The following is a 55,911-nucleotide window of genomic DNA, read 5'->3' as shown; positions in this document are numbered from 1 at the left end:
CCGAGCGGTCCACAAGCGCCTGACCCCGGGGGCGCGGAGTTCACCCCGTGCCCCCGGGCCGGCCGCCGGCACCGTCCCGGCCGGACATCACCGATTTCACGCGCCACAAGCGCCGCCCCTGCACCCCGCCGCTGACCCGCGCCCGTTCGCCCTGCGCCCACCCGCGCGACTTCTCGCACCACGCACCACATCGCATGCCCTCCGTGACAGCCTCGTGCCGCCCTCCCGCGGCGGTGCAGAAATCGACAGGAGGCCCGCAGTGGCCGCAACCCCCGGGCAGAAGTCGGAGGGCGACCGGAAGCACCCGGTCGACGCCACCCTCCCGCCCTTCAAAATGTTCACCAGCGGCCTCCAGCACGTGGCCGCGAGCTACGCGGGGGTGGTCGCCCCGCCGATGATCGTGGGACCGGCCTGCGGGCTGACCGCCACCGAGACCGCGTTCCTGATGGGCGCCGCCCTCTTCACCGCCGGCATCGCCACCCTCCTCCAGACGCTGGGCTTCTGGAAGATCGGCGCCAGGCTCCCCTTCGTCAACGGCGTCTCGTTCGCCGGTGTCACCCCGATGGTGGCGATCGCCAAGTCCCAGAGCCCCGCGCACGCGCTGCCGGTCATCTTCGGCGCGGTCATCGTCGCCGGAGTGCTGGGCTTCGCCCTGGCCCCCTACTTCTCCAAGCTCGTACGGTTCTTCCCGCCGGTGGTCACCGGCACCGTCATCACCCTGATCGGCGTCTCCCTGCTCCCGGTGGCCTTCAACTGGTCCCAGGGCGGCACCGAAGGGGCCCCGGACTACGGGTCGTTGACCAACATCGGGATGGCCGCGCTGACCCTCGTCATCGTGCTCGCGCTGCGCCGGGTGCTGCGGGGCTTCCTCCAGCAGATCGCCATCCTGCTCGGCCTGATCGCCGGCACGCTGATCGCGATACCCGTCGGCATCACCGACTTCTCGGCGCTGGGCGACGCCGGCCTGATCGGCTTCCCGACGCCTTTCCACTTCGGCGCACCGCAGTTCAGCCTCGCGGCCATCGTGTCGATGTGCATCGTGATGCTGGTCTGCATGACCGAGTCGACGGCCGACATGCTCGCTCTCGGCAAGATCGTCGACCGGCCGGCCGACGAGCGGACCATCGCCGGCGGACTGCGCGCCGACACCCTCGGCACCGCGCTCAGCCCGCTCTTCAACGGCTTCGCCAACAGCGCCTTCGCGCAGAACATCGGCCTGGTCGCGATGACCAAGGTGCGCAGCAGGTTCGTGGTCGCCACCAGCGGCGTGATCCTGATCGTGCTCGGCCTGTGCCCGGTGGCCGCCTCGGTGATCTCGCTGGTGCCGCTGCCGGTGCTGGGCGGCGCCGGCATCGTCCTCTTCGGTTCGGTCGCCGCCAGCGGCGTGCAGACGCTGGCATCCGCCGCGATGGAGAAGGGCGAGAACGCGCTGATCGTCGCCGCGGCCGTCGGCGTCGGCCTGATCCCGATCGCGGCGCCGGACTTCTACCGCAACTTCCCCAAGGACCTGCTGGTCGTCCTGGACTCCGGCATCAGCACCGGCTGTCTGGTCGCCATCGTCCTCAACCTCGCCTTCAACCACTTCGGCAGGCGGGAGGCCGACCCGGCCGCCGACGGGCACGGGGCCGACGCGCCGCCCGCCCCGACCGTCCCGCCGCAGCCCGACCGGGGCCGCGCCGACGACGCCGACACACCCGCGGCGACCCCGTTGCCCTGACGGCAGCGGGACACAACGGCCCGTGGGGGAACGGACGTTGCCGTCCCGTCACGGGCCGTCGGCCGGTCCTGCTCAGCCGATGTGGAAGTCCTCGCCGTAGACCTTCCAGTCGAGCGGCGTGTGCAGGTCGAGGTTGCCGTCCTTGAGGAAGACCCGCTGGGCGGTGTCGACCCGGCTGGTGTCGCTGTGTGCCTCCTCCTGCTCCATGGCCCACACCCGGGCGTCGAGGAAGGCATTGAGGTACTTCTTCTCGTCGCCTCCCTGCGACGGCGGCTTGGCCTTGTTCAGCGCGCGCTTGCGGATGCTGGAGAAGCTGGTGTCCTCGTCGCCGTCCCCGTGCATCACGATCGCGTCGTAGTACGCGAACTGGCCGAGCACGCCGACCCCGTCGGACTTGCCCTGCTTGACCGCGGGGTTGAAGTAGACCCGGTCGCGCTCGTCGTTCTGGGCCTTCTGGAAGGCGCTGTCCTGCGCGGCCTTCTTCCAGTCCTTGGTGTAGTTCGGGTCGAGCCCTTCGTGCGAGTCGCTGCCGTCCACCTTGCGCAGCGCGGGCAGGTACTTCGCGAGGATGTTGTCCGGCTTCCGCTTGGTGTACAGCTCGACGAGTTCGAGCATGTCGTGGGTGCCGGAGCAGAAGCCGATGATGCCGCCGGTGTAGCCGCGGCCGTCGCCGATGTCCTCGATGTAGCGGTACTGGTCCTTCCAGTCCAGCGAGGAGTTCTCCGCGCTGGAGACCAGCTGCATCGCGATCTCCTTCTTGGCCGGGTCGTCGAGCCCGGTCGCGGCGCGCGATGAGGGTGCGGAGTGCGTGGTGGAGTGGGGCGCGGCCGGGGTACGGCTGCCCGAGGTGGCCGTCGCGGCGATGGCGGTTGCGGGGACGGTCAGCAGAGCGACGCCGAGGACGACGCGGGTGGCAATTCTGGTCACACGTGAGCTTATCGATCGGGAGCGCATGAGGTCCTCCGGTTCCGGAGTGGGCTGTGGGGGGTTCCCCAATCGTTAGGAAGCTTTCCTACCAGACTTGGTGAGTGACGTATACCCGTCAAGCGTGGCTGTTCCGCACGGGGTTGCCGCCGCGTCGGATGGCGTCCGACGGCGTGCGACTGACCGCTTTGCGCAGGCGAACGGCGGGCCGGACAAGGGGAGTTGCGGCGGGAGCCGCGAAGAAGGCGCCAGGCGGTCCCGAGCGGCGCGGCGTGCGGGCGCGAGGTGCGCGGGCGCACGACCGGCGATGCGTGGCGGGGGCGGCGCGGACCCGGGAACTGCTGCCGCAGGTCGCGGACGTCGGCCGGGGGTGCTTATCGGCCCCGGCGGCACACGGGCCGGGCGTCGATGGCCCCCGCGGTGCCGGGCGGAAAGCGCCGGGGCCGCCCCGCCACCGGTGATCCGGAGCGGCGGGGCCGGGGTGCCCGCGGCGGACGCATCCTGCTGCACGGGCAAAGCGACGCGCGGCCCCGGGGTCGGGCCACGGACCCGAGTCCCGGGCGGCCGGCGCGTCGGACGAACGGCGGTCAGAGGAACGAAGCAGGCTCCGGGGACGCCGGACGCGGCTTGCATGTGAAGCCCAACTGGCGCAGCGCCCGCACGATTTCACCGGTACTGAAGTCCCGGGGGTCCTGCCCGGTGACGATCCGGCCGACCTGCTTGACGGGGTAGGCGGTGGTGCCGATGAGGACGGACTCGCCGTCGATCGGATCCGGCTCGACCGCGCTCATCTTCTGCTCCACCTCGCTCGCCTGGATGTAGAAGAAGACTCCGGCAATGGTGACGCGCATCATGCCTCAACAAGGGTGAGCAGGAATGGAACCCGAGCTGTCACCTTCTCATGGATCCGCCCGGACGAAAGGCTCCTGACGGTGCGGGCCGGGGCCCGGTGCGGCGGGTGACGGGGCGTGGGAACGCGCCCGCGGGCGGGCCGCACGGGGGCCCTGGATGCCCCGCCCCGCGCCCCGGAACACCGGAGGCGGGGCGGGACGGGCGGCATCGCTCAGCCGGTCAGCAGCGCGTAGGCGGGCAGCGTCAGGAAGTCGGCGTAGTCGGCGTCGAGGGAGACCTGGAGGAGCAGGTCGTGGGCCTGCTGCCACCTGCCGGCGGCGAAGGCGTCCTCGCCCACCTCGGCGCGGATGCCGGCCAGGGCCTCGGCGGCGATCGTACGGACCAGGTCGGCGGTGGCCTTCTCGCCCTCGTGGCCCTCGTCGTCGAAGACGACGCCGGCGTCGACCCACTGCCAGATCTGCGAGCGCGAGATCTCGGCGGTGGCCGCGTCCTCCATGAGGCCGAAGATGGCGACGGCGCCCAGGCCGCGCAGCCAGGCTTCGATGTAGCGGGTGCCGACCTGCACGGCGTCGACAAGGCCCTGGTAGGTCGGCTTCGCCTCCAGGGAGTCGATGGCGATGAGGTCGGCGGCCCGGACGTCGACGTCCTCGCGCAGCCGCTCCTTCTGGTTGGGCCGGTCGCCGAGCACCGCGTCGAAGGAGGCGCGGGCGATCGGGACCAGGTCGGGGTGGGCGACCCAGGAGCCGTCGAAACCGTCGCCAGCCTCGCGGTCCTTGTCGTTCTTGACCTTGGCCAGGGCCTGCTCGTTGGCCTCGGGGTCACGGCGGTTGGGGATGAAAGCGGCCATGCCGCCGATGGCGTGCGCGCCGCGCTTGTGGCAGGTGCGGACCAGGAGTTCGGTGTAGGCGCGCATGAACGGCGCGGTCATGGTCACCGCGTTGCGGTCCGGGAGGACGAACTTGGCGCCGCCGTCACGGAAGTTCTTGACGATGGAGAAGAGGTAGTCCCAGCGTCCCGCGTTCAGCCCCGAGGCGTGGTCGCGCAGTTCGTAGAGGATCTCCTCCATCTCGTACGCGGCGGTGATGGTCTCGATGAGGACCGTGGCGCGGATGGTGCCCTGGGGGATGCCGACGTAGTCCTGGGCGAAGACGAAGATCTCGTTCCAGAGGCGGGCCTCCAGGTGCGACTCGGTCTTGGGCAGGTAGAAGTACGGGCCCTTGCCGAGGTCGAGCAGCCGCTGCGCGTTGTGGAAGAAGTAGAGGCCGAAGTCGACCAGCGCGCCGGGCACCGGCTTGCCCTCGACCTGGAGGTGGCGCTCGTCGAGGTGCCAGCCGCGCGGTCGCACGACGACGGTGGCCAGCTCATCGGCCGGCTTGAGTGCGTACGACTTGCCCGACTGCGGGTCGGTGAAGTCGATCCTGCGCTCGTAGGCGTCGCTCAGGTTGAGCTGGCCGGTGATGACGTTCTCCCAGGTGGGAGCGGTTGCGTCCTCGAAGTCGGCGAGCCAGACCTTGGCGCCGGAGTTGAGCGCGTTGATGGTCATCTTGCGGTCGGTCGGGCCGGTGATCTCGACGCGGCGGTCGTTGAGCGCGGCCGGCGATGCGGCGACCCGCCAGCTGTCGTCCGCGCGGATCTGCGCGGTCTGCGGGAGGAAGTCCAGCGTGCTGGTGCGGGCGATCTCGGCGCGGCGCTCGGCGCGGCGGGCGAGCAGTTCGTCGCGGCGCGGTGTGAACCGCCGGTGGAGCTCGGCGAGGAAGGCGAGTGCGGCGCCGGTGAGGACCTCGTCCTGCCGCGCGGGCACGTGAGCGGGGTCGACTTCGGCGATGGCCAGCGGGGACGGCGCTGGTGCGGACATGGGCGGTCACTCCATTCGGCGGCGGTGCCGTACGGCCGGCGGTGAGTCCGGACGGCACGGGGTGCCGCAGGCTCCGGAACGCGGTCGCGGGCGCCGTCTGGGTTCAGGGCGCTTCTGACCAGTGGAGAGTAGTTTCCTTATCGCGGAACTTCAATGGTTTGTTGATGTCGAGATTCTCCGGGTCGACAGAAACGGTGATCGAATGGCTCCGGGTGCCACTGCGGTCACTGCCGATGACCGCCGCACCCGCCTCCCGGCCGCTCGCCGCCCCGCCCTCAGGACAGCCGGCGCAGATCCTCCGGGGTGTCGATGTCGTACGCGTCGGCGATATCCCCGCACTCGACGAGGGTGAGCGCCGACGCGTGCCGCCGCAGATAGGCCCGCGCGCCGCGGTCGCCCTCCGCGCTCGCCGCGATCTCCGCCCACCGGTCGGCACCGAACAGCACCGGGTGCCCCCGCCTGCCCTTGTACGCCGCCGCCGCCAGCGATCCGGCCCCCTCGTACGCGGCCAGCACCCGCGCCACCGCGGCGCCCCCGATGCCCGGCTGGTCCACCAGGGCCACCACCACCGCGTCCGCCCCCGAACCCGCCAGCGCCGCCAGCCCCACCCGCAGCGAAGACCCCATGCCCTGCGCCCAGTCCGGGTTGTCCCGCGTCGTGTACCCGGACAGATCGGCGCGTGCGCGGACGGTCTCCGCAGCCGCGCCCAGCACGATGTGCACCGGGTGACACCCGCCGTCCCGCAGCGCCCGCGCCGCGTGCTCCACCAGGGGGCGCCCCCGGTGTTCCAGCAGCGCCTTGGGCCGCCCGCCCAGCCGCCGGCCGCCGCCGGCGGCCAGTAGCAGCCCCGCCACGCTCCCGCAGGTCCGGCCGTCCCCCGTGGTGTGCGCCGCGCCTTCCGGCCGTGGTGTCTGTCCCATGGGGAGTGCTTACCCCATCGCGCCCGGGTGCGCCCACGGGAGGTCAGGCGGCGTCACCTGCCGCCCGTGGCCGGGGGATCCGTGGTCGCAGCCGGCCGCGGATGTGGTGGGTGTGCTCCTCGATGAGGCGGCGCTCGGTGACGTAGCGGTTTATGTGCTCCACGGTGATCTCCGAGACGTCCGAGAGGCCGTACGCGCGGCAGATGAGTTGCACGACGCTGACGCGCTGCCCCTGACCCTCGCCGTCGGAGCCGTTGTCGGGGTGGTGATCAGGGCTGTTGCCGGGGCCGTTGGGGGTTTCCATGCCGATCTCCGATCCAGTGATATGCCGGATATTTCCCGGAAGAGAGAATGCTCCACACCGCCCTGCCGCACGCATCCGACCGCCCATGCTCACGCCAAAGGGTGGCCAGGGGAACGAATGTCTTGACGCATGGTCATGTCCGGTGTGGGCAGGCGGAGTGACCGCCCGCGGCGCGCCGGCCCGGTGCCGGAGTGGCGAATCCCGCCGGGGGATCCGAGCGGGATTCCTGACGCGCGGCCCGGTGCCCGAGCGGGCCCGCGGGCGGCGAATTTCGCTCTGCGTATGGCGCGGTGACCGCCTGTGGCGTTAACTGACCCGCATTGCGAAGCGGGTCGACGCCCTTGGAGGACGCCGTCGTTGTGGACCAGAGGCCGAGGTGCGTACGACCGGCCGGGGGCGAGGACGACCCGCGGGTGCGGGAGCTGCGCGGTGCCGTGTCCCGGCTGCGCCGTCAACTGGCCGTTCTCCCCGCCGAATTGCCGGACCGCGCGGTGGCCGACGAGGAACTCGCCGCCCTGTACGCGATGGTGAGCGACGGGCTGCCCGAAGTCCCCAGGCTGCGCCGCTCGTTGCTGCTGATCGCCGGCGCCGTCGGCTCGGTCAGTGCCCTGTCGCCGGCCCTGACCGAGGTCCGCGAGGGCATCGACCGCTTCGGCGGGCTGCCCCGCGGCAGGTGACCCGGGCGCGACGCACCCCGGGCGCGCTCACCGGCCGCCCAGCCCCCCGGCCGCGCCGTCGCCCTCGCGTTGTCAGACCCCCGTGCCACGATGACGGACATGAGTACTACCGAACGCGCCATGCCCTCCCTGGACGCCGACGAGCGGGCCTCCCTGGAGAGCTGGCTCGACTTCTACCGCGCCACCCTCGCCCGGAAGTGTGACGGCCTGGACGAAAGCCGCCTCCGCCAGGCGTCCGTGGCGCCTTCGCCGCTCACCCTGCTCGGCCTCGTACAACACATGGCGGAGGTCGAACGGAACTGGTTTCGCAGGGTCCTGGCCCAGGAGGACGCCCCGCCGATCTTCACTCCCGACGCCGACCCGGAGGCCACCGACGGCGGCTTCGACCTCGCCGAAGGGGCCACCTACGCGGCGGCGCTGCCCGTATGGCAGGCCGAGATCGGCCGTGCCCGGGAGAACTGCGCGGCCCGCGCGCTCGACGACACAAGACCGTTCATGGGCGGGCAGGTCACCCTGCGGTGGATCTACACCCACATGATCGCCGAGTACGCCCGCCACTGCGGTCACGCCGACCTCATACGCGAGCGCATCGACGGCAGCACAGGCTTCTGAGCCGGTCACAGGGCGCCGCGCGTCCCGCCTTCCGCGCGGACGGCGGGGCTTCGGCGACGGCCCCTACGCCGGCGTCTGGTTGGCCAGCGCCACCGACAGCTTGGCCGCGACGTCCTGGAGCACCGGCACGATCTTCTCCGTGGATGCCTCGGTCACCCGGCCGGTCGGACCGGAGATGGAAATCGCCGCGGAGGTGGGGGAGTTGGGGACCGGCACCGCGAAGCAGCGCACGCCGATCTCCTGCTCGTTGTCGTCCACCGCGTAGCCGAGCCTGCGGACCTCGGCGAGTGCGTCGAGGAAGGTGTCCGCGTCGGTGATCGTTTTCTCGGTCGCCGCCGGCATGCCGGTGCGGCCCAGCAGCGCGCGGACCTCCTCCGGCGGGTGGTTGGCCAGCAGGGCCTTGCCGACGCCGGTGGAGTGCGGCAGTACCCGCCGGCCGACCTCGGTGAACATCCGCACCGCGTGCCGGGACGGCACCTGCGCGACGTAGACGATCTCGTCACCGTCGAGGAGCGCCATGTTGGCGGTCTCGCCGGTCTCCTCGACCAGGCGGGCGAGGAACGGCCGGGCCCAGGTGCCCAGCAGCCGGGATGCGCCCTCGCCGAGCCGGATCAGGCGCGGGCCGAGCGCGTACCGCCGGTTGGGCTGCTGGCGGACGTAGCCGCAGGCCACCAGGGTGCGCATCAGGCGGTGGATGGTGGGCAGCGGGAGGCCGCTGCTGCCGGAGAGCTCGCTGAGCCCCACCTCGCCGCCGGCGTCGGCCATCCGCTCCAGCAGGTCGAAGGCGCGCTCAAGGGACTGGACGCCGCCGCTCGCGCCCGCGGGCTTGGCATCGGCGGCGGGGGTGCTGGCGCTGGACGGCGGCACGTCGCGTTCCTTTCGGGGCGGGTCAGGTCGGTCGCGGCTCGTGCGGGCGCCGGGCCGGACCGGAGCAGCCTACCGGTCCCCTTCCGTGGGCACACGGTGTATCGCACACTCGTTCCCGCCGGTCAGCGGCTCTTTGTCCGGACTTCGTCCCCGGCGGCGAGCTGGATAGCCGCGCTCTCTTGACCGGGCCAGTGGCCGTAGCTACGTTCTGCTCCGCGAAACCTACTGTCCATTCCGTGGAATCCTCCAAATCGCTGGAGTGTCATGCGTCTTCTCGTCATGAACCCGAACACCGCGGCCTCCATGACCGCCGCGATCCGCGCCACCGCCACCGCAGCCGCCGCCCCCGGCACCCCGACCACCACCTGATCGGGTGCGGACGCATCGACGTGGACGCCCTGTTCTCCGCCGACAAGGACGGGGCGTATTTCTGCTGCGACGGCTACAACCCGAAGGTCGTGATCGCCTTCCTGCCGGCCGCCGCGATGGCCGCCGTGCTCGCGCTGGTCCCGGCGTTCGACGCGCTCGCGCCGTTCTCCTGGATCTTCGGCACGGGAGTCTCCGGCGCGCTCTACGCGCTGGTGTCCCGCCGCGGCCGGGTGCCTTCCGGTGCCGGTCCGCTGCCGCAGGACATCATCGCGTCGCAGGTCAGCCGGGCCGCCAGGGGCGAGGACGGTGCCGAGGAGCGGACCGTGCCTGCCGGCGAGCCGGTGGCGGCCGAAGGGTCTTGACGGGCCGCGGCCCGGAGTGAAGACTCCGTTCAACAGACTGTTGAATTCTGGTGCGGGCGCCCGGTCCCGGGCGGCCACCCGGCGGCCGGGCGACACGGATCACCGAACAACGATCACCACCGAACAACGAGGAGGGGACCGGGTGTCCGAAGGAGAGCTGGTGCTGCGCTCCACGCGCGTCGTCACCCCGCAGGGGACGCGCGCCGCGTCCGTCACCGTCGCGGACGGGAGGATCGCGGCGGTGCTGCCGCACGACGCGGCGGTGCCGGCCGGAGCGCGGGCCGAGGACTTCGGCGACGACGTCCTGCTGCCCGGCCTGGTGGACACCCACGTACACGTCAACGACCCCGGCCGCACCGAGTGGGAAGGCTTCTGGACCGCCACCCGCGCGGCTGCCGCCGGCGGCATCACCACCCTGGTGGACATGCCGCTCAACAGCCTGCCGCCCACCACCACCGCCGGCCACCTCGGCACCAAGCGCGAAGTGGCCCGCAGCAAGGCACACATCGACGTCGGCTTCTGGGGCGGCGCCGTCCCCGGCAACGTCGCCGACCTGCGACCGCTGCACGACGCCGGGGTCTTCGGCTTCAAGTGCTTCCTGTCGCCCTCGGGTGTGGACGAGTTCCCCGAGCTGGACCAGGAGCAACTGGCCGCCGCGCTCGGGGAGATCGCCGGTTTCGGCGGCCTGCTGATCGTGCACGCGGAGGACCCGCACCACCTCGGCGCCGCCCCCCAGCCGCACGGCCCCAAGTACGCCGACTTCCTCGCCTCCCGCCCCCGGGCCTCCGAGGACGACGCCATCGCCGGGCTCGTCGCACTCGCCGAGCGGCTCGACGCCCGGGTGCACGTCCTGCACCTGTCGTCCAGCGGCGCGCTGCCGCTGATAGCCGCGGCCAAGGCCGAGGGCGTCCAGGTCACCGTCGAGTCCTGCCCGCACTTCCTGACGCTGACCGCCGAGGAGATCCCGGACGGCGCGACGGAGTTCAAGTGCTGCCCGCCGATCCGCGAGTCCGCCAATCAGGACGCCCTGTGGCAGGGCCTGGCGGACGGCACCATCGACTGCATCGTCTCCGACCACTCGCCCTCCACCGCCGACCTCAAGACCGCCGACTTCGGCGCGGCCTGGGGCGGCATCTCCTCCCTCCAGCTGGGCCTGCCCGCCATCTGGACGGCGGCCCGCGCCCGCGGCCACTCCCTGGACGACGTGGTCCGCTGGATGGCCGCCGCCCCCGCCGCCCTGGTCGGGCTCGACCGCAAGGGAGCCATCGCGCCGGGCCGCGACGCGGACTTCGCCGTCCTGGACCCCGACGCGTCCTTCACCGTCGACCCGGCCGCGCTCCAGCATCGCAACAAGATCACCGCGTACGCGGGGAAGACCCTGTACGGCGTCGTACGGTCCACCTGGCTGCGTGGCCGGAAGATCAACGACGGCAGCACACTCGCCGAACCCACCGGGACACTCCTCACCCGCCCGTAGGGTCCGCCTGCCGGTCCGTCAGCGAGTTCCAGAACATCAGCTCGTACGCCTGGAGCAGCCGGCCCTGCCGCTGCGCCGCCACCGGCCGTGCCTGTCCGGTGTCCAGACCGTGCTGCACGGCGGCCAGGGCCCGTTCGTCCAGCTCCGGCGCCGGTTTGGCGAAGAAGTCGAAGAAGCCGCAGGCCGCGTCGGGGAAGGCGTAGTGGGTGCGCATCGAGCGGGCCACCGCCGCGCAATAGTGGCCCCAGGCGGCGAAGTTGGCGGTCAGCGCGATCACCACGTCGACCGGCTCGGCCCCGAGCGCCAGCCGCGCCGCGTACGACGGATACGCCTGGCAGCCCGCCCGCGGCTGGTAGCCGTCGAGATCCGACGGGGTCAGCCCGCAGGCATCGGCCAGCGCGGCCAGCCGTTCCAGTGCCAGCGTCTCGCCGTCCGCGAGCAGTTCGAAGAAGGCGGCGACGGGCGGATCGCCGTCCGCGCGGTGCGTCAGGTGCCGGAAGCTGAGCCGGTCGGACGCGATGACCTGGTGCTGCTCCAGCGCGAACGTCGCGAACACCGAGCGCGGCGCCTCACCCGTGGTGATCAGCGGGACGAGCCGGTTGGCGCCGGTGTCGGGGGTGAGGGCGCGCACCGCGGCGTCGAGCACGGCGTCCGCGGTCGGCCGGGGGGCTGCGTCGGCGGGTCGGACCATGGTGGCTGATCTCCTCCGGTGCGGGGACGGGCTCGCGGGGGACGCCGCGCCCGGTGCCGTATCCGACGGGGCCGGCCCGGCTCCGTACGCCGGGCAGCGGCCGTCTCGGACCGATGGACTCAGGTTAGGACGCCGAGGAGCGACGCGCCGGGGAGAGCGGCGGCCGGCGTACGCCCGTCGTCCGGGCGCACGGGGGCAGTTGCCCGTGGTCAGCGGGTCTTGGCGATGATCACCAACAGGCTCATGAACGCCAGCAGCACATGGGTGGCGACGACGTAGATGAAGACCCGCACATAGAGCCCGCGCGGTGGCTTGTTCTCGACGTAGACGCGGGCGGGTGCCGCGGGCTCGGTGACGGCGTCCGGCGCGGCGCCGGCTCCGGGTTCGGGGAGCGCGGGCGGGGGAGTGGAGTGGTCGGGCACGGCGTACGTTCCTTCCCTTGCGAAACGGTGCGGCACGCGGGCGCTCCGCGTCACCGGCGTCACAGGCCGCGGCGTGGCGCGGCGTCGCCCAGGCACAGCTCGGCGGCGCCGCTCTGGAGCAGGGTGTGCACGAACAGCAGATCCGCACCGCCCTGCGAGGCTGCGGCGATACGGTGCGGGGTCAGCGAGTCAAAGTGCGCCGCGTCACCCGGGTCGAGCAGGTGGACGGCTTCGCCGAGCGTCAGGCGCAGCTGCCCGGCGAGGACGTAGAGCCATTCCTCGCCCGGATGCACCCGCACCAGGTCGCCCTGCGCGCGCTGCGGCACGTGCAGCCGCAGGGCCTGCATCGCCCGCCCGGCGCCGCCGAGCGTCCAGTACGTCCAGCCGCCGGCCTCGGACGGCTCGGTACGTCCGGCCCGCACGATGGGATCCCGCTCGGGAGCGGTCTCGCCGAGCAGGTCGGATACCGTGGTTCCGTACGTACGGGCCAGTGCCAGCAGCATCGGGAGCGAGGGCTGGCGGCGGTTGGTCTCCAGCCGGGACAGGTGCGCGGGCGAGAGCCCGACCCGCCGGGCGGCGGCCTCCAGCGTAAGACCGCTGCGTCGCCGCAGGTCACGCAGTCGTGGCGCGACGGTGGGCAGCTCCGCCGCGGCGGCGTCGGAGGTCTCATCCGGGTGGTCGGTCATGTATCCGGTATAGCCAGCCTTAACCCCAGAGGCAAAAGTTTTGCCCGAGAGGCAAAGGCTGCCGGTGTTCCGGAAGTGCGGGCCGGTGGCGGCTGCCGGGGACGCCGGACGAGTGGGCCGGCCGCCCGTGGCACCTACGGCTGCACGTGTGAACTCGCGGGAAACTTCCGGTCCTTGGGATTGACAGGCCCATGTCTACGCGCGTCATCCTTGTCGGCATGAGAATCCCCCCACGGATCACCAGGATCGGCGCCGCGGGCGCCCTCGCATCGGCCCTTCTCCTCGGCGGGACCGCGGTCGCGGCCACCCCGTCGGCCGCCACGGCCCGCCCCGCCGCCACCGCCGCGTCGCTGCACGCCGCGCAGGTCCGGGTGCAGGACGTCGGCAAGATCTGCACCTCCAAGCTGCCCGACGAGGCCCACGAGACCCTTGACCTGATCGACAAGGGCGGCCCCTACCCGTACCCGCAGGACAACACGGTCTTCTCCAACCGCGAGGGCATCCTTCCGAAGCAGGGTTCCGGCTACTACCACGAGTACACCGTCGTCACTCCCGGCTCGCCGGACCGCGGCGCGCGCCGCATCGTGACCGGCGAGAAGGACAAGGAGGACTACTACACCTCCGACCACTACAAGTCGTTCGACCTCGTCGACTTCGGCTGCTGAGCCGGAGCCTGACAGGTACGGACTCACCCGGCGGCCGGGGTGCCAGAGGTCATGGCGCCCCGGCCGCCGTCCTGTTGCCCGGAAACCGCCGCGGTGCGGGCCCGCCGCCCGCCTCGTCACCCGTCCCTCTCGCGTACCTTCGGTTCCACGCCCTCCCGTCCTCAAGTCCCTCCCCTTCCACGTCACTTCGGCGTCCCGGCTACACGGTTCCACGGCTCCGCGGCCCTGATGCGTCCCCCGGATCTCGCCGGTCGGGGGACGTGGGGCCGACCCCCGCGGGAGAATTGTCAGTGGCTGCCGGTAGCGTTTCGGTCGAAACGAGGAAGGGGCGGGCATCGGCGGCAAAGAGACCATCTGGTGGTCGGCCGTCGCGGCACGCACGGACACGTGCCGGTCACGCCGCGGTCGCGGGGCGGGCGGCGCGGAGCGTCGGAGACAAGGAAGGACGGCGAACTGCCGTGTATCGCTGGGAAATCACCCGGGCCGCACTGGCGCAGCGCGTTTTCGCCATTGTCCGCAGCACGTCCTACGACGAGGCGAGCGCCACCGCCGACACCCTGCTGTCGGCCGGCATCACCAGCCTGGAAATATCGCTCACCACCCCCTTCGCCCTGGAGGCCGTCACCACCCTCACCCGCGAGCTGGGGGATGACGCGGTCATCGGCGCGGGCACGATCCTTGACGCCGTGTCGGCCCGGATGGCCGTCGACGCCGGCGCCCGCTTCCTCGTCTCGCCGAACCTCGACCCCGAGGTCATCCGTACGGGACACCGCTACGGCGTCCCCGTATTCGCCGGCGTCGCGACCCCGACCGAGATGGTCCGCGCGCTGGAGTGCGGCGCGGACGCCCTCAAGGTCTTCCCCGTCTCCGGGCACGACCCCTCCTGGCTCAAGGACGTCCGCGCCGCCCTGCCGCAGGCCCCGCTCCTGCCGACCGGTGGGGTGACGGTCGAGAGCGCGCCGGAGTGGATCGCGGCGGGCGCCGTGGCCGTCGGCATGGGTGCGGCGCTCTCCGCCGGCGACCGCGACACCGTCGCCAAGCGCGCCGCCGAACTCCTGATCCGGCTCGCCGACACGACACCTGACCACCGGACGACCATCGGCACGGCGGACCTCTACGACGACTGAACGGGCGGGCGGCGCATACGACGGCTGAACGGGCGGATGGGCGCAGGGGTTTCAGGCCGGGCGGCGAGAGAGAGTTCGCGGCCCGGTGGCCGTACGCACCGGATGGCCCGCAGCCGTCCCACAGGGCGGTCACGGCCTTCACCCGGGCCGCGGGCTCTGCCACGCTGAGCGCTGCGATCGGCAAGATCACGCCGTCGTCCGCCGGGCCGCACCGGCCGCCGGCGGTGCACCGGTTGACCGAGCCGATCGCGGAACGCGCCCGCCGCGTTCCCGCCCCGCCGCCACCGCCCGCCGCGTACAGGAGTCACGATCACCATGAAGCGCGCCGTCACGCTGTCCGCCCTCGCCGTGCTGCTCGCCGTCACGGCCGCCGCTCCCTCCTCCTCGGCAACTCCCGCCCCGGCGCCTGGAGCCCCGCCCACGGCAGCAGGAACGGCGGCCACCGCCACCGCGCAGCGGGCGCATCCCGGCACCCTCCTGGACGCCGTCCCGCGCCGCGGCGTGCTCCGGGTCTGCACGACCGGCGACTACCGCCCGTTCACCTACCTCGACCCGAAGACCGGGAAGTACCGGGGCGTGGACATCGAGATGGCCAGGGATCTCGCCACAAGCCTGGACGCCAAGCCCCGGTACGTCGCCACGACGTGGGCGAAGCTCGTCGGCGACCTGACCGCGGGCCGCTGCGACATCGGCATGGGCGGCGTCTCGATCACCCTGCCGCGGGCCCGCGCCGCCTACTTCAGCGAACCCACCCGCGAGGACGGCAAGACCCCCATCGTCCGCTGCGAGGACAAGGACAGGTACCGGACCCTCCAGCAGATCGACCGGCCCGGCACGACCGTCGTCGTCAACCCCGGTGGCACGAACGAGGAGTTCGCCCGCGCGCACATCAAGCGGGCGACGATCACGGTGCACCCCGACAACACCACGATCTTCGACGAGATCGTCGCGGGCCGTGCCGACGTGATGATGACCGACGCGTCGGAGACCCGCTACCAGGCCAAGGTGCACCCCGAACTCTGCGCCGTCCACCCCGACGAGCCCTTCTCCTTCTCCGAGAAGGCCTACGCCCTGCCGCGCGGCGACGACGCGTTCAAGGCGTACGTCGACCAGTGGGTGCACCTGGCGAAGAACGACGGCACCTACCGGAAGTACGAGGACGCCTGGATGAAGTAGCCGCGGCGCACGGGAACGGCTGATCCGGGGGAGCGCACCGCACGGGAGCCGCCGGTCCCGTGCGGTACACCGCACGACCCCTGTCAATGTCCGGACAATGTGACCTCCGGACTTCCCGTCATCATTTCCTGCCGTTACGCTCGCGACCGTGGGGAAACGCGATACAGAAGCCATGGGAGCCGAGAGCCCCGTTCAGTTCAGCGTGGACCGGAGCAGTCCCGTCCCGCTGTATTTCCAGCTCGCCCAGCAGCTGGAGTCCGCGATCGAGAACGGCAGGCTCGCGCCTGGCAGCCTGCTCGGCAACGAGATCGAGCTGGCCGGGCGGCTCGGCCTGTCCCGGCCCACCGTGCGGCAGGCGATCCAGTCGCTGGTCGACAAGGGGCTGCTGGTGCGCAGGCGCGGCATCGGCACCCAGGTCGTGCACAGCCAGGTCCGCCGCCCGCTGGAGCTGAGCAGCCTCTACGACGACCTGGAGGCGGCCGGCCAGAAGCCGGCGACCCGGGTCCTGCGCCACACCACCACGCCCGCCGACGCCGAGGTCGCCGCCGCACTCGGGGTCGCCGAGGGCGCCGAGGTCGTGCTCGTCGAACGGCTGCGGCTCACCCACGGCGAGCCGGTCGCCCACCTGTGCAACCACCTCCCGGCCGGACTGCTGCGGCTGGAGACCGCCGCTCTGGAGGAGACCGGCCTCTACCGCCTGATGCGGTCGGCGGGCATCACCCTGCACAGCGCGCGGCAGGCCGTCGGCGCCAAGTCCGCCACTGTGGAGGAGGGCGAGCGGCTCGGCGAGGCGGAGGGTGCCCCGCTCCTCACGATGCAGCGCACCACCTTCGACGACACCGGCCGGGCCGTCGAATTCGGCACCCACGTCTACCGCGCCTCCCGGTACGCCTTCGAATTCCAGTTGCTGGTCCGCCCCTGACCCCGCGCGCGCCGGAGCCCTCACGTGCCGGAGCCCGAGCCCGGTTCCTTGCGCCGCCCCGGGTCCATCCCGTACACAGGACCGCGCTTCCGTGGGCACACCGCCGCACCGCTCCCGTCAGGATGTTCTGACAAAGCATTGACGCGGCTCCGCGCCCCCGCTAGAACTCCTCCAGCCACAACCGGACGGCCGATGAGGGCGGCACTCCGCTCCAGCTGGTCCACCGGTCGTGGCGCTCAGTGACCACTGGTGGAAGAGCGGACCCGATGAACCGGTACAGATCGCCGGTAGCGGATACTTGGTCGGTTGGGGCCGGGGATCCGGTGCCGGTGCGCGGAACGACGTGCACCACACAGCGTGACAATCAGCGGGAAGGGCAAGTCCTCGTGGCAAGGGTTCGAAGAGGCGTACGCGTCATGAGTGCCGTGCTGGTGGCGGTGCTCGGCGCCTCGCTCGCGGGGTGCAGCAGTACCGGAGGCAAGCGCGCCGAGGACGCGCGCGCCGCACAGGCCGCCGGCGGCAGGGCCGCCGTGAACACTCCCAGGTGGACCTTTGCGATGGTCACCCACTCGGGCGACGGCGACACCTTCTGGGACATCGTGCAGAACGGCGCCGAACAGGCCGCGGCCAAGGACAACATCAAGTTCGTCTACGGGCACGACAAGGAAGCCCAGCGGCAGAGCCAGCTGGTGCAGTCCTACATCGACCAGAAGGTCGACGGACTGATCGTCACCCTCGCCAAGCCGGACGCCATGAAGGACGTGGTCGCCAAGGCCGAGAAGGCCGGCATCCCCGTGGTCACGGTCAACTCCGGCGCCGAGGAATCCAAGGCGTACGGCGCGCTCAGCCACATCGGCCAGGACGAGACGGTGGCCGGCGAAGCCGTCGGCGACGAACTCAACAAGCGCGGCCGGAAGAAGGCCCTGTGCGTCCTGCACGAACAGGGCAACGTCGGCCACGAGCAGCGCTGCGCAGGCACCGCGAAGACCTTCAAGGGCGACCTCCAGAAGCTCTACGTCGAGGGCACCAACATGCCCGACGTGCAGTCCTCCATCGAGTCCAAGCTCCAGGCCGACCCGTCCATCGACTCCGTCGTCACCCTCGGCGCGCCGTTCGCCCCCACCGCCGTCAAGGCCAAGGAACAGGCGGGCAGCAAGGCCGAGATCGACACCTTCGACCTCAACGCCCAGGTCGCCGGCGGCCTCAAGGACGGCTCCCTCGGCTTCGCCGTCGACCAGCAGCCCTACCTTCAGGGCTACGAAGCCGTCGACCTGCTGTGGCTGTACAAGTACAACTCCGACATGCTCGGCGGCGGCAAGCCGGTGCTCACCGGACCCCAGGTGATCACCAAGAAGGACGCGACGGCGCTCCAGGAGTACACGAAGCGGGGCACCCGATGAGCCCCGCCGACGCCCCGCCACGGCAGCCCGCAGGCCCCGCAGGCAGCAGCGACGAACGGCTGCTGCACCGCTCCCTGGTCCACCGGCTGATGGGCCGCCCCGAACTCGGCTCGGTGGTCGGCGCCGCCGCCGTCTTCCTCTTCTTCACCTTCGCCGCCGAACCCTTCCTGCGCGCCTCCAGCCTCTCCACCGTCCTCTACGCGTCCTCCACGATCGGCATCATGGCCGTACCGGTGGCGCTGCTGATGATCGGCGGTGAGTTCGACCTCTCGGCCGGTGTGATGGTGGTCAGCTCGGCGCTGATCTCCTCGATGTTCAGCTACCAGATGACCGCCAACACCTGGGTGGGCGTCGGCGTATCCCTGCTGGTCACCCTCGCCATCGGCTTCTTCAACGGCTTCCTGCTGACCCGCACCAAACTCCCCAGCTTCATCATCACGCTCGGCACGTTCTTCATGCTGACCGGCCTCAACCTCGGCTTCACCAAGCTGATCAGCGGCACCGTCTCCACGAAGACCATCGCCGACATGGAGGGCTTCGCCTCCGCCCGCGCCGTCTTCGCCTCGCACCTGACGCTGGGCAGCGTCGACATCCAGATCACCATCCTGTGGTGGATCGCGCTGGTCGCCGTGGCCACCTGGATCCTGCTGCGCACCCGCGCCGGCAACTGGATCTTCGCGGCGGGCGGCGGCGCGGACGCCGCCCGCGCGGTCGGCGTCCCGGTCACCAAGACCAAGATCGCCCTCTACATGGGCGTCGCCTTCGCCGCCTGGATCTCCGGCCAGCACCTGCTGTTCTCGTACGATGCGATCCAGTCGGGCGACGGCGTCGGCAACGAATTCCTCTACATCATCGCCGCGGTCGTCGGCGGCTGTCTGATGACCGGCGGCTACGGCTCGGCGATCGGCTCCGCCGTCGGCGCGTTCATCTTCGGCATGACCAGCAAGGGCATCGTCTACGCCCAGTGGAACCCGGACTGGTTCAAGTTCTTCCTCGGGGCGATGCTGCTGCTCGCCACACTCCTGAACGCATGGGTACGCAAGCGCGCGGAGGAGAAGGCATGACGGCCCTGGTCGAGCTGGCCGACGTCAGCAAGTTCTACGGCAACATCAAGGCCCTGGAAAACGTCTCGCTCGAAGTGCACGCCGGGGAGATCTCCTGCGTGCTCGGCGACAACGGCGCCGGGAAATCCACCCTCATCAAGATCATCGCCGGGCTGCACCAGCACGACGCGGGCACCTTCACCATCGAGGGCGAGGAGACCCGCCTCGCCTCCCCCCGTGACGCCCTGGACCGCGGCATCGCCACCGTCTACCAGGACCTCGCCGTGGTCCCGCTGATGCCGGTGTGGCGCAACTTCTTCCTCGGCTCCGAACCGACGAAGGGCAAGGGCCCCTTCCGGCGCCTGGACGTCCGCACGATGCGCGAGACCACCCGCAGCGAACTGCTGCGGATGGGCATCGACCTGCGCGACGTCGACCAGCCCATCGGCACCCTCTCCGGCGGCGAACGCCAATGCGTGGCCATCGCCCGCGCCGTCTACTTCGGCGCCAAGGTCCTCGTCCTGGACGAGCCCACCGCGGCGCTCGGCGTCAAGCAGTCAGGCGTCGTCCTCAAATACGTCGCCGCCGCCAGGGACGCCGGACTCGGCGTGGTGTTGATCACCCACAACCCGCACCACGCCTACCTCGTCGGCGACCGCTTCGTCCTCCTCAAGCGCGGCACGATGGCAGGCAGCCACGCCAAGTCGGAGATCGCCCTGGACGAGCTGACCCGCCAAATGGCAGGCGGCAGCGAGCTGGAGCAGCTCAGCCACGAACTGGCCCGCGCGGCGACCCCGGAATTCCCCGGCGGCCACCGCCCGGACTGAGCCCCGGCTCGGCCCCGGTCCCGCACCTCACGCCGCGGTGCGCCGGACACCGCACGTGATGCACAATCGCACCGAAACCATGCACACCGAGGCCGACCCGGCCTCCTGAGACCCGCAGGGACGAGACGACTCTTGCGAGCACGCAGCCGACCGGGCCAACGCCGCAGCCGCAACGGCGAAGAGGTGGGTCGATGAGCACGTACCGGGAACGGGTCCACCGGGGGTCGGCCAGAGCGACGGTGCTGCGTACCGTCGGCACCCGCGAGCGGCGGTCGCACCTGACCGCGCCCCGCGTGCCGACCGTCGGCATCGACATCGGCGGCACCAAGGTGATGGCGGGTGTCGTCGACGCCGACGGCACCATCCTGGAACAGGTCCGCACCGAGACGCCGGACAAGTCCAAGAGCCCCAAGGTCGTCGAGGACACCATCACCGAGCTGGTCCTCGACCTCTCCGACCGGCACGACGTGCACGCCGTCGGCATCGGCGCGGCCGGCTGGGTCGACGCGGACCGCTCCAAGGTCCTCTTCGCCCCGCACCTGAACTGGCGCAACGAACCCCTGCGCGACCGTCTCGCGGGCCGCCTGGCCGTCCCCGTCATGGTCGACAACGACGCCAACACCGCCGCCTGGGCGGAATGGCGGTTCGGCGCGGGACGCGGCGAGGACCACCTCGTCATGATCACGCTCGGCACCGGCATCGGCGGCGCCATCCTGGAGGACGGCGCGGTCAAGCGCGGCAAGTACGGCGTGGCCGGCGAATTCGGCCACATGCAGGTCGTGCCCGGCGGCCACCGCTGCCCGTGCGGCAACCGCGGCTGCTGGGAGCAGTACAGCTCGGGCAACGCCCTGGTGCGCGAGGCACGCGAGCTGGCCGCCGCCGACTCCCCGGTGGCGTACAACATCATCGAGCGGGTCAAGGGCAACGTCCCCGACATCACAGGACCGCTGATCACCGAGCTGGCCAGGGAGGGCGACGCCATGTGCGTCGAACTCCTCCAGGACATCGGGCAGTGGCTCGGCGTCGGCATCGCCAACCTCGCCGCCGCCCTCGACCCCTCCTGCTTCGTCATCGGCGGCGGCGTCAGCGCGGCCGACGACCTGCTGATCGGCCCCGCCAGGGACGCCTTCCGGCGCACCCTGACCGGCCGCGGCTACCGCCCCGAAGCCAGGATCGCCAAGGCCCAGCTGGGCCCCGAGGCCGGCATGGTCGGGGCCGCCGACCTCGCCCGCCTGGTCGCCCGCCGCTTCCGCCGCGCCAACCGCCGCCGCGTGGAGCGCTACGAACGCTACGAACGGTCCGGCCGCCGATGACCGAAACCGACGTCCTGCACGACGCACCGCAGCCGGCCGACGCACCGCGCGTCAAACGCCGCAGGCCCTGGCTCAGCGCGCTGGTGATCTTCCTGCTGATCGCGATCCCGGCGGGCTACATCGTCATCTCCGCCAAACAGAGCCGCGACAGCGGCGTGGTCAAGGAAGCCGAAGCGGCGGCCACCGGCCTGATCAACTCCTTCCCCTCCCAGGTCCAGCAGCGGATCTACGACGTCCCGGTGCCGCTCGGCTCCACCCCGGTCTACTACTACGAGACCAACTCCTGGCAGACCAGCTCCCTGTTCGTGCAGTTCAGGACCAACGAAGTGGGCCTGAACCGCTACCTGGACGACATCGGCGCCGACGCGGACGACCTGAAGAAGGGCGCGATCACCATCACGCCCCAGCAGGCAGCCCAGGTCGGCTGGGACTTCACGGGCGACGGCAAATTCGCCGGCCTGCGGCAGCACGGGAAGAAGCCGCACCCCTCCCAGCGCATCACCGTCAGCTTCGACGAACCTGGCCACCCGGTCGTGCACACCGTCTCGACCATTACGTTCTGAGCCACGGCGGCTTCTTCCTGACCCGGGTGTCAGGACCGCGTCACGGAGTCGGTAGCGTGGCCGGGTGAGCGAGAAGACCTTGCAGCACCGGATAGACGGCCCCGACGACGCCCCCGTACTCGTACTGGGCGCCTCGCTCGGGACCACCTGGCACATGTGGGATCGGCAGATCCCGGAGCTGACCCGCCACTGGCGCGTCATCCGCTTCGACCTGCCCGGTCACGGCGGCTCGCCCGCCCACCCCGCGTCCTCCATCGCCGAGCTGGCCGACCGCGTGGTCGCCACCCTCGACGCGCTGGGCGTGGACCGGTTCGGCTACGCGGGCTGCTCCATCGGCGGAGCCATCGGCACGCAGCTGGCACTGACCCGCCCGCAGCGGGTCACGTCGCTCGCGCTGGTCTCCTCATCGCCGCGCTACGGCACCGCGGATTCCTGGCGCCAGCGCGGCGTGGTCATCCGGACGAACGGGCTCGACCCGATCGCCCGCACCGCGCCCGAGCGCTGGTTCACCCCCGGCTTCGCCGGCGCGCAGCCGGCCATCGTCGAATGGGCCGTCCAGATGGTGCGGACCACCGACCCCGGCTGCTACATCGCCGCCTGTGAGGCCCTGGCCGCGTACGACGTCAGATCGTCCCTGAACAGAGTCGGCGCGCCGACCCTCGTCATCGTCGGCTCCGAGGACCAGGTCACCCCGACCACCGACGCCCGTACCCTGGTCGCCGGGATCCCGGACGCCGGCCTCGCCCTGGTACCCGGCACCTCACACCTCGCGCCCGTGGAGCAGCCGGCGGCCGTCACCGAGCTCCTCATCCGGCACTTCACCACCAGCTGGCACGACAAGCCGGGTCCGGGCGGCCAGGCGGCGATATCGGCCGCCGCTCCCAAGCCGGTACTCGCGCCCCCGCCGCCCCCGCAGGCGGCACCGGCCGCCATCGAGTCCGGCCTCGCGCAGCCGGAGCTGGTGCGCGGCAGCGCGTACGAGCGGGGCATCAAGGTCCGGCGCGAGGTACTCGGCGACGCACACGTCGACGAGGTCGAGGCGAACACCGACGACTTCTCCAGCGAGTTCCAGGACTTCATCACGCGCTACTCCTGGGGCGAGACCTGGACCCGTCCCGGGCTCGACCGGCGCACCCGCAGCATCGTCACGCTCTCCGCACTCGTCGCCGGCGGCCACCGGGACGACCTGGCCCTGCACACCAGGGCCGCGCTGCGCAACGGCCTCACCCCGTCCGAGATCAAGGAAATCCTGCTGCACACCGCGGTCTACTGCGGCGTCCCGGCCGCGAACGCCGCGTTCGCCGTCGCCCAGCGCGTCATCCGCGAGGAGACGACGCCGGAGGGGTGAGGGGGTGGGGGGCCGGAGGGGCGGGGCGGGGCTCTTCCTGCGGTTTGCGCCTTGCCGCTTGCTGCTTGCTGCTTGCCTCTTGCGCCTTGCGCCTTGCCCCTGTGGTTTTTTCCCCTCCGCCCACCCCCCTTCGGGGGGTGGGCGGGTGTAGTGACGCGGTTTCCGCCCCCGCCCCCCGCACCCCAACATTCCCCCGCCCGCTGCCGCGCGGCAGGATGGCAGGTATGGAACTCACGAAGAAGACCCACGCCTGTGTCCGGCTGGCGAAGGACGGGCAGGTGCTCGTCATCGACCCGGGGCTGTTCACCGAGCAGGACGCGGCCGTCGGCGCCGACGCCATCCTCGTGACCCACGAGCACATGGACCACTTCAACGAGGACCGGCTGCGCGCGGGCATGGAGGCCAATCCGGCCGCCGAGATCTGGACCCTCGCCAGCGTCGCCGACCAGCTGTCCGCGGCGTTCCCCGGCCGGGTGCACACCGTCGGCGAGGGCGACACGTTCTCCGCCGCCGGTTTCGACGTCGAGGTCCACGGCCAGCTGCACGCCGTCATCCACCCCGACATCCCGCGCATCACCAACGTCGGCTTCCTCGTCGACGGCACGGTCTTCCACCCCGGCGACGCGCTCACCGTCCCGGAGGGCCGTACGGTCGACACGCTGCTGCTGCCGGTCCACGCGCCCTGGAACAAGGTGTCGGAGGTCATCGACTACGTCAGGGAGGTCGCACCGCGGCAGGCCATCGACATCCACGACAGCCTGCTCCAGGACCACGCGCGGCCGGTCTACGACGGCATGATCGACAACCTCACCGGCACCGATCACAGCCGCCTCGCCGCCGGCCACAGCACCGACGTGGGCTGACCGCCACCGCCGACTGTCAGTCCCTCGCTGTAGGTTTACGGACATGCGCATCGCGACCTGGAACGTCAACTCGATCACCGCCCGCCTCCCGAGGCTGCTGGCCTGGCTGGAGAGCACCGGCACGGACGTGCTGTGCATCCAGGAGACCAAGTGCGCCCTGGAGCAGTTCCCCGCCGACCAGCTCCGGGAGCTCGGCTACGAGTCCGCGGTCAACGCCAACGGCCGCTGGAACGGCGTGGCCCTGATCTCGAAGGCCGGCCTGGAGGACGTCGTGCTCGGCCTGCCGGGCGGTCCGGAGTACGACGGCGCGGAGGAGCCCCGTGCCGTCGCGGCGACCTGCGGCCCGGTCCGCGTCTGGTCGGTGTACGTCCCCAACGGCCGCGAGGTCGAGCACGCGCACTACGCGTACAAGCTGAACTGGTTGCAGGCGCTGCGCGGCGCGGTCGCCGAGGACGCGGCGGGCGACCGCCCGTTCGCGGTACTCGGCGACTTCAACGTCGCGCCGGCGGACGAGGACCTCTGGGATCCGGCCGCGTTCGTGGGCCAGACGCACGTCACGCCGGCCGAGCGCGAGGCGCTGGCCGACCTGCGCGGCACGGGCCTGAGCGACGTACTGCCCCGCGCCCTCAAGTACGACCGCCCGTTCACGTTCTGGGACTACCGCGCCCTGGGATTCCCCAAGAACCGCGGCATGCGCATCGACCTGGTATACGGCAACGCCCCGTTCACCAAGGCCGTTTCGGACTCCTACGTGGACCGTGAGGAGCGCAAGGGCAAGGGCGCGTCCGACCACGCGCCGGTCGTCGTCGACCTGGAGATCTAGAGCGACCGCCGGGCGGCACGGGGGAGCGCCGCGTGTGGTGGCCGTGGCGTGAGCGGCGGCGCCCAGGGGCGGGTGTCGCCGCGGCGTCCGTACTGGGCACGTACGGACGGCCGTTGGTCGTCCGGCGGCGACGGGACGTCCCCTCCGGCAAGCGCCAGTGGGCGGGCGCCAACGGCCAGGCGTCAACGGGCGGGTGAGGCACGGTGATCCCGGAGTTCCCGCGAAGGGCGAGGGATCCGGGCGGCTCCGGCAGAGCCGGTCCAAGGGCTCGAACGGCAGGCGTCAACCCGTCGAACGAGGGCCCGTTGCGCCGCGCGCCTGTGGCTCTGCCCCGGGCGTGGATGCGACCCTGCACACCATGAACCTGTCTTTCCTGGACAAGTGGCGCAAGCGCCCGGACGCGGACCGTCCCGTGCCGCTCGCGGACGCGGTGCGCGACGACCCCGACAGCGTCGCCGAGCTGCTGTCCGAGTGCGAGCTGTTGCGGGCCCAGGCGGCGGTCGCCGGTGTGGAACTCGACGATTCCGTACGGTCGTTGGAGGCGCTGGACCAGTTGCAGCCGGTGTGGCGGGACGACCCGGAGGTGCTGCCCTGGCTCGGCAACGACGCGGGCCTGTACCTCGGTACGGTCCTGGTGCGTACGGTGCGCGGTGCGGTGTGGCAGGTGTGGCCGGACGGACAGCCGGTGGTGCGGCTGGAGTCGGGCCGGGAGATCGATGTGGTGTCGGCCGGCCATGAATGGGCCGATGTCGGGGCGCCGGAGCTGTCCCAGGTGTACGCGGAGGTCGCGGAGAGCTGAGCGCCTGCGCCTGAACCCCGGCCGGGCGTGACCGGAGTTCGGGTACGGCTCTGAGTGCGGGCGGGTCGCGCGGCGCCGCCGGGGCGGTGGCCGGTGGCCGCCTGCTTTCTCCACTCTCGTCAGGACCGTCGTGCGTGTCAGCGGAGAAGTGCCGGATTTGTCCGGGTAAGTTGCACAATCTCCGCTGTACGGATGAGAGTGGGCAGGTCTGCATATGGCCGGTGATGCGCTGATTGAACTGCGCGGGGTCAACAAGCACTACGGGAAACTTCATGTCCTCCAGGACATCGATCTCACCGTCGGCCGCGGCGAGGTGGTGGTGGTCATCGGCCCCTCCGGGTCCGGGAAGTCCACCCTGTGCCGGGCCATCAACCGCCTGGAGACGATCGAGTCCGGCACCATCACCCTCGACGGGAAACCACTGCCCGAAGAGGGCCGCGCCCTCGCCCAACTGCGGGCCGAAGTCGGCATGGTCTTCCAGTCCTTCAACCTGTTCGCGCACAAGACCGTACTGGCCAACGTCATGCTGGCGCCGGTCAAGGTCCGCAAGAAGAGCAAGGAGCAGGCCGCCGCCCGCGCCCGCGAACTCCTGGAGCGGGTTGGGCTCGCCTCGCAGGCCGAGAAGTACCCGGCCCAGCTCTCCGGCGGACAGCAACAGCGCGTCGCCATCGCCCGCGCGCTGGCCATGGAACCCCTCGCGCTGCTCTTCGACGAGCCGACCTCGGCCCTGGACCCGGAGATGATCAACGAGGTGCTGGAAGTGATGCAGCAGCTCGCCGCCGACGGGATGACCATGGTCGTCGTCACCCACGAGATGGGCTTCGCGCGGTCCGCCGCCAACCGCGTCGTCTTCATGGCCGACGGCCGGATCGTCGAGGACCGCACCCCGGAGGACTTCTTCACGTCGCCGAGGAGCGAACGCGCCAAGGACTTCCTGTCCAAGATCCTCAAGCACTGAACAGGGGCGCTGAGATGACGCATCTGCACTCCTGGCGCCTGCGCCGCCCCCTCGCGGCCCTCCTCCTGGCCGTCCTCGCGCTGGCCGTCACCGGCTGCGGCCGGGAAGGCAGCCCGCCGGCCAAGGGCCCAAGCGCCGACCAGCTGCCCCACTACACCGTCGCCTCCGGCTTCCGCCTGCCCGCCTCTCCCACCTGGACGAAGGCGAAGCGCCGCGGACACCTCGTCATCGGGGTCAAGGAGGACCAGCCCTACCTCGGCGAGCGCGACCCCTCGTCCGGCCGGTACACCGGCTTCGACATCGAGATCGCGAAGATGATGTCCGCCTCGCTCGGCTTCGCCCCCGACACCGTCGACTTCAGGACGATCGCGTCGGCCAACCGCGAGACGGCGCTCCAGAACGGCCAGATCGACCTGTACGTCGGCACGTACACCATCAACGCGAAGCGCAAGAAGCAGGTCGGCTTCGCCGGTCCGTACTACATGGCAGGGCAGGGCCTGCTGGTGCGCACCGACGAGAAGGACATCAACGGGCCGCAGGACCTCGCGGGCAAACGCGTCTGCTCCGCGGCCGGTTCGACGCCGTACCAGCGCATCCAGGCCGACTACCCCGAGGCCGACCTGATCGCGTATGACACCTACTCCGTGTGCGTGGACAACCTGCTCACCTATCAGGTCGACGCGGTCACCACCGACGACGCGATCCTGCTCGGCTACGCGGCGAAGGTCCCCGACGAACTGAAGGTCGTCGGCAAGCCCTTCTCGCAGGAGCCGTACGGCATCGGCGTACCGCGCCGGGACACCGCGCTGCGCCTCGCGCTCGACGACGCCCTGGCCGCCCAGGAGAAGAACGGCAACTGGAAGAAGGCGTACGAGGCGACCCTCGGCCTGTCCGGGGCGCCCGCGCCGAAGCCGCCGCCGATCGACCGCTACCCGGCGGGCTGAGGAGAGAAGGAACCGACCGATGAACGTTCTCCTCGACAACCTCTCCCTCTACGGCGAGGGCCTGCTCGGCACCGTCGAACTCACCGTCTACGCCTCGCTGCTGGCGCTCGTACTCGGCTTCCTCATGGCGGCGTTCCGCGTCGCGCCGGTCGGCTCGCTCCGGGTGTTCGGCACGGTCTGGGTCACCGTGCTGCGCAACACCCCGCTGACGCTGCTGTTCTTCGCGGTGCTGCTGGGGCTGCCGCGGTTCGGGCTCGTGCTGCCGTTCAAGCTGTTCGCGGTGCTCGCGCTCGGCTGCTACACCTCGGCGTTCATCTGCGAGGCGGTGCGCTCCGGCATCAACACCGTGCCCGTCGGACAGGGCGAGGCGGCCCGCAGCCTGGGCATGACCTTCCCGCAGACCCTCGGCGACGTGGTGCTGCCGCAGGCGTTCCGCTCGGTCATCCCGCCGATCGGCTCCACGCTGATCGCCCTCGCCAAGAACTCCGCCATCGCCGGGTCCTTCAGCGTCGTCGAACTGCTCGGCACCTACAAGACCCTCAACGAGCTGGGCTACAGCATCATCTGGACCTTCATCTGGATCGCCGTCGGCTATCTGATCGTGACCCTGTCCATCAGCGCGCTGTTCAACGTGCTGGAGAAGCGCTGGGGAGTCGCCCGATGACCACCGCACTCTACGACGTCCCCGGGCCGAGGACCCAGCGGCGGCACCTGCTCTACGGCACCGGCGCGACCCTGATCCTCCTGGCCCTGATCGGGTGGATCATCTATCTGCTCTTCGACACCGGCCAGTTCACCGCGCAGAAGTGGACTCCCTTCACCTACAAGGGAATTCAGGAACTGCTGCTCACCGGCCTGGGCAACACCCTCAAGGCGTTCGGCTACGCGGCGGTCCTCTCGTTGGCGCTCGGCGGGGTGCTCGCCTGCGCGCGGCTCTCCGAGCACCGGGTGCTGCGCTGGGCCGGCACCCTGCTGGTCGAGTTCTTCCGCGCGATGCCCGTCCTGGTCATGATCTTCTTCGTGTATGTGGCGCTGAAGGTCGAGCCGCTGCCCGCCCTGGTCACCGGGCTGACGCTGTACAACGGCTCGGTGCTCGCCGAGGTCTTCCGCACCGGTGTGAACTCCGTCGAGCGCGGGCAGGGCGAAGCCGCGTACGCGCTGGGTCTGGGCAAGACGCAGGTGATGACGCACGTCCTGGTGCCGCAGGCGGTCCGCGCGATGCTGCCCACGATCATCAGCCAGCTGGTCGTCGCCCTGAAGGACACCTCGCTGGGCTTCCTGATCACCTACGAGGAGTTCCTGCACGCCGGGAAGCTGATCGCGTCCAACCTCGACTACGACCTGCCGTTCATCCCCGTCGTCATGATCATTTCGCCGATCTACATCGGGATGTGCATGCTGCTGTCCTGGTTCGCCAACTGGGTCTCCCGGCGGCAGCGGCGCAATCCGAAGGTGGAGACCGCGGAGATCGGCGCCGCGGAGCCCGGCACGCTGCTTCCCGGCGCCGGGCCAGGCCACCCGAAGCCGCCGCACGCCTGAAACCCGGCCCCGGCGCCGTCCGGCCGCCCGGCGCCGCCCGGTCAGCGGATGCTGCGCGCGAGCCACGGCGTGAGCGCCCCGCGCAGGATCAGCTCCTTGTACGTCTCGTCGCCCGGCAGCGGCACGATCAGCCACTGGCCCGGCGGGAAGAACCGCGCCTTCACCCAGGCCGTCCCGCCGTACACGGACCGCAGGAACGCGGGGACCGACGCGCGGGGAACGTCCGGGAACTCCACCTCGTCAACGGTGATCTTCGCGTCGTCCTCGGGGAAAAGCTGCACGCTGACGGCGGGGCTGCCGCCCAGCTCGACGTACGCCTCGTGCGGCAGCGAACCGTCCGGGTCGAGCACCGTGAATGCCCCGGCCGCGGTGCGCCGGGAGGTCTGGTCGGCGCCGATGTCGTCGGTGACCTTCATCTCCAGCCGGTACGCGTCGGCGATCTCCCGGATCGCGAGGACGGCGGACTCGGTGGTCGGCAGCTGCGGGTGTCCCATGCGCCCGATACTGCCGGACGGGCGGCGAAGCCGCGCCGGGCGCGACGCGACGGGGTGCGTCGCGCCCGGCGGGGCCGCTACAGGTGCAGCGGCAGCGACGACAGCCGCCAGCTGCCGGGCAGCGGGTCGCGCTTGAGCTCCTCGGGGGCGACGGCCAGCCGGACGTCGGGGTAGCGGGTGAACAGCCGGTCGAAGGCGACCTCGCCTTCCTGACGGGCGAGGGTGGCGCCCAGACAGTAGTGCATGCCATGACCGAAGCCGACGTGGTTCTCGGCGTGCCCGGCGGGGTGCCGGGTGAGGTCGAGGCGCTCGGGGTCGTCGTAGTGCCGCGGGTCGAAGTTGGCCGCCACCAGGATGAGTTGGACGGCGTCGCCGCGGGCGATGCGGGTGCCGGCCAGCTCGACGTCCTCGGTGGCGTACCGCAGTTGCGTCGCCTGCACCGGGCCGCACCACCGCATCAGCTCGTGGACGGCGCGCGGCGCCAGTGCCGGGTCGTCCCGCAGCAGGCGGAGCTGGTCGGGGTGGGTGAGCAGCGCCGCGGTGCCGTTGCCGATCAGGTGGGCGGTGGTTTCGTGCCCGGCCAGGACCAGCGTGAGGACCATCGTGACCATCTCGACGTCGCTGAGCCTGCCGCCGTCGTCGTCCTGCGCCCGGATCAGGTCGCTGAGCAGGTCGTCGGTGAGCGCGGCACGGCGGCGGCCGATCAGCCCGTGGATGTGCTCGATCATCGGGGGCATCGACCTGGCCAGCCGTCCGGGCTCCAGCGAGACGAGGTCGGCGCCCCAGACGCGCCACTGCGGACGGTCCTCCTCCGGTATGCCGACCAGTTCGCAGATCACCGTGATCGGCAGCGGGTAGGCGAAGTGCTCGATGAGGTCGACGACGCCGTCTTCGGCGTACTCGGGGAGCCGGTCGAGCAGCGCGTCGGCGATCTCCGTCACGCGCGGGCGCAGGTCGGTGATCTTCCGTGCGGTGAAGGCGCGGGACACCAGGCGGCGCAGGCGGGCGTGGTCGGGGGCGTCCTGGTTGAGGATGGAGCCGAGGAAGTAGACGTCCAGCTCCTTGGGGACGCCGAACATCTCCAGCATCCGGGCCAGCGGGTCCTCGCCCGTGCCGCCTCCCGAGTGCGCCCGGTTGTTGGCGAAGCGGGCGTCCCGCAGCACCTCGCGGACCTCGTCGAAGCGGGTGACGAACCACATCGGCGAGTCGTCGACGAACCGGCCCCGGACCACCGGGCCCTGCTCGCGCAGCGCGCCGTAGCCGCGGAACGGGTCGGTGATCAGCGCGGGATCCATCACGTTCGGCTCGCCCGGGTGCTTGCCGACGTGGGTGGTCAGCATGGCGGAAGGTGTTGCCGGGGTCTGGTCGGTGGGTGCGGACATCGTCGGTTCTCCTCCGGATCGGGAGTCAAGGACGCAGCTGGCGGCGCATTTCCTCCGCGCTGAGCTGGGCGATGTGCTCGTAAAGGGTGATGATCCCGGGCGCGGCCAGGGCCGCCGCTTCGCGTACGCGGTCGGCGGCAGGCCGCCCATCGGGCGCGGTGGCGGGGCCGGCCGGGGTCTCCAGCGCGGCCTGCACGGTACGGGCGAGCAGACGGGCCCGGGGCTCGGTGGTGGCCGGGGCGCGGCCGTCGAGCAGTGCCTCGGTCGTGAAGAAGCCGGTGAGCACCGCCATGAGGGTGTAGCGCTGGTCCGTGACGGACATGTCGTCGCGGACCAGTCCGCAGGCGCGCAGCGCGCCGAGGTGTCGGCACAGCGCCTGGTCGCCGTGTGCCACCAGTTCCGCCAGCTCCACGGCGGCGATCTCGTCCAGGCGCCCGAGGATGCCGGAGTCGTCGGTGTGGACGGCGCGCAGCACCGGGTCGTCCAGGGCGTCGAGGTAGTAGCTGCTCGCCACCGCGCTCGGCAGCACCTCCAGCGGATCGGCGCGCATCCGCGCCAACTGCCGCTCCATGGCGTCCTGTTTGCTGTCGAGCACGACGGCGAGCAGCAGTGCGTCCTTGGTCTTCCAGTGCAGGTAGACGGTGCCCTTGCCGACTCCCGCGCGACGGGCGATCTCCTCGATCGTCACCCGCCGGTACCCCCAGGCCACCAGCAGCTCACCGGCCGCCCGCAGAATCCGCTCGCCGCGCCCGTCCCGTTCCACGGCCTCCCCCTAGCCTCCGTGACCAGATATCGAATCTGGTCACGGGGTCAACGTTAGGGCGTGGAGGGCGAGTTCAGTAGGCGGTATCCGGACAACGGGCGCGGACGGGGAAGAAGTTCCGGCCGTGCCGACCAGGGCCCGGTCCGCACAACAGGCCCTACGACAGGCCCTAGTCGCGCACCGGCACCGACAGGTAGGACGGGTCGGCGTCCGGGGAGGAGAAGGTCAGTGTGGCGCCGCGCGGGTTGTGCTCGATGTAGAGCGGGTCGACGGTGTCCACGACCACGGCCAGCCGGTGTCCGGCCGGAACGTCGTAGGCCGTCGAGAAGAGATCCAGATCCACGCCGAACGGCCGGTTCGGGGTCTTGTCGTGGAAGGTGATCGGCGCGTGCGTGACGAGCTTGCCGACGCCGAGTGGGCCGACGTCGTAGAGGTAGGCGATGGCGGTGCCGCTCTCCGCCGTGCTGGTCAGCGTGGTGTGCAGGCGCGCGGTGCCGCGGACGCGCTGCTGGGTCGGGTACCGGTCGGACTGCCAGACGGCGGCCAGGGAGCGCGGCAGCAGCGGGATCGAGGCCATCGGCGGCGCCTTGAGGAACTGGTCCAGCATGCTGGAGAGGAAGATCAGCCCGCCGTCGGCGCCGGAGTCGAGGTTGGTGGCGGTCTTGTGGGTGCCGCCGAGGGCGATCCTCCGGTGCGCGGACGGTACGTCCCGCCAGCTCTTGTAGCCCTCGTAGGCGCCGGTGGAACGGGACTTGAGCTGGACCGGCGACTCGCGGTCGACGCCGTTGCCGGCGCCCTTGAGGTAGTGGTCGAACCACCGCTCGGCGCTGGTCCAGGTGTCGTTGGGCAGCCCGAACAGGCCGGTGGCCTCGGCCGTCGCGTGGTCGCCAGGACGGAACTCCAGCCGCTTGGGGCCCCTGAGCTTCTCGAAGAAGTCGGCGTACTGGTTGGGCGGGAAGAGCGAGTCGCCCCAGGCGTTGCCGAGCATGATGGCCGCGCCGTTCGCGTTGATCCTGTCGAGGTAGGTGGCGGGCGAGCGCTTCCTGCCCCAGGCGATCATGTCCTTCTCCTTGGCCAGATTCGAGCCGAGGAAGTCCTGGAGTACGCCCTGGAGTTCGGCGCTGGGACGGCCGGTGAGGGCGCCGGCCGCGCCGAGCATCGCCCCGGCCTGGAGGTGCTGGGTCCGGCCGCTGTAGATCGAACCGATCAGGTCGGCCCAGCCGCTGAGGGCGGTGACGGCCTTGATCCGCCGGTCCTGCGCGGAGGCCAGCAGGCTGATTCCCGCGCCGTAGGAGACCCCGCCCATGCCGACCTTCTGCGGGTCGGCCGGTGTGTGGGCGAGCGCCCAGTCGATGACCTTGGAGGCGTCGGCGATGTCCTGCGGCCCCGCCGTCTCGATCTTCCCGCCGGACTGCCAGAAGCCGCGCACGTTGTATCCGACGACGACGTACCCGGCGTCGGCCAGCTTCTTCGCCTGCGCCACGTACTCGATCTGCGGCATCGCCCAGCTGGTGGGCAGCACGATGAGCGGGAAGCGCCGGAGGCCGTCGGCGCCGACCGGGGTGAAGACGTTGGCCTTGAGCGTGACGCCGCCGTCGCCGGTGATGTCGACGAACTTCACGGCGGACGAAGTGGCCGCCGCGGTAAGGCCGGTGCGGGTCTCGGCGCCGGTGGCGGCCGGCGCACCGGCGAGGACGGCGGTGGCGAGTACCGCGGCGGAGACGGTGCCGATCGCGGCGCGCAGCGTGGTGCGGGAGGGCGTCATCTTCTGCTCCAGATCGTGATGCGAACCGGCGGTCGCTGTCCGGAGGGCTCGGGGGAGCCTCCAGGACGCCCCGGCGCGTGCCGGAGGCGTCCGCTGACAGGAGGGGCGGCCGGCGGTTCGAGGTGACTGGAGAGTAAGGTCCGATGCTTACCGCAAGTAACCCGTTGGTAGGTTACGGGTGGGTAACGTCGCGGGTGTGCGGCTGTCCCGTCCGTGTGAGGCGAGGGGTGACGGATCTGGACGGATCTGTACGTGCGGAACCTTCCCGGAGGTGTGGGGAGTTGGGGGAGTGGGGCGGGGCGGGGCGAGGAGGGGACGGGTGTCACAGACGCCGTTCGACGCGAGTGAGCGCCTGGCCTGGGCCGGTCGGGGCGAGGCGTACGCGGCGGGCTTCGGGCGGCTCTGCGCTCACCCGGTGCCCGCGTTGCTGGTGGCGGCCGGGGTCGGCGCGGGTGTGCGGGTGCTCGATGCGGGCACCGGGACCGGAGTGGCCGCGGCGGCAGCGGCGGCGTGCGGTGCGCGGGTGAGCGCCGTGGACGCCGAACCTGACATGGTCAGGCTGGCGGCCGGTGCCGTCCCCGCCGCGGACGTCCGAATCGGTGTACTTCCTCATCTCCCGTATCCCGACGGCGAGTTCGACGCGGTCGTCGGCAACTTCGTGCTCAACCACGTCGGCAGGCCGCGCCGTGCGCTGGCCGAGCTGTGCCGGGTGACCCGTCCGGGCGGGTGGATCGCGCTGGCCGTGTGGGCGTCCCCCGCCGCGGCGGGCCAGGCGCTGTTGGGCCGCGCCGTCCGGGCCGCCGGTGTCAGTCGTCCCGGGTGGCTGCCCGCCCTCGCGCCCGACGAGGACTTCCCGCGGACCGAGGACGGGCTGACCGGCCTGCTGGGCGCGGCGGGGCTGGTGGCGCCCGGCTGCCGGACGCTGTCCTGGAATCACCGTGCGACGCCGGACGAGTGGTGGCGCGGGCCCGCCGCGGGGGTGGCCACCATCGGCCGGACGGTGAACAGCCGCGGGCCCGTGGTGGCCGACCGCATCAGGCGCCGGTTCGAGCTGCTGGCGGCGGAGTTCGCCGACGCGTCGGGTGTGCTGGTGCTGCCGCACCGGGCGCTGCTGGCCTCGGGGCGGGTGCCGGCTCGCCGTCACAGTCCCTGATCGGGGCCGAAGACCTCGTGGTGGATGTCGCCCGCGCGTACGCCGGACGCCAGTAGTTGGGAGCGGACGGAGCGCATGAACGGTACCGGGCCGCAGAGGTGGGCGACGGTGCCGGACGGGATCCGCAGGCGGGTGAGGTCCATCAGGCCGGGGTGCACGACCGGGCCGCCGGCCTGCGTGTGGTCGGTGGCGGTGGTCCCGTCGTCCGGCCGCTCGTACCAGACCGCCGCCTCCGCGTGCGCCAACCTGCCGATGAGGTGCTGGAGTTCGGCGCGGTAGGGGTGGCTGTCGGGGGTGCGGTCGGCGTGTGCGGCGATGATCCGGCGGCGTGAGTTGGTGGCGGCCAGGTGGGTGAGCATGCCGATGGCCGGTGTGCAGCCGATGCCCGCGGTCGCGAACAGCAGCGGCCGTTCGCTGTCGTCGAGCACCACGGCGCCGAACGGGGCGCTCGCCCGCAGCTGGTCCCCTTCGTGGACGTGGTCGTGCAGAAAGCCGGAGACCTCGCCCGCCGGGTCGCCGTCCGGGCCGCCCGGTATCCGTTTCACGGCGAAGCGGAGCGCACCGTCCGGCTGCCCGGTGAGGCTGTACTGGCGTATCTGGCGCGCCCCGTCCGGGAGTTCGACCTGCACGGACACGTACTGGCCCGGCCGGGCCGCGGGCGGCTCGGTGCCGTCGAGCGGGCGCAGCAGAAAGGTGACGACGTCGTCGGTCTCGCGGACGCGGCCGGCCACCCGGTACGTGCGCCAGGTCCGGCCGTCCGGCGCACCGGCCGCCGCGTACAACTGCCGTTCCGCCGCGATCAGCCCGTGGGCCATCAGCCAGTACACCTCGTCCCAGGCCGCGGTGACCTCCTCGGTCAGCGCTTCGCCGAGCACGTCGGCGAAGGTGGCGAACAGGTGGGTGTGCACCAGGGGGTACTGGTCCTCGCGTATCCCCAGGGAGGCGTGTTTGTGCGCGATCCGGGTGAGCAGCGCGTCGGGCAGCTCGTCCGGGTGTTCCAGGAGGTGTCCCGCGAAGGCGGCGACGGAGCCGGCGAGTGCCTGCCGCTGGCTGCCGTTGGCCTGGTTGGCGCGGTTGAACAGGTCGCGCAGCAGGGCGGGACGGTCCGCGAACAGCCGGTCGTAGAAAAGCGGGGTGATGTCGCCGATGGCGGCGGCGACTACGGGGAGGGTGGCGCGGACGGTCTCGGCCGATTTCGGTGACAGCAACGGTGACTCCGGACTTCTGATGGGGACACCCGGATCGCGGCACGCAAAATGTGCATGCGAGATGCGTATTTAAGGGTGTGCGGGGCGGGACGGGGGAGGGGAGGTGAGAGCTGAGGGGTGGTGGGTGCCGGGGTCAGTCCGGCGGGCGGGAGGTCAGGCCGAGCAGGAGGGGGCCGGTGGGGGGTGCCACCAGGTCGTCGACCGACAGCGGGTCGAGTGCGGCGAAGAACGCCTCCTGTGCCACGTGCAGGGCACCGCGCAGGCGGCAGTCGCCGCGCAGCGGACACGGCGGGTCGTCCTCGCAGCCCACCACGTCGCCGACGCCTTCGAGTTGCCGGACGAGCCGGCCGAGCGAGCCCGTGCGACCGGCGTCGGTCAAGGTCAGCCCGCCGCCCCGCCCGCGCCGCGCCTCGACGGCGCCGAGGTGCTGGAGCTTGCTGACCACCTTGGCGGCGTGCGTGTAGGGCACCTGGACCGCGCCGGCCACCTCGCGGGTGGTCGGCGCGTCCGCGGTGTCACCGAGTACGGCCAGGCGCATGGCGATGCGCAGCGCGATGTCGGTGCTCTTGGTCAGTCGCACGGCTTCACTCTATAGAAGTGGCATGTGGAATGCCAATTTATGCCGGTGGTCCGCTGCCCGGCTGCACGATGCCGTGCGCCGTCGCCCCTTGGCTCGATATCGCCGGGCGCTGTCATCGTGCGTTGACGCACTGACCTGGCCCTCCTTACCGTGATCAGGTCACCGGTCCGACACGGTGCGGGTCGGCGGAGGGGGACTGCGGCGACGCCGCTCGCCGGCGCCTGGACGCCGTGCGGCGCCCGTGCCCGGCGACAGTGGGGGGTTTCCGGCCATGGCGGCCCCCGGCCGGGACGGCCATCGCTCAGAGAATGAGGAACCCATGCGTGTCCTGTGCACCTCGACCGGCTCGCCGTCCCACGGCCGGGCCATGCTCCCGCTGGCCCGCGCACTGGCCGCGGCCGGACATCAGGTCACGGTGGCCGCGACGGCCGAAGTTGCCCCGGTATTCGGCGCCGACGACGTCACGGTGAACATCTGCCTGCCCTCGATGGTCCCTTCGTCCGGTGCCCCCGTCGCGCCCGCCCCCGAAGCCGAGCCCACCGCCGATGAGGTGGCCGCGACCGAGGGCATGGAACCGCACATGCGCAATCTGCTCGGCGTGCTGACCGGCCCTCAGGCGCTCGCGTCACACGAGGTGCTGACGCGGGTCGCCCGCGAGGTGCGCCCGGACGTCATCATCCGGGACGGCATGGACGTGGCCGCCTGCCTGCTCGCCGAGCAGCTCGGCATACCGCACCTGCCCATTCCGTCCGGCTTGGTCAACCTGCTCGACCCGGCGGTTCTGCTGCCCGGCATGAACCGGCTGCGGGAGGGTCTGGGGCTGCCCGTCCGGGACGAGCCGCTGTCGCTGTACCCCTACGGCCGGTTCGACTACCTGCCCGCCGAGTACTCCTTCGGCCGCCATCCGGCCACCACGCTGGCCTACCGCCAGACCACCCTGGTGGACCGCACCGTGGGCCTCCCGGACTGGGTGGCCGGGCTTCCCGCGGACCGGCCGCTGGTGTTCGCCGCCGTCGGCACCGCACTGCCGATGTTCCAGACCCTGCTGGCCAAGGGCGGGCAGGTCCCGGAGGGCGTGACCGATCCCGCGGTGATGCTGCGGGCGGCCATCGCCGGTCTTTCGCAGCTTGACTGCACGGCGATCGTGGCGACCGCGGGCATCCCGCTCGACGGCATCGAGCCCGCCCCGCACGTCCACCTCACCGACCGGATCGCGCAGCCGCTGCTGCTGGAGTGCGTCGACCTGTTCGTCACGCACGGCGGCTACAACAGCATCCGGGAGGCGGTGCGTACGGGCACGCCGATGGCGGTGCTGCCGAACTTCGGTGACCAGCCGCACAACGCCGAGCGGGTGCAGGAACTCGGCCTGGGGCGGCATGTGACGGACGCCGACACCGGGCCCGACGCCTTCGCGGCGGCCTGCCGGGACATCCTGGCGGACCGCGAGACCGCCACCCGGGTCCGCCGGGCGCAGCGCGCCGCCCTCGCCCTCCCGGACGTCGGGCAGGTATCGGCCGACCTGCAAAAGCTCATCGGCTGAGGCCGCGGCCCGCGCCGGCACCGTGCGCCCCGGGCCGCCCGGGGCGTCGCGGTCATCCGTCGGTGCCCCGCCTCGCCCGTGGCGGGCCCACGATGATCCTTTACGATCCCTTACGGTCGCCCGGAGCCACAGGCGGCCGGGAAGAGACGAGGTGAGGATGTGGGCATGCAGCCTTCGACGCGGCGTTCCCGGCGGGTATCCACGGGGCGGGTGAACTCCCGGTGAGCCGTGCGGTGTTGGTGACCGGGGCATCGCGCGGCATCGGGCGGGCGGTCGCGGAGCGCTTCGCCGCGCAGGGCGACCGGGTCGCGCTGCACTACGCCTCGCGCCAGGAGGCCGCCCGGGAGGCGTTCGCGGCGCTGGCGGGCACCGGGCATGTGCTGGTGCAGGGCGACGTGAGTTCCCCGGACGGTGCCGCGGCCGTGGTGGCGGCTGCGGTGGACGGCCTCGGCGGGGTCGACGTCCTGGTCAACAACGCGGCGGCGAACAGCCCGCACCCGCTGGCCGAGACCTCGTTCGACGACTGGCAGGCCGCCTGGCGGCGGATCGTCGACGTGAATCTGCTGGGGGCGGCGCACGTCAGCCACTGCGCGGCGCGGAACATGATCGACCGGGCGGTGCAGGGGCGGATCGTCAACGTCGGCTCGCGCGGCGCGTTCCGCGGCGAACCCGACCACCCCGCCTACGGGGCGTCCAAGGCCGCGCTGCACTCCATGGGGCAGTCGCTCGCGGTGCATCTGGCGCCGTACGGCATCGCGGTCGCCTCGGTGGCGCCGGGATTCGTCGCGACCGAGCGGGTCGCCGACCGGCTGACGGACGAGGTGCGGGCGCAGAGCCCGTTCGGCCGGGTCGCGACGCCGGACGAGGTGGCGTCGGCGGTGCACTATCTGGCCTCGCCCGGCGCGGTGTGGACGTCGGGCACGGTCCTGGATGTGAACGGGGCCTCGCATCTGAGGTGAGCGGGCCCGGCCTGATCCACGCGACAGGCCCGGGGAAAGGGGAAGCCCCGGCCGGACGGGGGAATCCGGCCGGGGCGGCTCTGGGGGAGCGGACATCCGCTTCCAATTGAACGATAAACCATCCCGGGGGCAATCAGGGCGTTACGTGACAACTGTCACGCATGCCCCGCGGTGTGCGGCCCGGTTCGTACGGCCGCCGCGCGCCGTCCCGCGTGCGGCGTTCAAGGGCTGACCGCGAGGACGATGTAGGCGGCCAGCAGGGCGAGATGGATGCCGCCCTGAAGGGGTGTGGCGCGGCCCGGGACCACCGTCAGGGTGCCGACCACGACGGTCAGCGTCAGCAGGACCATATGGGTCGGCCCCAGCCCGAGTTCCAGCGGCCCGGCCAGCCAGACGGAGGCGGCGGCGACCGCGGGGATGGTCAGGCCGATGCTCGCCATCGCCGAGCCGAGGCCGAGGTTGAGGCTGGTCTGCACCCGGTCGCGGCGGGCCGCGCGGACCGCCGCGATGGTCTCGGGCAGCAGCACCAGCAGCGCGATCACGATCCCGACGACGGAGGACGGCAGCCCGGCGGCGGCCACCCCCGACTCGATCGTCGGCGACACCGCCTTGGCGAGACCGACCACCGCGATCAGGGCAAGCGCCAGCAGCACCAGGCTGATCATCGCGATCCGTGACGACGGCGGATCGGCGTGGTCCTCGGTGTCGATCACCCGGCCCGACGCCGTCACCGGCAGGAAGTAGTCCCGGTGCCTGACGGTCTGGGTCGTCACGAACATGCCGTACAGCACCAGCGCGGCCAGCGCGGCGAAGATCAGCTGAGGGGGCGAGAACTGCGCTTCCGAACCGCTGGTGGTGAACCGCGGCAGGACCAGGCTCAGACCGGCCAGGGTGGTGACCGTCGCCAGCGCGGCGCCGGTGCCCTCGGCGTTGAAGACCGCGACCCGCCGCTTGAGCGCGCCGACCAGCAGGCTCAGCCCGACGATGCCGTTGCAGGTGATCATCACGGCGGCGAAGACGGTGTCCCTGGCCAGCGCGCTGCTGCTGTCGCCGCCGTCGGCCATCAAGGTGACGATCAGCGCCACTTCGATGATCGTCACCGCCACCGCCAGGACCAGGGAGCCGAACGGCTCGCCCACCCGGTGCGCGATCACCTCCGCGTGGTGCACGGCCGCCAGCACCGCACCCGCCAGGAAGCAGGACACCACGGCGACCAGTGCGGCCGGCAGCGATCTGCCCCAGGTCAGGGCCAGCAGGACGACCGAGAGGACCGGCAGCGCACCGGTCCAGCGCAGCACGGTCGAGCGGAGCTGAGCGATCATGCCTTCGAGCTTGGCAGAAGCCCGGATGGCCTGCCCGCCGTGACGGCCCGACCGGGGCGGCGCGGTGACGGCGCATCGGCGGCGGGCGGGCGGCGCGGCGGTACGTGTGCCGGGCGCCGGGCCCGCGGGCGGCGCCCGGCGGTCAGGCCGCCGCCCGGTGCCCCTTCGCCTCGGCCGGAGACAGCGCCGCCTTGGTGACGTCCGCGGCGACCTCGACCACGTCAGGGCCGTACGCCTGCGAGTTGACGACCTTCAGGAGCACGCAGAACTGCCCGTCGGCGCCGTGCCTGCGGGCCAGCCGCGCGCGGTTCCTGACCAGGTGGCGGACGGCCGCCCGGTGGGTGACAGGACGCTGCCCCGCCGCCAGGAACACCGGCCGGTCGCCTTCGCCCGCGGTCAGCCGCGCCAGCAGGACGTACTCGACCGCGCCCGGCTCCACCCGATACGCCGTGCCGCCGATGGTGAACGTGCCGCGGCCCGAGCCGGTCGCGTCGCCCGGGTGCACCGCGACACCCGGCAGCAGGCTGGCCAGGTGGGCGGCGAGCCTGCGGTGCGCCGTCGGGTCGCCGACGCAGAACTCGGTGCGGGCGCCGAAGCCCTGGAGCCCGGTGTCGTGCGGGGCGACCTCCGGGTGCGCCCCGCAGTTCTCGATCACCGCGGCCAGGCCCAGCAGCGCCAGCGCGTCGTGGCGCGGGATGCTCCAGTGGGCCGACGCGCTGTCCCGGTGCGTGACCAGGACGCACTCCGAGCCGTCGGGCAGCCCGAAGAAGCTCTGTTCACGGGTCAGCTTCCGGCGGGCCGCCGCCGATTGCGCGGCCCAGCCGGCCGCCAGGCCGATGACGAGCGCGCCGGCCGCGGAGGTCAGAAGGAGCAGGGTGTCGTCCATGGCGGGGGAGCGTAGCGGCTGTCCGGGTGTGTGTTCGAGCGCGGTGGGGTGGATGGGCGGCCTTGTCCCGGTCCGGCGTCCTATGGATGGCCGAGACAAGCCGCACGGGCGGGATGTGCGGCCCCAAAGGCAGGCAGATGCCTTGTGTGTCCGGTAGATGTCCATACGGTCCACCCCTCTGTCATCACACGGACACCACGAGTAGGCTCCGGCCACCCGCGTACCGCGCGCTTGGAGGAAATTTCCGTATGTCCCACGCCCGACGCCTCACCGTCCTGGGAACCGTGGCCGCGCTGGCCGGCTCCCTGGTGGCGGTCCCGGCCGCCGCCCAGTCAGCACCACCACAGCAACACCCCACAGCCCGGGGCATATCCACCGGCACACCGGCCAAGACCCCCGTCGCCGTCGGCTCGGGCGGCGCGGTCTCCAGCGTCGACGCCGACGCGTCGGCCGCCGGTATCGCCGTGCTGAAGAAGGGCGGCAACGCCGTGGACGCCGCGGTCGCCACCGCCGCCGCCCTCGGCGTCACCGAACCGTACTCCGCGGGTGTCGGCGGCGGCGGATACTTCGTGTACTACGACGCCAGGACCAAGTCGGTACGCACCCTCGACGGCCGGGAGACGGCGCCGCGCTCCGCAGGCAAGGACCTCTTCCTGGAGAACGGCAAGCCGCTGCCGTTCGACGACGTCGTCACCAGCGGCCTGAGCGTCGGCACCCCCGGCACCCCCGCCACCTGGGACACCGCCCTCCACAAGTGGGGCAGCCGCTCGCTCGGACAGGTGCTGCGGCCCGCGCAGAAGCTCGCCGCGCACGGCTTCACCGTCGACAAGACCTTCCGGCAGCAGACCGCGGACAACGAAGCGCGCTTCCGCGACTTCCCCGCCACCGCCGACCTGTTCCTGCCGGGCGGCAAACTGCCCGCGGTCGGCTCGACGTTCAAGAACCCCGATCTGGCCCGCACCTACGGCGAGTTGGCCAGGAAGGGCGTCGGTGCGCTCTACCACGGCGCACTGGGCAAGGACGTCGTCCGCACGGTCCGCACGCCCCCGGTACGCCCCGGCGCCGACCGCACGGTCCGCCCCGGCGACCTCACCAGGAACGACCTGCGCAGGTACGAGGCGCTCAGCCAGGCACCCACCCGCACTTCCTACCGCGGCCTCGACGTCTACGGCATGGCGCCGACCTCGTCCGGCGGCACCAGCATCGCCGAAGCCCTCAACATCCTGGAGAAGACCGACCTCTCGCGGCTCAGCGAGAAGCAGTACCTGCACCGCTACATCGAGGCGAGCCGGATCGCCTTCGCCGACCGCGGGCGCTGGGTCGGCGACCCGGCCCAGGAGGACGTCCCGGTCAAGGGCCTCACCTCGCAGCGGTTCGCCGACGCACGCGAGTGCCTGATCAAGGACGACGCGGTGCTCCCCAGCCCGCTCGCCCCCGGCGACCCGCGCCACCCCCGCCGCTGCGGCTCCGCGGGCAAGGCGTCCCCGACGACGTACGAGGGGGAGAACACCACCCACCTCACCGTCGCCGACAAGTGGGGCAACATCGTCGCCTACACCCTCACCATCGAGCAGACCGGCGGCAGCGGCATCGTCGTCCCCGGCCGCGGTTTCCTGCTCAACAACGAGCTGACGGACTTCTCGTTCGCGCCGATCACCCCCGGCGTGCACGACCCGAACCTGCCAGGGCCCGGCAAGCGGCCCCGCTCGTCCATCTCGCCGACGATCGTGCTGCGGCACGGCAAGCCCGTGGTGGCGCTCGGCTCACCGGGCGGCGCGACCATCATCACCACCGTGCTCCAGACCCTCATCAACCACCTGGACCGCGGGATGCCGCTGGTCGACGCCATCGCCGCGCCGCGCGCCAGTCAGCGCAACGCCGCGACGACCGAACTCGAACCGGGACTGTGGAACAGCCCGCTGCGCGGCCAACTCGAAGCCATCGGCCACAAGTTCAGCCAGAACCCGGAGATCGGCGCGGCGACCGGCGTGCAGCCACTGCCCGGCGGTCGCTGGCTCGCGGCGGCCGAAAAGGTGCGCCGCGGCGGCGGCTCGGCGATGGTGGTCCGGCACTCGTAACGGACATCTCCCGCCGCCGCCCGGTACCGGCGCGACCCACCGGGGCGCGTCGTTGCCGGGCGGCGGCAGCGGCAATAGCCTCCTGGGGCTGTCTGTTCGAACGAACGGGCCCAGGGAGGCACCCGCACCGTGAGCATCGACGAGAGCAGTGACCGCCGCACCGCACCGGCAGCTGACGGACAGTGGGAAGGGCTCGCCGAGCAGGCCGCAGCGCTGGCGGCGGGCCAGGTGTCGTCCGCCGCACTGGTCCGCCGCTCCCTGGCACGCATCGAAGCCACCGGACACACCGTCAACGCCTTCCGGCGGGTACGCGCCGAGGCCGCCACGGCGGAGGCCGATGACGCCGACCGCAGGCTCGCGGCCGGCGAACGGCTGCCGCTGCTGGGCGTCCCGGTCGCCGTCAAGGACGACACCGACGTGGCGGGCGAGCCGACCGCGTTCGGCTGTGCGGGCGATTTCCCGCCCAAGACCCGCGACGCGGAGGCCGTACGGCGGCTGCGCGCGGCGGGCGCCATCGTCGTCGGCAAGACCAACGCCTGCGAACTGGGCCAGTGGCCTTTCACCGAAGGGCCCGCCTTCGGTGACACCCGCAACCCCTGGCACCTTGGTCACACCCCCGGCGGCTCGTCGGGCGGTTCGGCCGCGGCCGTCGCCGCCGGGCTCGTGCCCGCGGCACTCGGCACCGACGGCGCCGGCTCGGTCCGCATCCCCGCCGCCTGGTCCCACCTCGTCGGCATCAAACCGCAGCGCGGCCGGATCTCCACCTGGCCGGACGCGGAGTCCTTCGAGGGCATCACGGCCATCGGCCCGCTGGCCCGCACGGTCGAGGACGCGGCCCTGCTGCTGGACGCGGCGAGTGGCAGCCACCCGGGCGACCTGCACCGGCCGCCGCCGGTCGCGGCACGCGAGGCCGCCGGACGCGACCCGGGCAGGCTGCGGATCGCCCTGTCCTGGAAGCCGCCGTTCACCGCCCTGCCCACCCCGCTGCACCCGGACGTACGCGCCGCGGTCACCGCACTCGCCCGCACCCTTGCCGGCCTCGGCCACTTCGTGGAGGAAGCCGAACCCGACTACGGGCTGATCGGCCTGGCCTTCGTCCCGCGGGCCACCGCCGGGGTCGGCGGCTGGGCGGCCCGCGTCCCCGACCGGCGCCTGCTGGACCCCAGGACCCGCGGGGCGGCACGTCTGGGACGGCTGCTCGGCGGGCCGCCGCTGCGCCGGGCGCGGGCCGTCGAAGGGCGCCAACGGCGGCGTATCGGCGCCCTGTTCGGCAGGTACGACGTGCTGCTGACGCCGACCACCGCCACGCCGCCGCCACGGATCGGCGCCCTCGCCGAGCTCAGCGGCACGCGCACCGACCAGGCCATGATCGCGGCCTGCCCGTACGCCTGGCCGTGGAACGTCCTGGGCTGGCCCGGCGTGAGCGTCCCCGCCGGATTCAGCGCCGACCGCCTGCCGTTGGGCGCGCAGCTGCTCGGCCCCGGGCACAGCGAACCGCGGCTGATCTCGCTCGCCGCACAGCTCCAGGACGCCGTGCGCTGGCACGAGCGGCACCCCGCGGGACACCCGGCACGCGCGGGCGGCGGCCCCGGTGCGGAGCCGCCGCCCGAGAGTGTCAGCCGAGGAGCTTGATGATCGCCTCGGTGGTGCCGGTCTCGCCGAGCCGCGGGAAGATCTTCTCCAGGCTGTTGCGGTGCGCCGCCTCGTCCATGTCGGTCACCGCGTCGGTCGCGACGGTGACGTGGTAGCCGTGCTCGTGCGCGGCACGGGCGCTGGACTCGACGCCGATGCTGGTGGCGATGCCGGCGAACACCACCTGCGTCACACCGCGGCGGCGCAGCTCCAGGTCCAGGCCGGTGCCGTGGAAGGCGCCCCACTGCTGCTTGGTGACGAGGATGTCGGCGGGCTGCCGGTCAAGATCGGGCACCAGCTCGGCCCAGTCGGCGGGCGGGGTGCCGCCCGGCCGGCCGACCTCGGTACGGCCGGGCGCGCCACCGGTGACGTTCACCAGCACGACGGGCAGCTCCCGCGCGCGGAACGCGGCGGCCAGCCGGGCGCCCCGCTCGACGACCTCGTCCGTGGGGTGGGCGCAGGGCAGTCCTGTGATGCCCTTCTGCAGATCGATCAGGACCAGCGCGGTCTTCGCGTCGAGTGTGGTGGCGGTCATGGGTGTCTCCTTCACGTGCGGATGGGTGGGAGGGAAGGTGTGGAGGCCAGGCGGTTGCGTGGCCGTAGGGGTCAGCGGGGCTCCGTCCCGCGGGTGCGCAGCCCACGGTCGGCCAGTGTGAGGACCAGCAGCAGTACGCCGAGCGCACCGCAGATCACCGCGATCCCGTGCAGACCGGTGTCGGTGGCACGGTGGCCGTACAGCACCCCGATCAGGCCGGCGGCGATGATCGCCCCGAGGTACTGGGCGGTGCGCTGGAGTCCGGCCGCCGCGCCCACACCGTCGGCCGGGGCCTGGACGTAGACGGCGGCGGTGTTGCCGGTCGACGCCAGGCCCTGCGGGATGCCGAAGAGGGCTCCGGCGCACAGCAGGGCGATCAGCGGGCTGGCGCCGGTCAGCAGCAGACAGGCCGCGCTGCCCGCGGCGAGGCAGAGCGCCGCCACGGTCAGCGGGCCCCGGACGCCCTTCGTGCGGGCGCCCGCGACCGAGCAGACGGCGGCTGCGCAGGACATCGGCAGCATGATCAGGCCGGCGTGGAAGGACGAGGCGCCGTGGGCCTCTTCGAGCCACTGGCTGAAGCCGTAGAGCATGCAGTAGATGACGAGATAGGCCAGGCCGTGGCGGAGGTAGGTGCGGGAGAGGGCGCCGTTGCGGGCGAGCATCCGCAGGTCGATGAAGGGCTCCGGGTGCCGCAGCTGCCACCACACCAGGACGGCGGCCAGGGCGGCCACCGGCGCGAGCAGCGGCCAGCGCGGCTGGTCGAGGCGGAGCAGGAAGAACATCGCGCAGGTCAGCGTCGCGGTGAACAGGGCGATGCCGAACGGGTCGAGGGAGCCGCCGGGCGCCGTCTCGCCGTCCGTACGCGTTCGCCGGGCGTCGGCGGGCAGCCACAGCAGCCCGCAGAGCAGGGCGAGCAGGGCGAGCGGTACGTTCACGGCGAACACCCCGCGCCAGCCGGTCGTCGCGGCGAGCAGTCCGCCGAGCGTCGGGCCGACGGCGGCACTGGCCAGCGCGGCGAGCGAGATCCGGCCCAGCACCGCGCGCGGCGTGGGCAGTCCGGTCCGCCGCGACTCGGCGCGCAGCATCGCCATCGCCGCGGGGTAGGCGGCTGAGGTGCCGATGCCGAGGAGCACCCGCGAGACGATCAGCACGGCGAAGGTGGGCGCGAACGTCCCGACCAGGCCCGCCGCGCACACCAGCAGGACGCCGGCGATGAAGACCCGGCGCGGCCCCAGCCGGTCGGCGAGGCGCCCCATGGACGGCTGCCCGACGGCGCTGGCGAGGTACATCGCGGAGATCAGCCAGGCGGTGTCGGCGGCGTCGACGTGGAAGTCCTGGCCGATGGCCACCAGCGAGGTGGCGATCATCGTCGAGTTGATGGGGTTGAGCAGCGAGCCGAGCAGCAGCGGCGTCATCAGGCGCGCGCCGAAGGCCCGGCCGGGGTCGGCAGCGGCGGCGTCCGGCCGGTGCGTGGCGGGCGCGGCGGTGGCCCGCGCGGGCTCCTTCATGCCGGCATCAGCCGCTGTATCAGTTCCGTCGCGGCGGCGAGGGTGCGCTGCTCGTCGGCGGTCAGCCGGTCGGCGATGGCCACCGCGAGCCAGTCCTGCTTGGCCCGGCGCACCTCCGCGAGCACCCGGTGGCCCGCGTCGGTGAGCGAGAAGACGACCTGCCGTCCGTCCGTGGGATGCGGGCTGCGGGCGAGGATGCCGTTCTCCTCCAGGGCGCCGATGGTCAGCCGCATGGACTGCGGGCGCACCCGTTCCGCGCGGGCCAGCGCGGCGGTGGTGGCGGGGCCGCCGCTGTCGATACGGGCGATCACGGCCCGCTGGGTGGGGGTCAGTGCGCCCTGCGGCGACGCGGCGCGCAGGTGGCGCATCAGCTGTGACACGGTCGCGCCGAGATCGTTCGCCAGGCGCTCCTGTTCCTTGTCCGGCATGCTGCCACTGTAGCTTTTTTCGACAGGGAAACTTGCAAGTTTGCCTGTTGTTTGCTTGGGGGCGGGGGACGCCCGGGGCCGGGCGCGCCGTACCCGAGATGGTCTTGCCACCGCCCGTGGCCGGGCTTACGGTCGCTTCCTCACGCGTGCAAGCGCGTGGGACGCAGGCTGACGCACCGACAAAGGAGCAGCTCATGGCCGATGTTGTGCGTGCCGCACTGGTCCAGGCGACCTGGACAGGCGACACCGAATCGATGATCGCGAAGCACGAGGAGCACGCTCGGGCGGCGGCTGCGCAGGGCGCGAAGATCATCGGTTTCCAAGAGGTCTTCAACGCCCCGTACTTCTGTCAGGTCCAGGAGCCGGAGCACTACCGCTGGGCCGAGCCGGTGCCCGACGGGCCGACCGTGCGCCGTATGCAGGCCCTGGCGCGCGAGACGGGCATGGTCATCGTGGTGCCCGTCTTCGAGATCGAGCAGCCCGGCTTCTACTACAACACCGCGGCCGTCATCGACGCCGACGGCACCGTGCTCGGCACCTACCGCAAGCATCACATTCCGCAGGTGAAGGGCTTCTGGGAGAAGTACTACTTCAAGCCGGGGAACGCCGGGTGGCCGGTCTTCGACACCGCCGTCGGCAAGATCGGCGTCTACATCTGCTACGACCGGCACTTCCCGGAAGGCTGGCGCCAGCTGGGGCTCAACGGCGCGCAGCTCGTCTACAACCCGTCCGCGACCTCCCGCGGCCTGTCCGGCTACCTCTGGCAGCTGGAGCAGCCGGCCGCCGCGGTCGCCAACGAGTACTTCGTCGCGGCGATCAACCGCGTCGGCGTGGAGGAGTACGGCGACAACGACTTCTACGGCACCAGCTACTTCGTCGACCCGCTCGGCCGGTTCGTCGGCGAGGTCGCCAGCGACACCAAGGAGGAACTGGTCGTCCGCGACCTCGACTTCGGGGTGATCGACACGGTGCGTCAGCAGTGGGCCTTCTACCGCGACCGGCGCCCCGACGCGTACGAGGGGCTGGTGCAGCCGTGACGCAGGGATCCGCGGGCCTGCACGAACGCCACCGCGCCGTCCTGCCGTCCTGGCTCAGCCTCTTCTACGAGCGGCCCATCGAGCTGACCCACGGCGAGGGCCGGTACGTCTGGGACGCGGAGGGCAATCGCTACCTCGACTTCTTCGGCGGCATCCTCACCACCATGACGGCGCACGCGCTGCCCGAGGTGGCCGAGGCCGTCAGCGCGCAGGCCGGCCGGCTCATCCACTCGTCGACGCTCTATCTCTCGCGTCCCATGGTGGAGTTGGCGGAGCGCATCGCCGCGCTCTCCGGCATTCCCGACGCCCGGGTCTTCTTCACCTCGTCGGGCACCGAGGCCAACGACGCCGCGCTGCTGCTGGCCACCACCTACCGCCGCTCCCACCAGATCCTGGCGATGCGCAACAGCTACCACGGGCGGTCGTTCTCCACCATCGGCGTCACCGGCAACGCCGACTGGTCGCCGACCAGCTTCTCGCCGCTCCAGACGCTGTACGTGCACGGCGGGGTGCGCACCCGCGGCCCGTACGCCCAGCTGTCCGACGACGACTACATCGCGGCCTGCGTCGCCGATCTGGAGGACATGCTCCAGCAGGCGGCGGGCGGCGTCGCCGCGCTGATCGCCGAGCCCGTCCAGGGTGTCGGCGGCTTCACCGCGCCCCCGGACGGCCTCTACGCCGCCTTCCGCGCGGTGCTCGCCCGGCACGGCATCCTCTGGATCAGTGACGAGGTGCAGACCGCCTGGGGCCGTACCGGTGACCACTTCTGGGGCTGGCAGGCGCATGCCGACAACGGGCCGCCCGACCTGCTCACCTTCGCCAAGGGCATCGGCAACGGCATGTCCATCGGCGGTGTGGTGGCGCGTGCCGAGGTGATGAACTCGCTGCCCGCGAACTCCATTTCGACCTTCGGCGGCAGCCCGGTCACCATGGCCGCCGGCCTCGCCAACCTCACCTACCTCCTGGAGCACGACCTCCAGGGCAACGCCAGGCGCGTCGGCGGACTGCTGATCGAGCGGCTGCGGGCGGTCACGGCCGGTCTCGACGTGGTGCGCGAGGTGCGCGGCCGTGGCCTGATGATCGGCGTCGAAATGGTCAGCCCCGGTACCGACGAACGGTCGGCGCGGGCCGCGTCCCTGGTACTGGAGGCCGCCCGTGCGCGCGGGCTGCTGATCGGCAAGGGCGGCCAGGGCGGCGCCTCGCTGCGCATCGCGCCCCCGATGACGCTCACCGTCGCCGAGGCGGAAGAGGGGGCAGCCCTCCTCGCCGACGCGCTGGCGGAGGCCCAGGGGCGGCTCGCGAGGTCCTGAGCGGGTGACGGCCGGGAGGGCAACTGCGGGCGCGAACGCCCCGGTTGGCCCTCCCTTTCCGTCGCCGGGCGGGCCGCGTCAGCCCAGTACGGCCGTCAGCGCCGCCGCGTCCTGGGGCGTCTTCATCCGGAGCGCGATCCAGGTGGCGTCGGCGAACTCCAGGTCGGTGCGGTACTTCTGACGGGCCGGGTGGGCCTCGCGTCGCCTGCCGCAGGTACCGCGCGGGTACGCGGCGAGCTGCCGGGCCGGGACACGCTCGTGGATGCCCCACGGTTCGCTCAGCACCAGCAGCCGGTGGGTGGTGACCGCCAGCACGAAGTCGTCGTTCTCGCCGCCGAGCGGCATCTCCGGTGTGTTGTTGCGGACCGCGACGAGCAGGCCGCCCGCGGAGCCCGGATAGCCGCCTGACCAGGAACCGCCGTGGGTGGGGCGGCGCAGTGCGCGGTAGAGGCGGCGGTATCCGCGTCCCAGCAGCGTGAAGAGGCTGTCGCCCGCGAAGATCCAGCCCCAGGACGAGGGGAAGAACCAGCCGGCCACCACCCGCACCACGGTGCCGGGCCCGGCGTCGGTGCCCTTCCTGGCGCGGTGCTTCCTGGGCAGTCGCGGCGGCAGCAGGTCGTCCACGGCCGCGGGGAGCGCCGCGAGCAGCCGTTCGCCGGGGCCGAGGTGGGCCCCGGCCTCGTGCAGCAGCTCCGGCGGGCCGATCGCGGCGGGTACCTGATGCAGTGGCGTGCCGCCGGCCGCCGGTTCGTAGCCGTTCACCCGAAAGTCCTCTCGATGCTGCCCGGGTCGCCGTGGTCGTCGAGGCCGCCGGTGTCCACGCGGTAGGGGGCGGGGGCCTCGGACCCGTCCTGGAGTACCGAGCGCTGCCCGGTGTCGCTCTTGGCGTACTCCTCCAGCGGTTTCTTCCACTTCGGTTCCAGGCCGGCGCTCTCCCCGGCCTTGTCCACCAGCTTCGCGGCCTGTTTGTAGGGCTGTCCGACGGCCTGGCGCTGCAACAGGCTCAGGCCGTCCTCCTTGCCTTCCTTGCCGCTCAGCGCCTTGGCGGTGGTGCGGACGCGGGAGGCGGCCTGCCGGACCTTGCGGGCCTCGGCCAGCACCTCCTTGACGGACTTTCCGCTGCGCACGGCCTCCTTGAGTTCCTTGACGGCCTGCTGGAGCTTGCGCAGCGTCTCGGCGAGCTTCTCGGAGATCCGGGCGATCCGCGCCACGGCCGCGGTCACTTCGGCGCCGCTGACCAGGGCGTCGACGACGGTGGCCAGGCCCGCGGTGACCAGGTCGAGGATGAAGCTGGTGGCCAGTTCGGCGATCAGCATCTGGATCAGGTCGCTGAGCAGCTCGATGACGGTCTCTTCGGCGAGCGCGCACTCCTTCGCCGCCTGCCCGAGGATCTTCGCGGTCTGCGCCATGTCGTAGGCGGTGTCGTCGATCGCGGTGACGACGTGGCCCATGTGCGTGCCGAAGCCTTCGGACGACCGGCCGTGCCAGTGTTCGGCGAGTTCCCCTGCGCCGGTCCGCAGGCCGTTCGCCACCTCGCGCAGGTCCTTGGCCCGCGCGCGCCAGCTCTCGGCCGCTGCGGTCAGTTCGGCGGGGGCGCCGGTGACCTTGTCCAGGCAGTCCAGCGCGCCGGTCTTCTCCAGGGTCCACTGGACGGCCTCGTCCATCGCACCGCTGATGGCGCCCCGGTCCGGGCTCTCGGCCTGGGGTACGGCGGGGAACTCGCGGTGATCGGGCCGTCCCGTCCAGGCGTACGCGGCGCCCGGCCCGCCCGTGGTGGTGCCGCTCATCGCCGGATGTCCTGGAGGCTCGCCAGGGTGACCTGTTCGCTGTCCTCGTAGTGCCGGGCGGAGTGGGTGAGGCCGTCCGCGGTGTGCCGCAGGATGTCGGCGAGGTCCTTGCAGTTCTGGACGTCGGTGTCGGCGTGGTCCTCGTAGGAGCGGGCGAGGCCGTCGGCGTCGGGCAGCTTGCCGAACGCGTCCGCCGGGACGCGGATCGTGCCGACGCCGCTCATGATCTGCGAGACGCGGTCCGCGGCCCGGTCGATGGCCGCGGCGTAGGTGTGCAGCGCGTCGGGATGGACGCGGTACCCGGATTGCATGGTTTCCCCCGGTCGGCGCGCGTGAGTTCACAGTGCCTGCGTCAACCTAGGGGCCGGGTGCGGGGACATGACCCGATGTGGGGGTTCGATTGCCGGGTGCGGGGCGGAAAATGAGGCGCTGTTGGCACCGGGCGGGGATTTCTTTGCTCGATGCACAGGCCGGGTGCCGTCCCGCGGGCGGCGGCGCGGGTGCCGCGCGGTCCGCGCCGCCGCCGTGGGTCAGGGGGCGACGTCCTCGTACGAGCGGCCGACCGCGGCGCTGTTGAGGTAGGCGGTGGCCGGTCCCTTGACGCCGTCGGAGCGGTAGACGCCCCACTTGTCGGTCACCCAGTCGGCGCGCAGGGTGGCCGCCTTGTACGGGGCGGTGCTGCCGGCCAGTTTCTGGGCGGTGCCGTTGTGCCAGAGCTTGACCCAGCCCTTGGCGGGATCCTTGGAGATCTTGATGCCGACGACGAAGTCGTGCCAGGTGTTCAGGGTGAGGCCGGTGTGCCACAGGTAGGTGGTCTTCAGGTCCGGGTCGCAGTAGTCGAGGTCGATGGTGCCGTCGCCGCGTGCGCGCAGCGACAGCGGCGGGGTGGCGGCGCCCGATCCGTAGTCCTTGAGCTGCCACAGGACGACCCAGTCGCCCTTGGCCGTGGGCAGCGGGCCCCACATCGACCGCCAGCCGATGTAGAAGACGTCGCCCTCCTTCGAGAAGCGCAGCCGGCCGCCGTCGCCGGTGCGGTGCCCGCGGGTCTCGACCCGTACCCGTTCCGCGTCGTCGGTCTTGTCGCCCGAGGTGTGCAGCGCGTATGTCGGGCCGTGGCGGCCGGTGGGGTCGTCGACGGTGGTGACGGATCCGGGCTTGGTCTCGGTGCCTTCGAAGGACTTGGTGCCCTTGGCGGGGTCGGCGCGCCACAGGGGTGCCGCGCGGTGTTGGTGTGTGGCGAGGGGGGTGTGGTGGCCGGTGGTGTCCCGCGTGGTCTGTCCGTTGGCGGTGGCCGCCCAGGTGCCGGCCAGTGTGGCGCTGGCCAGAAGAGCAACTCCCCATAAAACAGGGCTGGTTGAGGCTCGTTTCATCACAGGCTCCCGGTGTGGGGGGTGGGATGCGAGTGAAAGTTAGGTTTGTTTCCAGTTGACGTCAAGGGGTGCGGCAGGGGGAGGTTCTGCCGCCGCGCGCGTCGGCGGCGGGCCCCGCGGCGGGGCGGAATCCGGGTGCTCGGGGAGTTGTCGCAGGCCGGGGAGCGGTCAGCGGTAGCCGCGGAGTTTGCGGTAGAGGGTGGCCCGCGCGATGCCGAGCGCGGCGGCGGCGCGCGCCTTGTTGCCGCCGTGGGTGCGCAGCGCTTCGAGTATGGTCTCGCGCTCGGCGCGCTCGATGGTGCCGAGCTGCGGGGAGGCGGGCTGCTCCCGTACGGCGTCCGGCAGTTCGTCCCGCCGTACCGGGCCTGCCGCCCGCCGCCCCCGGGCCATCTCCCGTACGAGGTGGGCGAGTTGGGTGACATTGCCGGGCCAGGCGTGCCGTTCCAGCGTCTGCACGGCGTCCAGGGTCCAGGTCAGCGGGGGGTGCCCGGGGGTCGGCGCCGGGGCCAGGTGCGACAGCAGCGCCGTGATGTCTTCTGGGCGCTCCCGCAGCGGGGGGAGGGCGACGGAACGCGCGGCCATGGTGTCCAGCAGCCGCGCCAGGCACGGGCCGATCTCGGTGCCGGGTGCGCGGGTGATGACCAGCGGCAGCTCCGGGCGGGCCTCCAGCAGCGCGATCAGCGCGGCCACGTCCCGCTGGCCCAGCCGTTCGACGTGCCGCAGCAGCAGCGGCCGGGCGATCCGGTCGCCCGGCCGCTGTCCGCGATGGTCATGATGAACCGTCAAATAGGGCTTCAGTTCCGCCAGTTCGCCGTCCGGGGCGCTCGCGGCGTCCACGGTCAACGGTTCCTTCGCCCCGTCGGGACCGCGGAGCACGGCGCGGCCGAGCATCGTCTTGCCGGTGCCGCGCTCGCCGGTCAGCAGCAGCGGGCCCGGCGTGCGCGCCAGGCCCACCGCCCGGTCCACCGCATGCCGCCACGGCACCGAGTCCCCGGCCAGCGCGCCCGCGGGCCCGGCCGCCACCGGACGCCGCGCCGCCCGGCCCGGCGCAGCCGCCCGCGCCACCGCCACGACACCGACGACGGACGCCGCCCGCCGCACCGGCACCGTCCTGGCCACCAGCCCCTCGCCCAGCCGGATCTCCGGGCCGGAGTCCGGACACCCGGGGTCGCCCGCCGCCGCGTGCGCCTCCGGAGCGTCGCCGTTCAGCAGGGCCGCCGCATACCGCTCCAGTCCGCGCAGCGCCTCGGGGGACAGCAGCCGCGCGGCCTCCTCGCTCACCAGCCGGCTGCGTCCGTCGAGGGCGACCGCGGGCTGTCCGCCCGCGCCCGCCCGCAGGAACGCGTCCAGCATCAGCCGCTCCGGCGGATGCGGCGCCCGGCCCGCGAGCCCGGCCTCGATGGCAGCCGCCGTCGCCTCGGCGAGCGCCGCGTCCGGATGCGGGCCCTGGCACAGGCCGGACACCACCGTCACGGTTCCCGCCGCCCGTGCCGCTCCCGGCACCGACAGCGGCACGCTGACGGCCGACACGTCCTGCCACAGATCCAGGAAGTGCTCGGGCCCGTGCACCTCGGCCCGCCGCCCCCGCCGCAGGGCAAGCGCGGCGCTGTTGTGCCCGACCGCCTCCTCCGACAGGTCGCGCCGCAGGGTGCGTGCGGACCCGCAGCCGAGCCAGCACCGCACCCGGCACCGCTCGTCGGCGACGACCACGGAACGGTCACCGGCCTCCAGCGCGGGCGCCAGACGCTCCAGTACGGGGCGGGCGGCGGCGGGCAGCGGCGCGTCCGCACCCGTCGGCGCGGCGGACACCGCGGCCAGGTCGGGCCGTACGCCGAAGAAGGAGGCGCGGCGCCAGGCGGAGACGAGATCGCCGGGGACGCCGTCCGGCAGCGGCCGGCCCGCGAGGAAGTGCGCGCGGGCCTGCCGTATCCGGGACAGCTGCGGTGCTACGCGGAAGGAATCGGTACTGGTCACGACCTCACCACCGTAGTGGGACGGCCGGCCGGCGGGGCGAGGAGGGGCGGCCGTCGGCCGCCGGGCGGGCCGTCCGGTGTCTCCAGGTGTCTCGAAATGAGACACCCGCACATCCGGCGCGTGTTCCAAGATCATTAGTTGTCCGTGCCCTGCGACCGGAGATCCGGCAGGGCGGCACGCACCCGGGGCACGAGGTACGGGGGCCGGGTACGCGGTACCCGGCGGAGCGGGACACCCGGGCCACGGAATCCGGCCCCGGCCACCGGCCGCCCGGCAGTCCGCGCCGCAGCACGACGACGAAGCACGCACGCCGATGAAAGGTTGCACACACCATGGCCCTCGCATTGTTCCGGCGCAGCCGGGCCCACGGCTCACGCGGCGGAGCGGGCTTCCGGCTTCCCCTCCCGGTGGGGGCGGGCGGTGTCAGCCGTACGGTGGCCGACCCCATGGGGCAGCCGCTCGGCGGCGCCGACGTCACGGTCACATCGACCGCCACCCAGCGGGTCGTGCAGCGCGGCAGCACCGATCCGTTCGGGCTGTTCTGCGCGGCCCTGCCGCCGGGCAGCTACAGCCTGATGATCTCCGTGGACGGCCTCCAGCCGCACCACGAGACGCTGGAGGTCGTCGCGGGCCGGACCCGGCCGCCCGTCCACGTCCAACTCACCACCGCCCGGCCGCTGGAGCTGCCGCCGGCCGGAACCTGGCTGTTCGACCCGCCGCACACCGCCATCCGCTTCATCGCCCGGCACGTCGGCATGGCGCACGTGCACGGCCGCTTCACCCGCTTCGAGGGCGGCATCCGGGTCGGCGCCGACATCGAGCACTCGCACGTCGAGGTGCGGATCGACGCGTCCAGCCTGACCACGGGGAACAAGACCCGCGACGACCACCTGCGGTCGGCCGACTTCCTCGACGTCGACGCCTACCCCTACCTGCACTTCTCCAGCAACCGCTTCCTCTCACGCGGCGGCGCCAAGTGGTCGGTGCAGGGCTCGCTGACCATGCACGGCGTCAGCCGGTCGGTCGCGCTGGACACCACTTACCTGGGAGTGGTGAACGGCGGGTACGGCCAGGAGCTGCGCTGCGCCGCCCTGGCCAAGGCCGAACTGCACCGCGAGGACTACACGTTGAACTGGCGCAGCATGCTCGCCCGCG

At 72.2% G+C, this 55,911-nt stretch carries 55 protein-coding genes (1 of these 55 running past the window's edge); 30 read left to right on the top strand and 25 right to left on the bottom strand.

What is annotated here, in order from left to right; genetic code table 11:
• The first annotated feature begins 259 nt into the window (after positions 1-259).
• Positions 260-1,717 carry a nucleobase:cation symporter-2 family protein gene (locus ACGFNI_RS09345; protein WP_393682076.1) on the top strand — a complete coding sequence of 486 codons (1,458 nt, stop codon included), beginning with the start codon at positions 260-262 and terminating at the stop codon, positions 1,715-1,717.
• 72 nt (positions 1,718-1,789) lie between these two features.
• On the opposite strand, the gene ACGFNI_RS09340 is transcribed toward ACGFNI_RS09345, so the two are convergent.
• From ACGFNI_RS09340 to ACGFNI_RS09320, 5 genes are all read right to left on the bottom strand, one after another.
• The gene (locus tag ACGFNI_RS09340; RefSeq protein WP_393682075.1) at positions 1,790-2,671 is read right to left on the bottom strand and encodes a chitosanase; all 882 of its coding nucleotides are present in this window, start codon (positions 2,669-2,671) and stop codon (positions 1,790-1,792) included.
• 557 nt (positions 2,672-3,228) lie between these two features.
• Positions 3,229-3,495 (bottom strand): SCO5918 family protein, encoded by a 267-nt coding sequence (locus ACGFNI_RS09335; RefSeq protein ID WP_393682073.1) that lies wholly within the window; start codon positions 3,493-3,495, stop codon positions 3,229-3,231.
• A gap of 209 nt (positions 3,496-3,704) precedes the next feature.
• The gene (aceB, locus tag ACGFNI_RS09330) at positions 3,705-5,348 is read right to left on the bottom strand and encodes a malate synthase A (RefSeq protein ID WP_393682071.1); all 1,644 of its coding nucleotides are present in this window, start codon (positions 5,346-5,348) and stop codon (positions 3,705-3,707) included.
• A gap of 275 nt (positions 5,349-5,623) precedes the next feature.
• Positions 5,624-6,202 (bottom strand): NTP transferase domain-containing protein, encoded by a 579-nt coding sequence (locus tag ACGFNI_RS09325; RefSeq protein ID WP_393682201.1) that lies wholly within the window; start codon positions 6,200-6,202, stop codon positions 5,624-5,626.
• A 109-nt stretch (positions 6,203-6,311) separates the two neighbouring features.
• A complete protein-coding gene (locus tag ACGFNI_RS09320) occupies positions 6,312-6,572 on the bottom strand; it encodes a hypothetical protein (RefSeq protein WP_393682070.1) in 261 nt (86 codons plus the stop codon).
• Positions 6,573-6,931: 359 nt separating this feature from the next.
• On the opposite strand from ACGFNI_RS09320, the gene ACGFNI_RS09315 reads away from it, so the two are divergent.
• Together ACGFNI_RS09315 and ACGFNI_RS09310 are read left to right on the top strand one after the other, a co-directional pair.
• Positions 6,932-7,249, top strand: coding sequence for a DUF5955 family protein (locus tag ACGFNI_RS09315; RefSeq protein ID WP_393682068.1), 318 nt, complete (start codon positions 6,932-6,934; stop codon positions 7,247-7,249).
• A 99-nt stretch (positions 7,250-7,348) separates the two neighbouring features.
• The gene (locus ACGFNI_RS09310) at positions 7,349-7,861 is read left to right on the top strand and encodes a DinB family protein (RefSeq protein WP_393682066.1); all 513 of its coding nucleotides are present in this window, start codon (positions 7,349-7,351) and stop codon (positions 7,859-7,861) included.
• A gap of 63 nt (positions 7,862-7,924) precedes the next feature.
• Here ACGFNI_RS09310 and ACGFNI_RS09305 read toward each other — a convergent pair whose 3' ends face one another.
• On the bottom strand, positions 7,925-8,728 hold the full coding sequence (locus ACGFNI_RS09305; RefSeq protein ID WP_393682064.1) for an IclR family transcriptional regulator: 804 nt from the start codon (positions 8,726-8,728) through the stop codon (positions 7,925-7,927).
• 389 nt (positions 8,729-9,117) lie between these two features.
• On the opposite strand from ACGFNI_RS09305, the gene ACGFNI_RS09300 reads away from it, so the two are divergent.
• Positions 9,118-9,459 carry a hypothetical protein gene (locus ACGFNI_RS09300; protein ID WP_393682063.1) on the top strand — a complete coding sequence of 114 codons (342 nt, stop codon included), beginning with the start codon at positions 9,118-9,120 and terminating at the stop codon, positions 9,457-9,459.
• A 142-nt stretch (positions 9,460-9,601) separates the two neighbouring features.
• Positions 9,602-10,936, top strand: a complete 1,335-nt coding sequence (allB, locus tag ACGFNI_RS09295; RefSeq protein WP_393682061.1) for an allantoinase AllB — start codon at positions 9,602-9,604, stop codon at positions 10,934-10,936.
• Here the strand turns inward: allB and ACGFNI_RS09290 are convergent.
• The 3 genes from ACGFNI_RS09290 to ACGFNI_RS09280 all read right to left on the bottom strand — a co-directional run bounded on the left by ACGFNI_RS09290 (position 10,923) and on the right by ACGFNI_RS09280 (position 12,735).
• Positions 10,923-11,627 carry a transcriptional regulator gene (locus ACGFNI_RS09290; protein ID WP_393682059.1) on the bottom strand — a complete coding sequence of 235 codons (705 nt, stop codon included), beginning with the start codon at positions 11,625-11,627 and terminating at the stop codon, positions 10,923-10,925. The two genes, allB and ACGFNI_RS09290, sit on opposite strands and share 14 nt — an antisense overlap.
• 209 nt (positions 11,628-11,836) lie before the next feature.
• Positions 11,837-12,049: a DUF6126 family protein gene (locus ACGFNI_RS09285; RefSeq protein ID WP_393682058.1), complete on the bottom strand. Its 213-nt coding sequence runs from the start codon at positions 12,047-12,049 to the stop codon at positions 11,837-11,839.
• Between the two features lie 59 nt (positions 12,050-12,108).
• Positions 12,109-12,735, bottom strand: coding sequence for a helix-turn-helix domain-containing protein (locus tag ACGFNI_RS09280; protein ID WP_393682056.1), 627 nt, complete (start codon positions 12,733-12,735; stop codon positions 12,109-12,111).
• A gap of 218 nt (positions 12,736-12,953) precedes the next feature.
• Between ACGFNI_RS09280 and ACGFNI_RS09275 the strand changes: the two genes are divergently transcribed.
• From ACGFNI_RS09275 to ACGFNI_RS09195, 17 genes are all read left to right on the top strand, one after another.
• Positions 12,954-13,400 (top strand): ribonuclease domain-containing protein, encoded by a 447-nt coding sequence (locus tag ACGFNI_RS09275; RefSeq protein ID WP_393682054.1) that lies wholly within the window; start codon positions 12,954-12,956, stop codon positions 13,398-13,400.
• A 458-nt stretch (positions 13,401-13,858) separates the two neighbouring features.
• Positions 13,859-14,527 carry a bifunctional 4-hydroxy-2-oxoglutarate aldolase/2-dehydro-3-deoxy-phosphogluconate aldolase gene (locus tag ACGFNI_RS09270; protein WP_393682053.1) on the top strand — a complete coding sequence of 223 codons (669 nt, stop codon included), beginning with the start codon at positions 13,859-13,861 and terminating at the stop codon, positions 14,525-14,527.
• Positions 14,528-14,842: 315 nt separating this feature from the next.
• Complete coding sequence (locus tag ACGFNI_RS09265; protein ID WP_393682051.1) at positions 14,843-15,703, top strand: transporter substrate-binding domain-containing protein; 861 nt, start codon at positions 14,843-14,845, stop codon at positions 15,701-15,703.
• A gap of 172 nt (positions 15,704-15,875) precedes the next feature.
• Positions 15,876-16,625, top strand: a complete 750-nt coding sequence (locus tag ACGFNI_RS09260; protein ID WP_393682050.1) for a GntR family transcriptional regulator — start codon at positions 15,876-15,878, stop codon at positions 16,623-16,625.
• A 416-nt stretch (positions 16,626-17,041) separates the two neighbouring features.
• On the top strand, positions 17,042-18,025 hold the full coding sequence (locus ACGFNI_RS09255) for a sugar ABC transporter substrate-binding protein (RefSeq protein WP_393682048.1): 984 nt from the start codon (positions 17,042-17,044) through the stop codon (positions 18,023-18,025).
• Positions 18,022-19,089, top strand: coding sequence for an ABC transporter permease (locus tag ACGFNI_RS09250; RefSeq protein WP_393682046.1), 1,068 nt, complete (start codon positions 18,022-18,024; stop codon positions 19,087-19,089). Before ACGFNI_RS09255 ends, ACGFNI_RS09250 begins: the two co-directional genes overlap by 4 nt.
• Complete coding sequence (locus ACGFNI_RS09245) at positions 19,086-19,895, top strand: ATP-binding cassette domain-containing protein (protein ID WP_393682044.1); 810 nt, start codon at positions 19,086-19,088, stop codon at positions 19,893-19,895. The genes ACGFNI_RS09250 and ACGFNI_RS09245 overlap by 4 nt, the downstream gene beginning before the upstream one ends.
• 191 nt (positions 19,896-20,086) lie before the next feature.
• Entirely contained in the window at positions 20,087-21,208 is a 1,122-nt protein-coding gene (locus tag ACGFNI_RS09240; protein ID WP_393682042.1) for an ROK family glucokinase, read from the top strand.
• Entirely contained in the window at positions 21,205-21,771 is a 567-nt protein-coding gene (locus ACGFNI_RS09235; RefSeq protein ID WP_393682041.1) for a hypothetical protein, read from the top strand. The genes ACGFNI_RS09240 and ACGFNI_RS09235 overlap by 4 nt, the downstream gene beginning before the upstream one ends.
• A 64-nt stretch (positions 21,772-21,835) precedes the next feature.
• Positions 21,836-23,119: a 3-oxoadipate enol-lactonase gene (pcaD, locus tag ACGFNI_RS09230; RefSeq protein ID WP_393682039.1), complete on the top strand. Its 1,284-nt coding sequence runs from the start codon at positions 21,836-21,838 to the stop codon at positions 23,117-23,119.
• Between the two features lie 224 nt (positions 23,120-23,343).
• The gene (locus ACGFNI_RS09225) at positions 23,344-23,982 is read left to right on the top strand and encodes an MBL fold metallo-hydrolase (protein ID WP_393682038.1); all 639 of its coding nucleotides are present in this window, start codon (positions 23,344-23,346) and stop codon (positions 23,980-23,982) included.
• 43 nt (positions 23,983-24,025) lie between these two features.
• Entirely contained in the window at positions 24,026-24,805 is a 780-nt protein-coding gene (locus ACGFNI_RS09220) for an exodeoxyribonuclease III (RefSeq protein ID WP_393682036.1), read from the top strand.
• Positions 24,806-25,163: 358 nt separating this feature from the next.
• Positions 25,164-25,604 carry a DUF6278 family protein gene (locus ACGFNI_RS09215; protein ID WP_393682034.1) on the top strand — a complete coding sequence of 147 codons (441 nt, stop codon included), beginning with the start codon at positions 25,164-25,166 and terminating at the stop codon, positions 25,602-25,604.
• 214 nt (positions 25,605-25,818) lie between these two features.
• Positions 25,819-26,562 carry an amino acid ABC transporter ATP-binding protein gene (locus tag ACGFNI_RS09210; RefSeq protein WP_393682033.1) on the top strand — a complete coding sequence of 248 codons (744 nt, stop codon included), beginning with the start codon at positions 25,819-25,821 and terminating at the stop codon, positions 26,560-26,562.
• A 14-nt stretch (positions 26,563-26,576) separates the two neighbouring features.
• On the top strand, positions 26,577-27,506 hold the full coding sequence (locus tag ACGFNI_RS09205; RefSeq protein ID WP_393682031.1) for a glutamate ABC transporter substrate-binding protein: 930 nt from the start codon (positions 26,577-26,579) through the stop codon (positions 27,504-27,506).
• 19 nt (positions 27,507-27,525) lie between these two features.
• Complete coding sequence (locus ACGFNI_RS09200; RefSeq protein ID WP_393682030.1) at positions 27,526-28,170, top strand: amino acid ABC transporter permease; 645 nt, start codon at positions 27,526-27,528, stop codon at positions 28,168-28,170.
• Positions 28,167-29,045 (top strand): amino acid ABC transporter permease, encoded by an 879-nt coding sequence (locus tag ACGFNI_RS09195; RefSeq protein WP_393682028.1) that lies wholly within the window; start codon positions 28,167-28,169, stop codon positions 29,043-29,045. The genes ACGFNI_RS09200 and ACGFNI_RS09195 overlap by 4 nt, the downstream gene beginning before the upstream one ends.
• A gap of 41 nt (positions 29,046-29,086) precedes the next feature.
• Here the strand turns inward: ACGFNI_RS09195 and ACGFNI_RS09190 are convergent, their stop codons facing one another.
• The 4 genes from ACGFNI_RS09190 to ACGFNI_RS09175 form a co-directional block, all read right to left on the bottom strand.
• On the bottom strand, positions 29,087-29,539 hold the full coding sequence (locus ACGFNI_RS09190; RefSeq protein WP_393682027.1) for a hypothetical protein: 453 nt from the start codon (positions 29,537-29,539) through the stop codon (positions 29,087-29,089).
• Between the two features lie 77 nt (positions 29,540-29,616).
• Positions 29,617-30,921: a cytochrome P450 gene (locus ACGFNI_RS09185; protein WP_393682025.1), complete on the bottom strand. Its 1,305-nt coding sequence runs from the start codon at positions 30,919-30,921 to the stop codon at positions 29,617-29,619.
• A 25-nt stretch (positions 30,922-30,946) separates the two neighbouring features.
• Entirely contained in the window at positions 30,947-31,684 is a 738-nt protein-coding gene (locus ACGFNI_RS09180) for a TetR/AcrR family transcriptional regulator (RefSeq protein WP_393682024.1), read from the bottom strand.
• Between the two features lie 169 nt (positions 31,685-31,853).
• Positions 31,854-33,449, bottom strand: coding sequence for a CocE/NonD family hydrolase (locus ACGFNI_RS09175; RefSeq protein WP_393682023.1), 1,596 nt, complete (start codon positions 33,447-33,449; stop codon positions 31,854-31,856).
• A gap of 319 nt (positions 33,450-33,768) precedes the next feature.
• On the opposite strand from ACGFNI_RS09175, the gene ACGFNI_RS09170 reads away from it, so the two are divergent.
• Entirely contained in the window at positions 33,769-34,602 is an 834-nt protein-coding gene (locus tag ACGFNI_RS09170; protein WP_393682021.1) for a class I SAM-dependent methyltransferase, read from the top strand.
• Here the strand turns inward: ACGFNI_RS09170 and ACGFNI_RS09165 are convergent.
• Positions 34,590-35,810: a globin domain-containing protein gene (locus ACGFNI_RS09165; RefSeq protein ID WP_393682019.1), complete on the bottom strand. Its 1,221-nt coding sequence runs from the start codon at positions 35,808-35,810 to the stop codon at positions 34,590-34,592. The genes ACGFNI_RS09170 and ACGFNI_RS09165 overlap by 13 nt on opposite strands.
• Positions 35,811-35,943: 133 nt before the next feature.
• Positions 35,944-36,390 carry an RrF2 family transcriptional regulator gene (locus ACGFNI_RS09160; RefSeq protein ID WP_393682018.1) on the bottom strand — a complete coding sequence of 149 codons (447 nt, stop codon included), beginning with the start codon at positions 36,388-36,390 and terminating at the stop codon, positions 35,944-35,946.
• Between the two features lie 319 nt (positions 36,391-36,709).
• On the opposite strand from ACGFNI_RS09160, the gene ACGFNI_RS09155 reads away from it, so the two are divergent.
• Together ACGFNI_RS09155 and ACGFNI_RS09150 are read left to right on the top strand one after the other, a co-directional pair.
• On the top strand, positions 36,710-37,930 hold the full coding sequence (locus ACGFNI_RS09155) for a glycosyltransferase (protein ID WP_393682017.1): 1,221 nt from the start codon (positions 36,710-36,712) through the stop codon (positions 37,928-37,930).
• A 221-nt stretch (positions 37,931-38,151) separates the two neighbouring features.
• A complete protein-coding gene (locus ACGFNI_RS09150; protein WP_393682015.1) occupies positions 38,152-38,889 on the top strand; it encodes an SDR family NAD(P)-dependent oxidoreductase in 738 nt (245 codons plus the stop codon).
• Between the two features lie 221 nt (positions 38,890-39,110).
• On the opposite strand, the gene ACGFNI_RS09145 is transcribed toward ACGFNI_RS09150, so the two are convergent.
• Positions 39,111-40,211, bottom strand: coding sequence for a calcium:proton antiporter (locus ACGFNI_RS09145; protein WP_393682013.1), 1,101 nt, complete (start codon positions 40,209-40,211; stop codon positions 39,111-39,113).
• Positions 40,212-40,353: 142 nt separating this feature from the next.
• Positions 40,354-41,097, bottom strand: a complete 744-nt coding sequence (locus tag ACGFNI_RS09140; RefSeq protein ID WP_393682011.1) for a hypothetical protein — start codon at positions 41,095-41,097, stop codon at positions 40,354-40,356.
• A gap of 248 nt (positions 41,098-41,345) precedes the next feature.
• Here ACGFNI_RS09140 and ggt point away from each other — a divergent pair, with 248 nt between their 5' ends.
• Entirely contained in the window at positions 41,346-43,175 is a 1,830-nt protein-coding gene (gene ggt / locus ACGFNI_RS09135; RefSeq protein ID WP_393682009.1) for a gamma-glutamyltransferase, read from the top strand.
• A 129-nt stretch (positions 43,176-43,304) separates the two neighbouring features.
• Positions 43,305-44,807 (top strand): amidase, encoded by a 1,503-nt coding sequence (locus ACGFNI_RS09130; RefSeq protein ID WP_393682007.1) that lies wholly within the window; start codon positions 43,305-43,307, stop codon positions 44,805-44,807.
• On the opposite strand, the gene ACGFNI_RS09125 is transcribed toward ACGFNI_RS09130, so the two are convergent.
• The 3 genes from ACGFNI_RS09125 to ACGFNI_RS09115 form a co-directional block, all read right to left on the bottom strand.
• Entirely contained in the window at positions 44,791-45,342 is a 552-nt protein-coding gene (locus tag ACGFNI_RS09125) for an isochorismatase family protein (protein ID WP_393682006.1), read from the bottom strand. The genes ACGFNI_RS09130 and ACGFNI_RS09125 overlap by 17 nt on opposite strands.
• Before the next feature lie 71 nt (positions 45,343-45,413).
• The gene (locus ACGFNI_RS09120) at positions 45,414-46,850 is read right to left on the bottom strand and encodes an MFS transporter (protein ID WP_393682004.1); all 1,437 of its coding nucleotides are present in this window, start codon (positions 46,848-46,850) and stop codon (positions 45,414-45,416) included.
• Positions 46,847-47,278 carry a MarR family winged helix-turn-helix transcriptional regulator gene (locus tag ACGFNI_RS09115; protein WP_393682002.1) on the bottom strand — a complete coding sequence of 144 codons (432 nt, stop codon included), beginning with the start codon at positions 47,276-47,278 and terminating at the stop codon, positions 46,847-46,849. The genes ACGFNI_RS09120 and ACGFNI_RS09115 overlap by 4 nt, the downstream gene beginning before the upstream one ends.
• Positions 47,279-47,472: 194 nt before the next feature.
• On the opposite strand from ACGFNI_RS09115, the gene ACGFNI_RS09110 reads away from it, so the two are divergent.
• Together ACGFNI_RS09110 and ACGFNI_RS09105 are read left to right on the top strand one after the other, a co-directional pair.
• Positions 47,473-48,315 carry a nitrilase-related carbon-nitrogen hydrolase gene (locus tag ACGFNI_RS09110; RefSeq protein WP_393682001.1) on the top strand — a complete coding sequence of 281 codons (843 nt, stop codon included), beginning with the start codon at positions 47,473-47,475 and terminating at the stop codon, positions 48,313-48,315.
• The gene (locus ACGFNI_RS09105; RefSeq protein ID WP_393682000.1) at positions 48,312-49,625 is read left to right on the top strand and encodes an aspartate aminotransferase family protein; all 1,314 of its coding nucleotides are present in this window, start codon (positions 48,312-48,314) and stop codon (positions 49,623-49,625) included. Before ACGFNI_RS09110 ends, ACGFNI_RS09105 begins: the two co-directional genes overlap by 4 nt.
• A 78-nt stretch (positions 49,626-49,703) precedes the next feature.
• Here the strand turns inward: ACGFNI_RS09105 and ACGFNI_RS09100 are convergent, their stop codons facing one another.
• The 5 genes from ACGFNI_RS09100 to ACGFNI_RS09080 all read right to left on the bottom strand — a co-directional run bounded on the left by ACGFNI_RS09100 (position 49,704) and on the right by ACGFNI_RS09080 (position 54,756).
• A complete protein-coding gene (locus ACGFNI_RS09100; RefSeq protein WP_393681999.1) occupies positions 49,704-50,387 on the bottom strand; it encodes a hypothetical protein in 684 nt (227 codons plus the stop codon).
• Positions 50,384-51,412, bottom strand: a complete 1,029-nt coding sequence (locus tag ACGFNI_RS09095) for a WXG100 family type VII secretion target (RefSeq protein ID WP_393681998.1) — start codon at positions 51,410-51,412, stop codon at positions 50,384-50,386. Before ACGFNI_RS09095 ends, ACGFNI_RS09100 begins: the two co-directional genes overlap by 4 nt.
• A complete protein-coding gene (locus ACGFNI_RS09090; RefSeq protein ID WP_393681996.1) occupies positions 51,409-51,723 on the bottom strand; it encodes a hypothetical protein in 315 nt (104 codons plus the stop codon). Before ACGFNI_RS09090 ends, ACGFNI_RS09095 begins: the two co-directional genes overlap by 4 nt.
• Positions 51,724-51,942: 219 nt before the next feature.
• On the bottom strand, positions 51,943-52,782 hold the full coding sequence (locus tag ACGFNI_RS09085) for a heparin lyase I family protein (protein WP_393681994.1): 840 nt from the start codon (positions 52,780-52,782) through the stop codon (positions 51,943-51,945).
• A gap of 168 nt (positions 52,783-52,950) precedes the next feature.
• Complete coding sequence (locus ACGFNI_RS09080) at positions 52,951-54,756, bottom strand: helix-turn-helix domain-containing protein (protein ID WP_393681993.1); 1,806 nt, start codon at positions 54,754-54,756, stop codon at positions 52,951-52,953.
• A gap of 332 nt (positions 54,757-55,088) precedes the next feature.
• Between ACGFNI_RS09080 and ACGFNI_RS09075 the strand changes: the two genes are divergently transcribed.
• Positions 55,089-55,911, top strand: the 5' portion of a protein-coding gene (locus ACGFNI_RS09075; RefSeq protein WP_393681992.1) for a YceI family protein. The gene runs 89 nt beyond the window's last position; only the first 823 of its 912 coding nucleotides appear in the window; the start codon lies at positions 55,089-55,091; its stop codon lies off the right edge, out of view.

It is taken from the genome of Streptomyces sp. NPDC048644 (genome assembly GCF_043199105.1).
Taxonomy (GTDB): Bacteria; Actinomycetota; Actinomycetes; order Streptomycetales; family Streptomycetaceae; genus Streptomyces.
Note: the sequence above shows the minus strand (reverse complement) of the source record. Positions and strands in the feature narration are given on the sequence as shown.

Coding starts and splice junctions, on each gene's coding strand:
- ACGFNI_RS09280 (WP_393682056.1), bottom strand. CDS start 12,735: ATGACCGACCACCCGGATGAGACCTCCGACGCCGCCGCGGCGGAGCTG.
- ACGFNI_RS09155 (WP_393682017.1), top strand. CDS start 36,710: ATGCGTGTCCTGTGCACCTCGACCGGCTCGCCGTCCCACGGCCGGGCC.
- ACGFNI_RS09250 (WP_393682046.1), top strand. CDS start 18,022: ATGAGCCCCGCCGACGCCCCGCCACGGCAGCCCGCAGGCCCCGCAGGC.
- ggt (WP_393682009.1), top strand. CDS start 41,346: ATGTCCCACGCCCGACGCCTCACCGTCCTGGGAACCGTGGCCGCGCTG.
- ACGFNI_RS09125 (WP_393682006.1), bottom strand. CDS start 45,342: ATGACCGCCACCACACTCGACGCGAAGACCGCGCTGGTCCTGATCGAT.
- ACGFNI_RS09200 (WP_393682030.1), top strand. CDS start 27,526: ATGAACGTTCTCCTCGACAACCTCTCCCTCTACGGCGAGGGCCTGCTC.
- ACGFNI_RS09290 (WP_393682059.1), bottom strand. CDS start 11,627: ATGGTCCGACCCGCCGACGCAGCCCCCCGGCCGACCGCGGACGCCGTG.
- ACGFNI_RS09240 (WP_393682042.1), top strand. CDS start 20,087: ATGAGCACGTACCGGGAACGGGTCCACCGGGGGTCGGCCAGAGCGACG.
- ACGFNI_RS09190 (WP_393682027.1), bottom strand. CDS start 29,539: ATGGGACACCCGCAGCTGCCGACCACCGAGTCCGCCGTCCTCGCGATC.
- ACGFNI_RS09210 (WP_393682033.1), top strand. CDS start 25,819: ATGGCCGGTGATGCGCTGATTGAACTGCGCGGGGTCAACAAGCACTAC.
- ACGFNI_RS09140 (WP_393682011.1), bottom strand. CDS start 41,097: ATGGACGACACCCTGCTCCTTCTGACCTCCGCGGCCGGCGCGCTCGTC.
- ACGFNI_RS09265 (WP_393682051.1), top strand. CDS start 14,843: ATGAAGCGCGCCGTCACGCTGTCCGCCCTCGCCGTGCTGCTCGCCGTC.
- ACGFNI_RS09340 (WP_393682075.1), bottom strand. CDS start 2,671: ATGCGCTCCCGATCGATAAGCTCACGTGTGACCAGAATTGCCACCCGC.
- ACGFNI_RS09225 (WP_393682038.1), top strand. CDS start 23,344: ATGGAACTCACGAAGAAGACCCACGCCTGTGTCCGGCTGGCGAAGGAC.
- ACGFNI_RS09195 (WP_393682028.1), top strand. CDS start 28,167: ATGACCACCGCACTCTACGACGTCCCCGGGCCGAGGACCCAGCGGCGG.
- ACGFNI_RS09320 (WP_393682070.1), bottom strand. CDS start 6,572: ATGGAAACCCCCAACGGCCCCGGCAACAGCCCTGATCACCACCCCGAC.
- ACGFNI_RS09335 (WP_393682073.1), bottom strand. CDS start 3,495: ATGATGCGCGTCACCATTGCCGGAGTCTTCTTCTACATCCAGGCGAGC.
- ACGFNI_RS09310 (WP_393682066.1), top strand. CDS start 7,349: ATGAGTACTACCGAACGCGCCATGCCCTCCCTGGACGCCGACGAGCGG.
- aceB (WP_393682071.1), bottom strand. CDS start 5,348: ATGTCCGCACCAGCGCCGTCCCCGCTGGCCATCGCCGAAGTCGACCCC.
- ACGFNI_RS09110 (WP_393682001.1), top strand. CDS start 47,473: ATGGCCGATGTTGTGCGTGCCGCACTGGTCCAGGCGACCTGGACAGGC.
- ACGFNI_RS09215 (WP_393682034.1), top strand. CDS start 25,164: ATGAACCTGTCTTTCCTGGACAAGTGGCGCAAGCGCCCGGACGCGGAC.
- ACGFNI_RS09275 (WP_393682054.1), top strand. CDS start 12,954: ATGAGAATCCCCCCACGGATCACCAGGATCGGCGCCGCGGGCGCCCTC.
- ACGFNI_RS09245 (WP_393682044.1), top strand. CDS start 19,086: ATGACGGCCCTGGTCGAGCTGGCCGACGTCAGCAAGTTCTACGGCAAC.
- ACGFNI_RS09185 (WP_393682025.1), bottom strand. CDS start 30,921: ATGTCCGCACCCACCGACCAGACCCCGGCAACACCTTCCGCCATGCTG.
- ACGFNI_RS09145 (WP_393682013.1), bottom strand. CDS start 40,211: ATGATCGCTCAGCTCCGCTCGACCGTGCTGCGCTGGACCGGTGCGCTG.
- ACGFNI_RS09090 (WP_393681996.1), bottom strand. CDS start 51,723: ATGCAATCCGGGTACCGCGTCCATCCCGACGCGCTGCACACCTACGCC.
- ACGFNI_RS09220 (WP_393682036.1), top strand. CDS start 24,026: ATGCGCATCGCGACCTGGAACGTCAACTCGATCACCGCCCGCCTCCCG.
- ACGFNI_RS09255 (WP_393682048.1), top strand. CDS start 17,042: ATGAGTGCCGTGCTGGTGGCGGTGCTCGGCGCCTCGCTCGCGGGGTGC.
- ACGFNI_RS09120 (WP_393682004.1), bottom strand. CDS start 46,850: ATGAAGGAGCCCGCGCGGGCCACCGCCGCGCCCGCCACGCACCGGCCG.
- ACGFNI_RS09235 (WP_393682041.1), top strand. CDS start 21,205: ATGACCGAAACCGACGTCCTGCACGACGCACCGCAGCCGGCCGACGCA.
- ACGFNI_RS09095 (WP_393681998.1), bottom strand. CDS start 51,412: ATGAGCGGCACCACCACGGGCGGGCCGGGCGCCGCGTACGCCTGGACG.
- ACGFNI_RS09085 (WP_393681994.1), bottom strand. CDS start 52,782: ATGAAACGAGCCTCAACCAGCCCTGTTTTATGGGGAGTTGCTCTTCTG.
- ACGFNI_RS09205 (WP_393682031.1), top strand. CDS start 26,577: ATGACGCATCTGCACTCCTGGCGCCTGCGCCGCCCCCTCGCGGCCCTC.
- ACGFNI_RS09175 (WP_393682023.1), bottom strand. CDS start 33,449: ATGACGCCCTCCCGCACCACGCTGCGCGCCGCGATCGGCACCGTCTCC.
- ACGFNI_RS09260 (WP_393682050.1), top strand. CDS start 15,876: ATGGGAGCCGAGAGCCCCGTTCAGTTCAGCGTGGACCGGAGCAGTCCC.
- ACGFNI_RS09115 (WP_393682002.1), bottom strand. CDS start 47,278: ATGCCGGACAAGGAACAGGAGCGCCTGGCGAACGATCTCGGCGCGACC.